This window comes from Sphingobium sp. CECT 9361 (assembly GCF_918741285.1).
Taxonomy (GTDB): domain Bacteria; phylum Pseudomonadota; class Alphaproteobacteria; order Sphingomonadales; family Sphingomonadaceae; genus Sphingobium.
The window spans coordinates 1-57,671 of sequence record NZ_CAKKNC010000012.1 but is presented as its reverse complement, the minus strand read 5'-3'; the positions used below and the strand labels follow the sequence as shown (position 1 = coordinate 57,671).

At 62.8% G+C, this 57,671-nt stretch carries 51 protein-coding genes (1 of these 51 running past the window's edge); 28 read left to right on the top strand and 23 right to left on the bottom strand.

The window, feature by feature from the left end; genetic code table 11:
* From LQ220_RS16155 to LQ220_RS16120, 8 genes are all read right to left on the bottom strand, one after another.
* A protein-coding gene (locus tag LQ220_RS16155; RefSeq protein WP_137788263.1) for an efflux RND transporter permease subunit crosses the window boundary here: on the bottom strand, positions 1-1,012 show its 5' portion. The gene continues 2,132 nt to the left of window position 1, outside the view; only the first 1,012 of its 3,144 coding nucleotides appear in the window; it begins with the start codon at positions 1,010-1,012; the stop codon falls past the left edge of the window.
* Positions 1,009-2,490 (bottom strand): efflux RND transporter periplasmic adaptor subunit, encoded by a 1,482-nt coding sequence (locus tag LQ220_RS16150; protein ID WP_230189188.1) that lies wholly within the window; start codon positions 2,488-2,490, stop codon positions 1,009-1,011. The genes LQ220_RS16155 and LQ220_RS16150 overlap by 4 nt, the downstream gene beginning before the upstream one ends.
* Complete coding sequence (locus LQ220_RS16145; RefSeq protein WP_230189187.1) at positions 2,487-3,716, bottom strand: TolC family protein; 1,230 nt, start codon at positions 3,714-3,716, stop codon at positions 2,487-2,489. Before LQ220_RS16145 ends, LQ220_RS16150 begins: the two co-directional genes overlap by 4 nt.
* Before the next feature lie 128 nt (positions 3,717-3,844).
* Complete coding sequence (locus LQ220_RS16140) at positions 3,845-4,126, bottom strand: hypothetical protein (protein ID WP_024018517.1); 282 nt, start codon at positions 4,124-4,126, stop codon at positions 3,845-3,847.
* Between the two features lie 103 nt (positions 4,127-4,229).
* Complete coding sequence (locus LQ220_RS16135) at positions 4,230-4,589, bottom strand: hypothetical protein (protein WP_024018516.1); 360 nt, start codon at positions 4,587-4,589, stop codon at positions 4,230-4,232.
* 43 nt (positions 4,590-4,632) lie between these two features.
* Positions 4,633-5,079, bottom strand: coding sequence for a DUF411 domain-containing protein (locus LQ220_RS16130; RefSeq protein WP_031308719.1), 447 nt, complete (start codon positions 5,077-5,079; stop codon positions 4,633-4,635).
* Between the two features lie 328 nt (positions 5,080-5,407).
* A complete protein-coding gene (locus tag LQ220_RS16125; RefSeq protein WP_024018514.1) occupies positions 5,408-8,092 on the bottom strand; it encodes a vitamin K epoxide reductase family protein in 2,685 nt (894 codons plus the stop codon).
* A 127-nt stretch (positions 8,093-8,219) separates the two neighbouring features.
* Positions 8,220-8,810, bottom strand: coding sequence for a DUF305 domain-containing protein (locus tag LQ220_RS16120; RefSeq protein WP_024018513.1), 591 nt, complete (start codon positions 8,808-8,810; stop codon positions 8,220-8,222).
* A 612-nt stretch (positions 8,811-9,422) separates the two neighbouring features.
* Between LQ220_RS16120 and LQ220_RS16115 the strand changes: the two genes are divergently transcribed.
* The 21 genes from LQ220_RS16115 (at position 9,423) to LQ220_RS16015 (ending at position 30,305) form a co-directional block, all read left to right on the top strand.
* On the top strand, positions 9,423-9,782 hold the full coding sequence (locus LQ220_RS16115) for a hypothetical protein (RefSeq protein WP_024018512.1): 360 nt from the start codon (positions 9,423-9,425) through the stop codon (positions 9,780-9,782).
* A 135-nt stretch (positions 9,783-9,917) separates the two neighbouring features.
* The gene (locus tag LQ220_RS16110; protein WP_230189186.1) at positions 9,918-10,298 is read left to right on the top strand and encodes a hypothetical protein; all 381 of its coding nucleotides are present in this window, start codon (positions 9,918-9,920) and stop codon (positions 10,296-10,298) included.
* 174 nt (positions 10,299-10,472) lie between these two features.
* Positions 10,473-10,952, top strand: a complete 480-nt coding sequence (locus tag LQ220_RS16105; protein ID WP_230189185.1) for a MerR family transcriptional regulator — start codon at positions 10,473-10,475, stop codon at positions 10,950-10,952.
* Between the two features lie 2 nt (positions 10,953-10,954).
* Complete coding sequence (locus LQ220_RS16100) at positions 10,955-11,170, top strand: hypothetical protein (protein ID WP_024018509.1); 216 nt, start codon at positions 10,955-10,957, stop codon at positions 11,168-11,170.
* A gap of 86 nt (positions 11,171-11,256) precedes the next feature.
* On the top strand, positions 11,257-11,595 hold the full coding sequence (locus tag LQ220_RS16095) for a hypothetical protein (RefSeq protein WP_024018508.1): 339 nt from the start codon (positions 11,257-11,259) through the stop codon (positions 11,593-11,595).
* A gap of 102 nt (positions 11,596-11,697) precedes the next feature.
* Complete coding sequence (locus LQ220_RS16090) at positions 11,698-12,162, top strand: heavy metal-responsive transcriptional regulator (RefSeq protein WP_230189184.1); 465 nt, start codon at positions 11,698-11,700, stop codon at positions 12,160-12,162.
* Positions 12,159-12,617 (top strand): hypothetical protein, encoded by a 459-nt coding sequence (locus tag LQ220_RS16085; RefSeq protein WP_230189183.1) that lies wholly within the window; start codon positions 12,159-12,161, stop codon positions 12,615-12,617. Before LQ220_RS16090 ends, LQ220_RS16085 begins: the two co-directional genes overlap by 4 nt.
* Positions 12,617-12,988 (top strand): DUF1622 domain-containing protein, encoded by a 372-nt coding sequence (locus LQ220_RS16080; RefSeq protein ID WP_230189182.1) that lies wholly within the window; start codon positions 12,617-12,619, stop codon positions 12,986-12,988. Before LQ220_RS16085 ends, LQ220_RS16080 begins: the two co-directional genes overlap by 1 nt.
* A gap of 195 nt (positions 12,989-13,183) precedes the next feature.
* The gene (locus LQ220_RS16075) at positions 13,184-13,510 is read left to right on the top strand and encodes a hypothetical protein (protein ID WP_230189181.1); all 327 of its coding nucleotides are present in this window, start codon (positions 13,184-13,186) and stop codon (positions 13,508-13,510) included.
* Positions 13,511-13,522: 12 nt separating this feature from the next.
* The gene (locus tag LQ220_RS16070; protein ID WP_230189180.1) at positions 13,523-15,502 is read left to right on the top strand and encodes an FAD-binding oxidoreductase; all 1,980 of its coding nucleotides are present in this window, start codon (positions 13,523-13,525) and stop codon (positions 15,500-15,502) included.
* 1 nt (position 15,503) lies between these two features.
* Complete coding sequence (locus tag LQ220_RS16065) at positions 15,504-16,187, top strand: iron reductase (protein ID WP_029622672.1); 684 nt, start codon at positions 15,504-15,506, stop codon at positions 16,185-16,187.
* Complete coding sequence (locus tag LQ220_RS16060) at positions 16,184-16,879, top strand: cytochrome c3 family protein (protein ID WP_230189179.1); 696 nt, start codon at positions 16,184-16,186, stop codon at positions 16,877-16,879. The genes LQ220_RS16065 and LQ220_RS16060 overlap by 4 nt, the downstream gene beginning before the upstream one ends.
* Positions 16,876-18,369 (top strand): divalent metal cation transporter, encoded by a 1,494-nt coding sequence (locus tag LQ220_RS16055; RefSeq protein WP_230189178.1) that lies wholly within the window; start codon positions 16,876-16,878, stop codon positions 18,367-18,369. The genes LQ220_RS16060 and LQ220_RS16055 overlap by 4 nt, the downstream gene beginning before the upstream one ends.
* A 465-nt stretch (positions 18,370-18,834) precedes the next feature.
* Positions 18,835-21,240, top strand: a complete 2,406-nt coding sequence (locus LQ220_RS16050) for a glycosyltransferase family 4 protein (RefSeq protein ID WP_230189177.1) — start codon at positions 18,835-18,837, stop codon at positions 21,238-21,240.
* On the top strand, positions 21,237-23,321 hold the full coding sequence (tkt, locus tag LQ220_RS16045) for a transketolase (RefSeq protein WP_230189176.1): 2,085 nt from the start codon (positions 21,237-21,239) through the stop codon (positions 23,319-23,321). The genes LQ220_RS16050 and tkt overlap by 4 nt, the downstream gene beginning before the upstream one ends.
* Positions 23,318-26,125 carry a bifunctional transaldolase/phosoglucose isomerase gene (locus LQ220_RS16040; RefSeq protein ID WP_230189175.1) on the top strand — a complete coding sequence of 936 codons (2,808 nt, stop codon included), beginning with the start codon at positions 23,318-23,320 and terminating at the stop codon, positions 26,123-26,125. The genes tkt and LQ220_RS16040 overlap by 4 nt, the downstream gene beginning before the upstream one ends.
* A gap of 11 nt (positions 26,126-26,136) precedes the next feature.
* Entirely contained in the window at positions 26,137-27,120 is a 984-nt protein-coding gene (gene gnd / locus LQ220_RS16035; RefSeq protein ID WP_230189174.1) for a phosphogluconate dehydrogenase (NAD(+)-dependent, decarboxylating), read from the top strand.
* Positions 27,117-28,547, top strand: a complete 1,431-nt coding sequence (gene zwf, locus LQ220_RS16030; RefSeq protein WP_230189173.1) for a glucose-6-phosphate dehydrogenase — start codon at positions 27,117-27,119, stop codon at positions 28,545-28,547. The genes gnd and zwf overlap by 4 nt, the downstream gene beginning before the upstream one ends.
* A complete protein-coding gene (locus LQ220_RS16025; RefSeq protein WP_230189172.1) occupies positions 28,544-29,359 on the top strand; it encodes a Cof-type HAD-IIB family hydrolase in 816 nt (271 codons plus the stop codon). The genes zwf and LQ220_RS16025 overlap by 4 nt, the downstream gene beginning before the upstream one ends.
* Entirely contained in the window at positions 29,356-29,562 is a 207-nt protein-coding gene (locus LQ220_RS16020; protein WP_230189171.1) for a hypothetical protein, read from the top strand. The genes LQ220_RS16025 and LQ220_RS16020 overlap by 4 nt, the downstream gene beginning before the upstream one ends.
* Positions 29,559-30,305 (top strand): HAD-IIB family hydrolase, encoded by a 747-nt coding sequence (locus LQ220_RS16015; RefSeq protein WP_230189170.1) that lies wholly within the window; start codon positions 29,559-29,561, stop codon positions 30,303-30,305. The genes LQ220_RS16020 and LQ220_RS16015 overlap by 4 nt, the downstream gene beginning before the upstream one ends.
* Positions 30,306-30,443: 138 nt before the next feature.
* Here the strand turns inward: LQ220_RS16015 and LQ220_RS16010 are convergent, their stop codons facing one another.
* The 5 genes from LQ220_RS16010 to LQ220_RS15990 form a co-directional block, all read right to left on the bottom strand.
* Positions 30,444-31,733, bottom strand: a complete 1,290-nt coding sequence (locus LQ220_RS16010; RefSeq protein WP_230189169.1) for a glycoside hydrolase family 130 protein — start codon at positions 31,731-31,733, stop codon at positions 30,444-30,446.
* A 234-nt stretch (positions 31,734-31,967) separates the two neighbouring features.
* Complete coding sequence (locus LQ220_RS16005) at positions 31,968-33,551, bottom strand: oleate hydratase (protein ID WP_281822826.1); 1,584 nt, start codon at positions 33,549-33,551, stop codon at positions 31,968-31,970.
* 176 nt (positions 33,552-33,727) lie between these two features.
* Entirely contained in the window at positions 33,728-34,765 is a 1,038-nt protein-coding gene (gene adhP, locus LQ220_RS16000) for an alcohol dehydrogenase AdhP (RefSeq protein ID WP_230189167.1), read from the bottom strand.
* Positions 34,766-34,822: 57 nt separating this feature from the next.
* Positions 34,823-36,343, bottom strand: a complete 1,521-nt coding sequence (locus LQ220_RS15995) for an aldehyde dehydrogenase family protein (protein WP_024018492.1) — start codon at positions 36,341-36,343, stop codon at positions 34,823-34,825.
* 226 nt (positions 36,344-36,569) lie between these two features.
* Positions 36,570-37,793: an aspartyl protease family protein gene (locus tag LQ220_RS15990; RefSeq protein WP_024018491.1), complete on the bottom strand. Its 1,224-nt coding sequence runs from the start codon at positions 37,791-37,793 to the stop codon at positions 36,570-36,572.
* Between the two features lie 213 nt (positions 37,794-38,006).
* On the opposite strand from LQ220_RS15990, the gene LQ220_RS15985 reads away from it, so the two are divergent.
* The 7 genes from LQ220_RS15985 to LQ220_RS15955 all read left to right on the top strand — a co-directional run bounded on the left by LQ220_RS15985 (position 38,007) and on the right by LQ220_RS15955 (position 43,448).
* The gene (locus LQ220_RS15985; protein ID WP_230189166.1) at positions 38,007-38,369 is read left to right on the top strand and encodes a hypothetical protein; all 363 of its coding nucleotides are present in this window, start codon (positions 38,007-38,009) and stop codon (positions 38,367-38,369) included.
* A 225-nt stretch (positions 38,370-38,594) separates the two neighbouring features.
* A complete protein-coding gene (locus tag LQ220_RS15980; protein WP_031308709.1) occupies positions 38,595-40,313 on the top strand; it encodes a copper resistance system multicopper oxidase in 1,719 nt (572 codons plus the stop codon).
* Between the two features lie 185 nt (positions 40,314-40,498).
* Positions 40,499-41,248: a copper resistance protein B gene (locus tag LQ220_RS15975; RefSeq protein ID WP_033963154.1), complete on the top strand. Its 750-nt coding sequence runs from the start codon at positions 40,499-40,501 to the stop codon at positions 41,246-41,248.
* Positions 41,249-41,296: 48 nt separating this feature from the next.
* The gene (locus LQ220_RS15970; RefSeq protein WP_024018487.1) at positions 41,297-41,746 is read left to right on the top strand and encodes a four-helix bundle copper-binding protein; all 450 of its coding nucleotides are present in this window, start codon (positions 41,297-41,299) and stop codon (positions 41,744-41,746) included.
* Between the two features lie 312 nt (positions 41,747-42,058).
* Positions 42,059-42,553 (top strand): hypothetical protein, encoded by a 495-nt coding sequence (locus LQ220_RS15965; protein ID WP_130752805.1) that lies wholly within the window; start codon positions 42,059-42,061, stop codon positions 42,551-42,553.
* A 35-nt stretch (positions 42,554-42,588) separates the two neighbouring features.
* Positions 42,589-43,026 (top strand): YeeE/YedE thiosulfate transporter family protein, encoded by a 438-nt coding sequence (locus LQ220_RS15960; protein ID WP_024018485.1) that lies wholly within the window; start codon positions 42,589-42,591, stop codon positions 43,024-43,026.
* Positions 43,023-43,448, top strand: a complete 426-nt coding sequence (locus LQ220_RS15955) for a DUF6691 family protein (RefSeq protein ID WP_031308708.1) — start codon at positions 43,023-43,025, stop codon at positions 43,446-43,448. The genes LQ220_RS15960 and LQ220_RS15955 overlap by 4 nt, the downstream gene beginning before the upstream one ends.
* Positions 43,449-43,500: 52 nt before the next feature.
* Here LQ220_RS15955 and LQ220_RS15950 read toward each other — a convergent pair whose 3' ends face one another.
* The 10 genes from LQ220_RS15950 to LQ220_RS15900 form a co-directional block, all read right to left on the bottom strand.
* Complete coding sequence (locus tag LQ220_RS15950) at positions 43,501-44,664, bottom strand: MFS transporter (RefSeq protein WP_161633892.1); 1,164 nt, start codon at positions 44,662-44,664, stop codon at positions 43,501-43,503.
* A gap of 226 nt (positions 44,665-44,890) precedes the next feature.
* Positions 44,891-45,358, bottom strand: coding sequence for a response regulator (locus tag LQ220_RS15945; RefSeq protein ID WP_309298561.1), 468 nt, complete (start codon positions 45,356-45,358; stop codon positions 44,891-44,893).
* A 46-nt stretch (positions 45,359-45,404) separates the two neighbouring features.
* The gene (locus tag LQ220_RS15940; protein ID WP_031308706.1) at positions 45,405-46,031 is read right to left on the bottom strand and encodes a response regulator transcription factor; all 627 of its coding nucleotides are present in this window, start codon (positions 46,029-46,031) and stop codon (positions 45,405-45,407) included.
* Entirely contained in the window at positions 46,021-47,553 is a 1,533-nt protein-coding gene (locus LQ220_RS15935) for a PAS domain S-box protein (protein ID WP_066609063.1), read from the bottom strand. Before LQ220_RS15935 ends, LQ220_RS15940 begins: the two co-directional genes overlap by 11 nt.
* 467 nt (positions 47,554-48,020) lie before the next feature.
* Positions 48,021-49,499, bottom strand: a complete 1,479-nt coding sequence (locus LQ220_RS15930) for a multicopper oxidase domain-containing protein (protein WP_031308704.1) — start codon at positions 49,497-49,499, stop codon at positions 48,021-48,023.
* A 447-nt stretch (positions 49,500-49,946) separates the two neighbouring features.
* Entirely contained in the window at positions 49,947-51,143 is a 1,197-nt protein-coding gene (locus LQ220_RS15920; protein WP_031308703.1) for an acetate/propionate family kinase, read from the bottom strand.
* The gene (locus LQ220_RS15915) at positions 51,140-52,561 is read right to left on the bottom strand and encodes a bifunctional enoyl-CoA hydratase/phosphate acetyltransferase (protein ID WP_066608841.1); all 1,422 of its coding nucleotides are present in this window, start codon (positions 52,559-52,561) and stop codon (positions 51,140-51,142) included. The genes LQ220_RS15920 and LQ220_RS15915 overlap by 4 nt, the downstream gene beginning before the upstream one ends.
* 3 nt (positions 52,562-52,564) lie before the next feature.
* Entirely contained in the window at positions 52,565-54,322 is a 1,758-nt protein-coding gene (locus LQ220_RS15910) for an alpha/beta fold hydrolase (RefSeq protein WP_024018194.1), read from the bottom strand.
* A 158-nt stretch (positions 54,323-54,480) separates the two neighbouring features.
* Positions 54,481-56,868, bottom strand: a complete 2,388-nt coding sequence (locus LQ220_RS15905; RefSeq protein ID WP_024018193.1) for a phosphoketolase family protein — start codon at positions 56,866-56,868, stop codon at positions 54,481-54,483.
* 207 nt (positions 56,869-57,075) lie between these two features.
* Positions 57,076-57,519, bottom strand: coding sequence for a F0F1 ATP synthase subunit gamma (locus tag LQ220_RS15900; RefSeq protein WP_230189165.1), 444 nt, complete (start codon positions 57,517-57,519; stop codon positions 57,076-57,078).
* Positions 57,520-57,671 lie beyond the last annotated feature (152 nt).

Below are 57,671 nucleotides of genomic sequence, written 5' to 3'. Positions count from 1 at the left end.
GGTTCTCCACCGCGCGATCGATCAGCTGCGAACGATCATAGACCGTCACCACCTCGACACCGGGTGGCAGGCTTTTCTTCAGTTCGGTGAGCTTGTCTTTCACCGCCGCGATCGTCTCACGGGCATTCTTGCCCGAGCGCAGGATGACGACGCCGCCGGCGACTTCGCCCTCGCCGTTCAATTCGGCGATGCCGCGCCGCATCTCTGGGCCGATCTGGATTGTGGCGACATCGCCCAATCGTACAGGCACGCCGCCGGCCGCGGTCTTCAGCGGGATCGCGCGGAAATCGTCGAGCGTCTTCAGATAACCCGAGGCGCGGACCATATATTCGGCCTCGGCCATCTCCAGCACCGAGCCGCCCGATTCCTGATTGGCTTGGCTGATCGCCTGAACGGCTTGCTGATGGGTGACGCCATAGGCAGCGAGTTTCACCGGATCGAGCAGCACCTGATACTGCTTCACCATCCCGCCGATGCTTGCGACCTCGGCGACGCCGGTCCCGGTCTTCAACTCATAGCGCAGGAACCAGTCCTGCAATCCACGAAGCTGCGACAGATCGTGGCGACCGGTTCGGTCGACCAGCGCATATTCATAGACCCAACCGACGCCGGTCGCATCGGGACCAAGCGCGCTGCGGGCGCTGGCCGGTAGCCGTCCCTGCACCTGGTTGAGATATTCGAGCACGCGGCTGCGCGCCCAATAGAGATCGGTGCCGTCCTCGAAGATCACATAGACGAAGCTGTCGCCGAAGAAGGAATATCCGCGCACGGTCCTCGCGCCCGGCACCGAGAGCATCGTGGTAGTGAGCGGATAGGTAACCTGATTCTCGACAATCTGCGGCGCCTGTCCGGGATAGGAGGTGCGGATGATGACCTGCGTGTCGGAGAGGTCCGGCAGCGCATCGATCGCGGTCGATCGCACCGCCCAGACACCCACGCCGATGAGGGCCAGTACGCCGATCAGGACGAAGAAGCGGTTCCTGACCGACCAGTGGATAAGATGGGCGATCACTGGCCCGCCACCTTGGTCATGCGCCGAACGGTCGGTCCCGTAGGCGGCCGATCAAAGCCGAAACGCACGCCGTCGCCGGTCTTCAGGCCCCGCGCGATCTTGGGGTCGGGAAGCTGGAAGGTCATCGTCATCGCCGGCCAGCCGATGGCGGGCACCGGCTCATGGCTGAGTGTCACCGAAGTGGCGGTGATCTGTTCGATCTTGCCGACAGTCTCATATAGAGCAGCGGTTGAGGCGGATTTTGCCGCAGCAGCACCGCCGATCGGCCTCGCCTTGACACCCGAGAGACTCGCCTCAGAATCGATCAGGAACTGGCCCGAGGCGACGATCTTCTCGCCCTCGCTCAGACCCGCCAGGATTTCGGTGTCATCGCCGGCTTCACGACCGGTCTGCACCTCAGCGGGCCGGTAGCGCCCCTTGTCGAGCGCAAGCATTATCAAGGTCCGCTTGCCGGTACGGATCAGCGCTTCGGAGGGCACCAGCAGCGCAGGCTGCGTACTGCCGCCGAGCGAGACTGTGGCGAACATGCCGGGACGCAGACGCCCGCCGCGATTGGGCAGCTCGATCCGGACGGTGAGCGTCCTGCTGTCCGCCTGGGTCTGCGGCAGGATCGCCGAGACACGGCCCGACAACGTCTCACCGGGAAATGCGGCAAGTGTCGCCTGTACGCTTTGTCCGGGTTTAAGTGGCCCGGCGATCGCTTCGGGCACGGCGGCATTGAGCCAGACCGTTCCCAGGCCGTTGACCTCGGCAAGCGTCTGCCCTGCCGTCATCGTCATGCCGGTCCGGACGTCCAATGTCTTGATCACCCCGCCGGTCGGGGTGGAGATTGTGACGACATTGTGCGGCCGTCCCGTACGCTCGACAGATGCGATCGTGCCCGAGGGCATGCCAAGCAGCACGAGCCGCTGGCGCGCTGCCTGGGTGAGCGCCGCATTCCCGGTGCGACGGACCGCAAGAAATTCCGCCTGTGCACCGCCCCATTCCGGCACGAGAATGTCGGCGAGCGGCGCCCCCGCGCCGACCACGTCACCCGGCGCGCGACCATAGACTCGCTGCACGAAGCCCCCGGCACGTGCCTGGACGATCGCGACATCGCGCTGGTTGAAGTCGATTGTACCGGTCGCGGTGAGGCTGCTAGCCAGCTCGCCGCGTTGCACCGTGGCGATCCGCAGACCGAGCGCCTGCGAGGCGGAAGCGTCGACCGAAATGCCCGGCACCTGCGCGCTTGCTCCGCCCTCGTCCGCATACCGAGGGATCGTCTGCATACCCATGGATGAGAGACCCGGACCCTCATGGTGCTCGGCCGGTATCATCGGATCGTACCAATAAAGAATCTTGCGCGCTGCCGGCTTTACGGCCCCACCATCTTTTGTGCCCTGGAAGCCCGCTAGAGCGAACCCGAGACCGCCGGCAGCAAGCGCAAGAGCAGCAGCTGCGCCAAAGAGCCACCCGCGGGCTATCATAACCTGGCTCATCGATTTGCGCTCCGGTAGGTGAGTGTCAGCCGCGCACCGTCCGCGGTGACCAGGGCTTCACGATCAAGAGTCGTGATGGTGGCATCGGCCAGCGCGGCATAGGCGTCGGCGATATCGACGAGACTGGCACGACCAGCCGCATAACTGGCGGTTTCCAATTTCACGCGCTGCTCAGCGAGCGGTTGCAGTGTGCTCTGCGCACGCATCCATTGCTCATGGTGCATGACATGGTCGGCGATATCCGCATCAAGGTCGGCGGCGAGCGCGCGCCGCGAGGCCTCGCGTTCAGCCATCACTCGTCCGGCATTTGCCTGGGCTGCCGCGATCCCGGCATTCTGGCGACTGCGCGTGAAGAACGGCAGGCTGACCGTCACACCGGCCGAGACATAGTCGCCGAACCGGGGATCGCGGCGCTGGTAGGCCAGGTTGACACCAAAATCGGAACGCCGGCCGGCATCGGCTACGCGCACATCGGCATCCGCCTGCCCGGCCTGGGCATCGATCATCTGGATGGTGGGGTGGCGGTCGAGTCCTGCGCGCAGACCCGCTGCGTCGACCGCAAAATCGGGGATCGGTCCGGCGATCTCCGGCGCGGGGTCTCCGGTCCACCGGGTTAGCGTCGCGCGTGCCCGCGCCACGTTCGAGACCAGTTCACTGCGGCGATCCTGCATCGCGGCGACGGCTTGGCGCCCTGCAAGGGTCTGCGCCGGGCGCGCGCCTCCCGATGCGACCGCACCTGGCGTCGTTCCCACCACACGCTCGAGACCGGACAGAATATCGTCGAGCACGGCGAGCCTGCGCTCGGCATAGGCCAAGTTGATCCAGGCTAGCGCGGTGCCAACCTCGACCGTGCGCGCCTGGACTGCGGTATCAGCCTCGGCCGCCTTTATGTCGCTGTCGGCGCGCGCCTGTTGCGCATGGCGCTTGGCGAGATTGGGAATGTCCTGGGACACGCCGACCCGCGCCATGCTGAAATTGTCGCGCTGCGGCTCGAACGCGAGCGGTCCCGATACCGGGAAACTGTCGATCCCAACTGCAAGCGTCGGATCAGGCAGGGCGCCGGCCGCGCCGCGCACGGAACGGGCGGCGTTGGCACCGAGCGCCTTCGCCTTGAGCGACGGCGCTTCCTGCCGGGCGCGCTGGAGGGCCGCGTCGAAGGTGAGCGGCTCGGCGAAGGCAATGCCGGGGATTGCCGCTAACAGCGGCATACACAAAAATAATCGCATGGAGATCTCCTGATCGGAGGTTCAGGCAAGCGTGGCACACCAGGCATGTCAGTGGCGGCAGGAAGGGGTATCCCGCCGCCACTGCTGGCCTAGCCGTCTATGCGACCTGAAGCGGCCAGAACCTGCTGCTAGCCAGCCGAGGCGCCGGACGGAGACATCATGCCATGCATCTCCTTCATACAATCCGCGGAGCTCATCTTCATCATGTCGCAGTCGCAGTTGGCCATCTTCGCGGTATCAGGCACCCAGACGCGCCGCTGAGCCGGTCCCGTGGCGCGCGGGCCATATTGGGGAACCGACTTCCACTCATAATGACCGGATTGTTGGCTGTGGTCGGGCTGGCCGGCGAATGCGGCGGCAGGCGCGGCAAGGGCTACGCCCAGCAGGGCGTAGAAAACACGGTTTTTCATGACTGTAATCCTTTGGCAAATCATCGTGGTAGCCGCAGATCGGACAGGATGTTTGAGTGCGCGATAGGCGCACCGATCCTGTCAGCCTGACGGCTGTGGTCGATCAGCCAAGGATAGTCGGTGGTTCAGGCTCGGGGGTCAGATCACTGCCATGCAGGGTCGACGTCGTGGTCCAGAATGCCATAGCTCCGTGAGCCACCGGCGATGCCGGGACGCGCGGCGCGTCGCGCAGAACCATCGGAACGACACAGCCCATTGATGCGACGCAGTCGAGCGTCAGCCCCTTGCAGGGCTTGCCCGAGGGCTGTTGTTTCTGAGCCATCGCATTCATGCAATCTGCGCTCATTCCCGAAATCGCCATCGGCGCGGAAACCGGGGCCGGGTTAGAGGCATAGGCCGCCGCTTGGCCCATGAGGCCAACCAAGGCTCCCAGCAGGAGGAAGAGATGCAGTACCCGTTTCACAGCCGTTACTTCTTACACCCGTCCTTATCGTAGAACAACGACATCATCGTCCGCCATGACGCGCAAAGACATGCTGTCCACCTGGACCGAAGGCGACGACATTATAGGGGTCCACGTGTTGCCCCGGGACTTCCATCCCCGGCGAGCCCATCGGCATCCCGGCAACCGCAAGTCCACGCACGCCGCGCGGCTTCTGGGCAAGGACGCGCTTCATGTCGGTAATCGGGACATGACCCTCGAATGCCATGCCGTCTACAATCGCTGTATGGCAGGATGACAGGCCCGAAGGAACGCCTTGGGTCCGCTGGAAGCTGGAGCGCTGGCGATCGTCGATGATGGTTACTTGGCGCCCGAACTGCTTACGCACCTGCGCCGCCCACTGCGCGCAGCAGCCACAGCCCGGATCGCGGTGAACCACGATAGGCGTCGCCGCCGCGCTGGCGACCGAAACCGACGCAAGGACCAACGACAATGCGACTTTGAGTTTCATATCGTCCTTCACCGCACCCATTCATCAAGGCTACCACTCTTCATAATACGCGCGACCGCCGCCTACCCCTCAAAAAGTGGCAGACGGTCGCAAGATTACCGTAGCGATCACGAACCGACATTCGTCGATGGGCAATCCAGGGTCGTTGCAGACCTCTCGCACTCGCGTCGATTTATGCAGTCGAAAAGCATTATTGCACCCGAGCAGGCCGCATTTCACATCTCAGCGACCCGGTCGCACGGCCGTAAGTTGACCGTTCGGAGTCCCGCATTCCCAACAGACGTGACGTATCTTTTCCTGTTCAATTCCACGTCGAGCAGAGCGACCCTCAGATCACATATTTGTCCCAGCTCGCATAATGTTCAGCGCTGCGCTTGCCGCGCGGAAGGCTGAGACCGACGAGGGCGAGCCCTATGATCACCGAAACGATCGTTCCCAGGTGGCCGGCCCCCGTCAGCAGGAAAGGGGCAGCAACCAGCCAGGCGCCGAGCGCGCCATTGATGAAGCGCACGGCGCGGGCAACTTCGGCGGTGGCGATGATCGCGACGGTGATGACCAGGGCACCAATGACATGGTCGCTGTTCGCCATGGCGCCCTCATTGCCCAGTGTCACCCGCGTGAGCATGAGGAATGCGCCGAGCGCGATACTGACCGCCAGCGTCCACGGCAGGGTCAGCCCCCGCTTTGCATCGGCCCAAAATGCGGCAGGCGACGACATCAGGTCGGAGGCGTCCTCACTGCCGGCCTCGCTCGCGTCGCCCTGGAAGAAGGTGCGAATCAGCGGCTTGCCGCGGCATTTCGCCCACACAAGGAACTGACCCATGGCGATGACCTCGTCGAGCGCGAAAGGGATCATGATCAGCATGGCGAGGGCGGCGATCAGCGCCAGCGTGCTCCAGGTGCCAATGACGATGGGCTGGCTGATGATGAAATAGATGCTGACCACGCCGAGTGGAATGACCAGGATGCCGAAGAAGGTCACCATCCACGGCATCGTGCGCCAGCGGTCGCGGGTGCCCATCACCGCCATCAGGATCTCGAGCACGTAGCTGATGGTGCCGAGACCGCCGTCGGGAATCGGCCACGCCTTTGACATGTTAGACGTGATGATCTCCTCGGTACCATTGCGCGGATCGCTCAACGAGCCGACAAAGAAGGGTTCCCAGACGCTATCGATGTGGCCCAGTTGGTATGCCGTCAGGATGCGCGAGGTAAGAAGACCTATCAGACCCATCACGACGATCGGCAGCCGCTGGGCATCGGTAGACGGGGAATAGGTCCAGCCGGGTGGGATGTTCTTGGGGTCCATCATCCCTGCCATGCTCATACCCGGCATCATCGGCACGAGCACCGACAGCGCGATCACAGCCGAGCCGATGAGCAAATCGTTGTTGTACTGCGCCGCGCTCGGGCTCCAAAAGATCAACGGCGCGAACAGCAGCCAGATCCCAACGAATGCGACCGCCCACTGAGCCCACGTCTTGGTGCGTGGTACAAGCGACAGCGCACCGAACAGCGCGATGGCAAGCCCGCTGACAAGATCGCTTACGGCCAGCGCGCTTGCACGCCACTCGATCGACGGCAGACCGCGATCGACCGTTACGAACCGCGCCGCCTCACCGACGCGCTGCGCGGTCATGGAGTCGTAGATGAGCGGGCTCGAGGCGAGCCACAGACCGAGGCCGATGTTGGCGTAGAGCGCCCAGCGCGCACGGCGCTCGTCGCGGTCCATCATGGCCATGTGATCGCCATGTGCACCGTGGCTGGACATCGCCATGTCCCCAGCCCCGTGCCCCACAGCGGCATGATCCATGTTGCCATGGTCCTTAGCTCCGTGCTCCATGCCGGGCATCGCGCCGGCTGCCGCTTCAGGCGGGTTATGGTCCAGCTCGGCCGGCTTCGGATCGGACTTGTCGTTCCAGGCGACGAGGTTTTCGTTGAGCTTGTTGTTCCGGTACCAGGCGCGCGGGTGGCGCTTCAACGCCGCAACGATCGTCGGAAGCGTTTCGCGAAGACTGTGCTTCGGCTCCCATCCAAGTAGCGACCGTGCGCGCGAGATATCGAGAATGTAGTGGTCGTTGCTGCTGTCGATCATCCAGGGCTGGATGAAATCGTCGTCGCCGAGTGCCTCGTTCTGAAGAACGATACCAGCCTTCGCGAGCGGCTGCGGGATGCGGATCGTCTTCCAGCCCTCGCCGTGGAGCGCCTCGCCGACGATGTCCTGGATTTCGGCGTAGCCGGGGGCATCGGGTTCGCCGATGAGCAGGGGCAGTTCAGACGGAAGATCGTGCCGCCGATCGACCAGGCGCACCACGGCTTCCGCCAGGTCATCGCGGTGCACCGATGATTGCGCCGCGCACAGCATGCCAGGATAGAAATGCGAGATCAGGCGGTGCTCGTAGATCTGCGATATCTGCTGTGCGAGGAACGCTGAGCGTCCCTCGTCGGCATAGACTCCTGCGGGTCGCAGGTAGACGACGGGTATCCGTCCGTGACGCTCGTGCAGCAGCGCCTCTGTGTCGACTTTGGACTGCGGGTACGCCCAGGAGGCACCGATCGGCGATTCCTCGTTGATGCGCTCCTGCGGAGTGGCGGTCGGTTTATGGACCAGCATCGTGCTGGCGAAGACGAATTGCTCGACATCGAACGACTGGAGTCCGTCGATCAGCCGCCGTGTCCCTTGGACGGTTACCTTGTCGTAGAGCGGATTGGGATCGCCAGAAATGTCATAATACGCGGCGAGATGAATGACGGAAGCAATGCGGTTGCCGTATCGCGCGCGAACCTCCTCGAGCGCAGCGTGAACCGCTTCATCCGAGCCGACATCAATGTCGATAGCGGCGGCGGGCGGTGGTGGCTCGGGCGGACCGGCGCGATCGAGACCGACGACCGTGTAGCGCTCGCCGAGCCGGGCGATCAGGGCCGCGGCGATAAAACCGCTCGCTCCGGTGACGAGGACGATCTCAGAAGCGCCTTTGGCGCCACTCGGACCGCTGCGCTCGATGTCGGTCATACTTCCACCATCCTGCTTCTTTCGCGAAGAGCGTCGATCGCTGGATATTTGAGCAAGATGCGCATGACGAAGCCTTTCCGACAGTACCCGATCATGTGCCCATCCTGTTTACTTCGAAGAACACACCTCAGGAAATCGGCTTTCGTGTATCTATTCCGGTGCTTTCGTCGGTTTGCGGTGGCGGGGGCGACGCACCGCGATCGCGATAGGAGGGCAGGTCCGGAGCGCCATCCGGCGCCGGGTTAGCTTGCAGGCGCGCGATCATCTGTTTCATTTGGGCGATCTCGCGTACCTGCGCGTCGATGATGCCATCGGCCAGCTTTCGAACCTCGGGGTCCTTGATGTGCGCGCGCTCGCTGGTCATGATCGCAATCGAGTGGTGCGGGATCATCGCCTTCATGTAGGAGACGTCGTCGACCGTTTCCTGGCTCCGCACCAGCCAAAGCGCTAAACCAAAAATGGCAGCGCTACCGAGCAGGATGCCGATATTGAGGCGGGTGTTCTTGTACATGCCCCACATGAAACTGAGCATGATCACCGCCATGACCGCGCCCATGACGAGCGCCATCCAGGTGCGCGTCTGGCTGAACTGGACATGGCTCAGCGCATAGGTGTTGAGATACATCAGCCCGAACATCACGACCGTAGACGTCGCAATCATCGCCACGAACCGGCCATAGCCCATGCCTATGCCCATGCCATTCTTCTTGTCTTCCATTGACCGACTCCGTCCTACCTCTAGGCTCCTCACCCTCCTCGGCTGCCAAGGGGGCATGCCTGCAACTCACTTCATACCCAAAGGGATCCAAGATCACCTGGAGTATGACCGGGAGGATGGACATTCAACTTTGATCATAGCCGGGTTTCCGCTGCGCCGTACCTCTGCATTGTTCAGCCAGGCTCTTGGGCGGCGACGCTTAACCGGCCAAGTTCTGAGGGCGCCCTGATGTCGACCGGCTTTGTCGCTATCAATTCCTTGAGCGGCCCGAGCAGCTATGATGATCCTGTTGCATACTGCGGGCGTGAGTGATTTGATCCTTGTACCGCCCGACGGCACCCTGGACCGCGAGAATCGCCCTAATTTACAGGCCATCGAGTACGCGTACCCCTTATCGCCAGAGCACAACCCGCTAGTAGCGGGAGCGTATCAAAAGATGCGATTAGTGCGACGACGTTTTGGCACGGGGTTTGCCCGGAGCTTTGATGGGGCTTCGTAACATTACGCATATTGAGTCGGGAGCCGGGTCCATAGTCTTGGTGGCGAAGAAAGGTTCTTCACCGCCAGTTTTCCTCGGCGGGTCTTGTAAACTCAGCCAAGGAGGCTTCCACCATGTTGCTCAAGAAGAAGATCACCATCGCGCTTGCAGGCCTCGCCGTGCTCGGCGCCGCGCCTACCTACGCCCAGGGCATCGGCCACAGCTTTTTCATGCGTGGATCGATCGTCGGCAAGGACACGACCGGAACGGTCGTTTGTGTGGGTAAGGCCGACGGCGCGACCGTAGGCCAGGTCCTCGAGGTCTACCGTGTGGAAAGCACACCTGGACCTTCGAAGACCCCCGGCGCGGGCTTCCGGCGCGTGGCCGTCGGGCACGTCAAGATCGATCACATTTTCGATGACCATTTCGCGCATGTGAGCATCGCCGACGGCACGCCGAAGGTCCACGACATCGTCGAACTCCGCAGGAAATAAGTCGGCAGCGGGGACGGCGACCGCCGTCCCCACCATCAACGCCACCTCGCTGCAGAACGAGACCGGCACGATCGCTCGCAACCAAGCGACGAACACCGGCCTGGGTGCACGAGACATGAATTGAAAGGAATCGAGATGCGCTTCAAGAAGTCAATATCGATGGCCATGGCGAGTATCGCCCTCGCCGGCGCGGTCCCCGCTCTGGCGACCGGCATCGGCCACAGCTTTTTTATGCGTGGATCGATCATCGGCAAGGACACGACCGGAACGATCGTGTGTGTCGGCAAAGCAGATGGCGCGACAGTCGGACAGGTGCTTGACGTCTATCGCGTGAAGACGCTGCCCGGCTCCGGCTACAAAGGAAGCGGCCCCGCTTATCGCCGAGACCTCATCGGCCACGTCAGGGTCGATCATATATTTGACGACCATTTTGCGCATGTGAGCGTCGCCGACGGCGCTCCCGCAGTTCACGACATCGTCGAGCTCCGCAAGAAAGTCGAGCTCCGCAAGAAATAAGGGCGTGCCGGGGAGGGGCTTGCCGCTCCCCATGATGCCTGATGGCGGCCGCAAGCGACGAAAAGTCGCGCGGCCTTTGAGCGGACAGGAGAGCGGCGATGATCGACCGACGTCCAAATATTTCTCTTGACCCTGGACCTAGGTCCAAGCGGCACTGTGCCTCCGAGACTTGCCATGTCACGGCTTAGAATCGGTGAGCTGGCCGAGGCTGCCGGCGTTCGAAAGGACACCATACGTTATTATGAGCGCACCGGCCTGCTCCCCGCTCCGCAACGGACCAGTGCAGGATACCGCGTCTATCATCCTGCAGACGTCGAACGCATCAAGTTCGTTCGCGCTGCACAGGGGCTCGGTTACACCCTCACCGAAACGCACGCGCTCCTGCTGGTGCGGGCCGGAGACGCCCTCGCCGGGTCGGATATCCTCGCCGTCACGCGGGTCAAACTGCGCGAAGCACTGGTCAGGGTGGAACAGCTCAAGCTTATCGAAACAGGCCTTGAGCAGCTGGGTGAAGCGCCCTCGCACGAAGCCGAAAGCGACCCTTGCCCGATCCTCTTTCTGGTTCGGGACGGGCGGCTGTCTCAATTGGCCGCAGGGCAACCAGAACAAATTTCCGTGGGAGAGGACCACACCACCTCAACAGGGAAGGACTGAACATGAAATACTCTATCTCGCTCGGGTTGCTCCCGCTGGCGCTGCTCGGCGCTTGCGCGACCCTTCCGCCGACTAGCGCGCAGATCGCGAGCTGCAAGGCCATGGAAGACAATATGGGTCTCGCGACGCCCCATGATCACAACGAGATGAAGGGACAGGGGCGCAACCCGATGAATCTCTCGCACGATCGCTGCCTGCAGATTCTCAAGCAGCAATGACACCCTGATCTGTCGGTCGAGCACGCTTATCAAGCTCGTCCGACGGGATTTGCGTTCGACCGCTCACTCTCATTCGGAGACACATCATGAAGACTCACCTCACGAATACGTCCGGGAAGATCGTCTCGGGGCTCACAGCCCTTGCGCTTCTCGGAACGCTTGCTGCGTGCGGCAAGAAGACGGACGGCACGCAAAACCAGGCTGCCTCCAATGCCTCTGCAAGCGCGCCCGGCGCTCTTGAAAACGACACCGCCGCCGCCACGGACTCTGTCGGGACCGACAACACGGCGGCCGATATGGATGAGCGCCACCGTCAGGATATGGACCACAGCGACATGCGCCGGGGTGGGCCGATGATGCCCAATGGCGCCCCGCCTACGAGCACGCCCGACAACAGTCAGTCCGCCCCGATGAAGGATATGTAAGCCGAGCAGGCTGAAAACCCCGGCACTGCCCGACCTGAGCAAGATCAAATCGAAGGAATAATGCCGCGACCTGTCGAATGGTCGCGGCAACGGAGACGCGCCATGACATATTTCACGATCGGAAAGCTGTCGCGTGCGCTCGGCATCCGTCCCGATACCATCCGCTATTACGAGCGCAACGGTCTGCTTCCTCCGCCCGCCCGGTCTTCTGCCGGTTACCGCACCTATGGCGACGCCGATCTCGAGCGCGTGCGGTTCATTCGCAAGGGGCAGCAGCTGGGTTTCACGCTTCGCGAAATCGGAAGCCTGCTCGATTTGCGCGCGTCCGACACCGCGACAACCGCCGATGTCCTGGCCATCACCGAGAGCAAGATAAATGAAGCGACCACCCGTATCGATGATCTGACCCGCATCAAGACCGCCCTGTCCGCCCTGTCCGCCCAATGCTCGATCGACATTCCCATCGCGGATTGCCCGATCCTCGCGCATCTCGCGAGCATTCCCAGGGAAGACGCACCAGGGCACGGAAACCCTCCTGCAGCCGGCGCGGTGAAGGCGCCCTCATGAGACCCGTTTTGCAGCGCTTGGGTCCGCCGTTGCTTTGGCCCGGCCGGTCCCCGTCGCTCCGCCGCCGAGCAGGTTTGGCCTTGGCTATCGTCGCTGCAGCTGGCGGCCTGGCCCAGCCTTCTGTCGCGGAGAGCCAGCCCGCCCAGGGTCGTGGCACGAAAACGGATCTTGTCGGTATCTGGTCGTTCGATGCCCGGTCCGGATGCGAGACCGGCACAGCCTGGGAGTTCAGGGCAGACGGGTCTTACAACGAACTCCGTTTGCCCGACCGGACACCGCGCGCCACCGGGAAGTGGTACGAACTCGGTGACGTCATCTTTTATTCCCTGGCACGGCCGGAGACGGTCGCCCCGGGACGGCCTGACAAACGCATGGTGATCATCGAACGCGAACCCGATCGCCTCGTCGCATTGGGAGGTCGCAGGGTTCGCCACGTGATGCACCGGTGTCCGTGATGACCGAGAGCCTCATTGTGGAGGGCATCCACTGGATCACGCGAGCAATTGAAGTCACCGGGACGGCGATCATCGTCGTGGGCGCCGGTTCCTCGCTGATCAAATTCCTGCAGCAATCCGTGAAAGGTCCGATCGACCAGGATGTGGTGGGCAGCTTCAGGTCGAGCCTTGGCGAAGCCATTCTTCTCGGACTCGAATTCCTGGTTGCGGCCGACATCATCAACACCATCGCGATCCAGCCCACGCTCAGCAGCCTCGCGGTGCTTGCTGGCATCGTGCTGATACGAACCTTCCTGAGTTTCTCGCTCGAGGTCGAGATCAAGGGCCGTTGGCCGTGGCAGAGAGCGACAGGAACCCCACGCGATGATTGAGTGTCGTCGCCGGCTCCTGGCGGCCAGGCGACGACGCCGGGCGAATAGGAAATTACGTATATTGGCCAAAATCCATCTGTGGTCCCTCAGAACCGTGGCCAGCCGGATGATCGGCCAGGTCATTGCAATGGAGTATTGATTATGATCATGACAGGTTCTTTCCGCTTGCGAGCGCTTGCGCTGGCAGGTTCCATCTTGCTGTCGCCCGCCATCGCTTCCGCCCAAGGGCAAGCCGCCGGCCAGACTTCGGCCCAGCCCGCGCCTCCCGCCGACAGGTCGATGCCGGCAGGCGGCATGATGGAGAAGCACGACGCGATGCCGGGCATGGCCGGCATGCCGATGCAGCACGACAAGATGCCCGCGGCCATGCCTCCGATGGCGAAGAAGGCCGGATGCTGCGGCATGAAGAAGAAGCCGATGGCCAAGCACAAGGCCGCCCCGCATCGCCATGCGAAACCCGCCGCCGCGAAGCCGGCGCCGATGCCCGCGGACCAGCCGATGCCCATGAAGGATGACATGTAAGGAAGTCCTCAGGTGACGCGCCCTGACAACAACATCACCGGCCTCAAGCTATCGCGGGCTTTGAGGACGAGCGGTATCGCGCTCGCGCTGGCGATGATCTCCGGATCACCGCCAGCGTCGGCGCAGATGGCCGAGTCCGAGCACGCGTCGCATCATCCAGGGGGCGGAGCCGCCGCGCCAGCGGCGATGCCAGCGGGCAACGTGATGGGGGCCGCAGCTCCGGCCGCGGCGAAAGCTGCCGATCCCATGGCGGCGATGATGAAAGGGATGATGGCGCCGTCGCCGGGCGCCAAAATGGCCGCGGGACCGGCGGGATGCTGCGGGAACGGCGGCGCCAAACCCTTCTACCCCTCGCTGATGGACTGGCCCGTCCTGACCGATGAGGCCCGGCGGACGGTACGCGCCGCGGCTCTCGCCCGTCTGGGGTCGGGCGCCGAGGTCCTGACCGCGGAGCAAGCCCGGCTTCACCACGCTCTCATGTCGAACGACACGAAAGGAGCCCAGGATGCGATCAGGGGCGCTCGCGAAGGCCTCGCACTCGCGGACAGCGGAGCAGGCGCGCTCAGGGGCCTCGAAGAGGGCCGCCCTCCCCGGCAGATTGCCCTGAGATGGTTCAAGACCCAATCGGGTTTGGCAGACAGCGACCAGATGGCATCCGGAAATAAGCTGACGGGCCTTTCCTGGTGGCACCTGATCGCCATGGCGCTGCTGGCGGCGGCTCTGGTTGCGGCGCTGCTACTCCGATGGGCGCGGCTGCGCCGCATCGCAAGCTTGGTGGAGCGGCTCGCACCAGGCGGGGCTGCACCACCGGCCAGTCCGGCCACCGCTCCGGCCCCGGCCGCTATCGTGCCGGCGCCCGCTGCTCCTGCAGGCGCAGCTACGCCCGGAAGCGCCACGCCGGCAGCACCGCGACTGTGGAAAGGCGTCCTGCGGATCACCGCGATCTTCGACGAGACCCCGAGCGTCAAGACGTTCCGGCTCATGGAACCGAACCGCGGGCCGATGCCGTTCACGTTCCTGCCCGGCCAATACGCCTCGATCACCTCGGAGATCGAAGGCCAGAAGGTCCGCCGATCCTACACGATCTCGTCATCGCCCACACAGCGCGACTATATCGAGCTCACGATCAAGCGCGAACAATATGGGCTGGAATCGCGCCATCTCCATGATCATGCCGCCATGGGCGACCTTCTCGAGATTGCGGCGCCCGCGGGCAGGTTCTTCTTCACCGGCAAGGAAGCCGAGGGGATCGTCCTGATCGCCGGCGGAGTCGGCATCACACCGATGATGAGCGTGCTGCGCAGCCTGACGGACCGTTCCTATGAACACGACATCTACCTCCTCTACGGTGTCAACACGCCGACCGATCTGATCTTTCGCGAGGAATGCGACTATCTGGCGCGGCGCCACCACAAGCTTCACATCGTCTCCATCGTCGCAAAGCCCGAAGGGACCGACTGGGCCGGGCCTTCCGGTTATTTGACGGCCGATTTCATCGCCGCTTCCGTTCCCGAAATCGCCAGCAGGCGCGTTCACCTGTGCGGCCCACCGCCGATGATGGACGCGGTGAAGGCGGCGCTCGCGCAACTCAAGGTGCCGGCGGAGCAGGTCAAGACAGAGGAATTCGCGCCCCCCAAAGGCGGTCCCGTCCTTGAAGATGAACCGGCAGCGACCGCGACCGACAGCCAGGCATCGGCCGCCCCGCAGACGCCGCCCGCCATTCCTTCCGCGCAGGCGAAGATCGCATTTTCGAAGTCCGGCAAGAGCGGCGCGCTCGCGCCCGATCAGTCCGTGCTCGAAGCGGCCGAGGCGATCGGAGTGGCCATCGACTATGAATGCCGGGTCGGCATCTGCGGAAGGTGCAAGGTCCCGCTGCGGCAGGGCCAGGTGACGATGGAAGTGGAAGACGCGCTTGCCGCCGACGAGAAGGCCGACGGCATCATCCTCGCCTGCCAGGCAAAATCGGTGGGTGATCTCGTGGTGGACGCATGAAATGACCGAAACCGAGAAAGTAACGGTCGGCGCTCTGCTGAGCGCTCTTGCGCTGCTGGTCCCGGCCTTCCTGCTGCATTCCGCACCGCGTTTCCCCGGGAGCCTGGCAGGCGGACTGTTCGGCATCGCCGCCGCCCTGCTTTTCGTGCTTCTGCTCGTCTACAGCATCGTAAAGCGGCAGGCGTGGGTCAAGGAGCGCACGCAGCGCCTCGTCTCCCTCGGAGGACTGCTCAGCTTCCATGTGTATGCCGGCGCGATCGGCGCTCTGCTCGGAATCATCCATTCGGGGCACAAGTTTCAAAGCCCGATCGGCATCGCCCTCGTGATCGCGATGCTGACTGTCGTCGTCACGGGCTTCATTGGCCGATATTATCTGGCGCAGGTCGGGCAGGAATTGCGGTTTCAGCAAAAGGAACTCAAGGTTCTGCGCGACCGCTATGATGTGCTTGCCGCCGTATCGGCCGATCTGCGCCATCAAAGCGTCGTTGATCCGTCCGGGTTGCCGTTGGACTCGCTCCTCGGCGCAATATCCGACCTCGAATTCACGATTACTGCACGCGACGTCATCAAGGCCACGCTCGACAAGTGGGTCGTCGTGCATATTGTCGCTGCGATCATCATGTACGGATTGCTGACGATCCACATCTGGAGCAGCGTCTACTTCGGCTTGCGGTGGTGGCCATGAAGCGGACTGGTATCGTCTGCCTGATCCTCGCGACACTGGTCCTGGCCACCGCGATCATCATCCCCCTTACCATTTACCGCTCGGGCAGCACCGCGCTACCGCAATGGGCGGCGTCGGTTCGACCCGGGCCGCTGTCGAACGCGCATGCTTTTCTCGAGGGCAAATGCGAGAGCTGTCACACGCCCAATCGCGGGATCAAGGCCGAGACCTGCATAGCCTGCCACGCAGCTTCGCCGGAAATCCTGAAGAAGCCTTCGACCGCTTTCCATGTCAACATCAAGGAATGCAGTGGCTGCCATATCGAGCATCAGGGTAACACGCTCCGTCCGGTCCGGATGGATCACCAGGTTCTCGAGCGCATCGCCGAACGGGCGACAGGGCGTGACACTCCCCTCGATTGCCAGTCCTGTCACGCCCCCCGCGACAAGCACCTGGGGTTCTTCGGCAGTGATTGTGCAAGCTGCCACACCACAACGAGCTGGAAAATCAGCGGGTATCTGCACCCCAGCCCCAAATCCACCGAATGCTCGCAGTGCCACAAGCCGCCGCCGAGCCATAACATGATGCACTTCGAAATGATGGACAAGATGATCAGCGGTGAAAAACGGGCGCGGGTTGATCAATGCTTCAGTTGCCACCAGACCGACTCGTTCAACAATATCAAGGGTGTCGGCATGGTCAAAGTGCATTGAAAATCCTCGCCAAACCCGACCTGCCATCGAAGAGCCCTCCAATTATCAAACCCGGCGACATCTTCGCCCAGGCGAGGAGTGTCACCGTGAACGCGCCCAATGATCCTGCGGAACGCTGTGTCCCCTTGCCCGGGCAGGCCGGGCAAGGGACCACGCTTCTTGAAGCCGATCTGCACTTGCCGCCGACCCCTGGCCAGGCCGCGAGCGAGGGGCACGTGGCGATCCCGCACGCTCACCGGCTTCAGAGTATCGGGCGGATTTTTGGCCCGGGATTCATTGCCGGGGCGGCCGACGACGATCCAAGCGGGATTGCAACCTATGCGCAAGCGGGAGCGGCTTACGGTTACACGCTCGGTTGGACGATGTTGCTTACCTGGCCGCTCGCCGCAGCTGTGCAGGAGACGTGCGGGCGGATCGGCAGAACGACGGGCGAAGGTTTGACGGCGGCGATCAGCAAGCGCTGCCCGCTCGCGCTGCTCCGAACGGTCGTTCTGCTCCTCGTGGTCGCCAATGTCATCAACCTTGGTGCTGATCTGGGAGCGATGGGTTCGGCAATGTCGCTCATCGGCGGCGGCGCGCCGCACCTCTGGGTCATCATATTCGCCTTGCTCTCAACGCTGTTAGAGACCTTTCTCGACTACAAGCGCTACGCGCGTTTCCTGAGATGGATGACGCTGGCATTGCTGGCCTATGCGGCTACGGCATTTGCCGTGCACCTGTCATGGAGCGATGTGCTGCGTGGAGTCCTACTACCGAGCATGCCGGACTCAAGCGCCTGGATGCTGGTAGCCGCGATCTTCGGCACCACGATCAGCCCCTATTTGTTTTTCTGGCAGGCCTCCCAGGAAGCAGAAGATGCCAGAGCTAAAGCGAAAAGCCTTTCGACATCGGAAGTCAGCGCCGGCGAAGAGCGCCGGATTAGCCTCGATAGCTGGTTCGGTATGTTTTTTTCAAACCTCATTGCCATTTTTATCATCATAACCACCGCCGCGACCTTGCATATCGCTGGTATTACGCAGATCGATACGGCCGCGCAGGCGGCCGAAGCACTCAGGCCGCTGGCGGGCGACTTTGCCTTTGCACTTTTTGCCAGCGGTATCATCGGGACCGGCCTTCTTGCCGTCCCGGTTCTAGCCGGCTCGGCGGCGTATGCGGTCTCCGAAGCCTTTGGGTGGCGTGCGGGCCTTGGGCTGGCACCTCGGAATGCCAAGGCTTTTTACAGCGTGATAGCTTCGGCCGGCATTCTGGGCATTCTCGTTCATTTCTCGCCGATCAGTCCCATGCAGGCGCTGCTGTGGAGTGCTGTCATCAACGGCTTTGTTGCAGCCCCACTTATTGCCCTGGTGATATGGCTCGGCTCGGATTCCGAAGCGATGAACGGTCACCCCATTCCCCGGCGGCTGCAACTGCTCGGTGGCGCGGCCTGTCTGGTCATGGTTGGCGTCGCCATCATGACGACGGTTTCGTGGATCGCGCCGGCCGCGCGGTAAATGATGATTGGCGCCTAGCGATCCAGCTTTCGCACTGACAGGTCAAGCTCGGCTTGAGATTGAAGCTTTCCGCCTCAGCCAATGCAGCATCGCGAATCCGAACGACGCGCGGCCTCGCTCAGGACGACATCGGTCAGCAAGTCTTGTGAACATTACGTAACGCTACGTGTGTGTGCCTGACATAAATCAAGGAAATGCAAGCCAATCGCCCAAGCCACCGCGCAAGCACTGACGCCTTAAAGCCGGCTTGGGTGCGCAATCCTGCGTCCAAGCTGCTCGGGCCGTGGGGACAGAATATCGGCCTTGACTCTGGACGGTGGTCGAAGCCCGACAACATGGTCGGGTCACGAATCCCACTCCTCAGAAACCGGCGTCCTGCCGCGGCGCGATCATGAGGGAGCAGCGGACGCGGCCTCCAGCCAGTGTAAGCCACTCCCAGAGACACTTTCATATTTGAGGTTGAGCATGAACCACTCTGTGATCATTCCCCCGCTCAAGCGTATTGCCGTGATAGGAACGTGCGTTCCAAGGCAGTGTGGCATCGCCACCTTCACCAACGATCTGCAGCAGGCATTGAAGAACTGCGATTCCGATCTTTCTTCAACGACGATTGCGCTGACGGACGATGCCAACACTTACGCCTATCCGCCCGATGTCGCCCTGGAGATCCAGCAGGCCACGCCCGCGTCCTATGCAGTCGCCGCCGATTTCCTCAACGTGTCGAACGTCGATCTCGTTTCTCTTCAGCACGAGTTCGGGATCTTCGGAGGCGAGGCCGGTGAATACATCCTTGGCCTTCTCAGCGGCCTCAGCGCTCCGATCGTCACGACGCTACACACCGTACTGGCCAACCCCAACCCTGCACAACGTCGCGTCATGGATGGCATCATCGAACATTCATCGCGCCTCGTCGTCATGGCGGACAAAGGACGGCGCATTCTGCAGGACGTCTATGATGTCCCGGCCGAGCACATCGCCGTGATACCACACGGCGTTCCGGACCGGGCCTTTATCGATCCGGCGATGGCGAAGCACAAACTGGGGCTTGCAGACCGGACCCTGTTGATGACCTTTGGCCTGCTTGGTCCAGGCAAGGGTATCGAAACGGCAATTCGTGCAGTGCCGGCACTCGTTCGCGACCATCCCAATCTGCTCTATATGATCGTCGGCGCAACCCACCCCAACCTCGTTAGGGATGAAGGCGAACGCTATCGCGATAGCCTCGTTGCACTCGCAGCCGAACTCGGCGTCATCGAGAATATTTGCTTTGTCGACCGATATCTCTCACTGGATGAGCTGCTCGACCATTTGGCTGCATGCGATATCTACCTATCGCCTTACCCCAATGAAGCGCAGATTGTTTCAGGAACGCTGGCCTACGCTGTTGCCCTTGGTAAAGCGGTCGTCTCGACGCCCTTCTGGTATGCGCAGGAACTGCTCGCCGACCATTGTGGCGTTCTGGTGCCGTTTTCGGAACCGGATGCACTCGGAGCTGCCGTCGCTCGATTGATCGTCGATGGCGCGTCGCGTAGCGAGATTCGAACCCGCGCGTACGAGCGCGGTCGCGCGATGATCTGGTCGAGCGTGGCGAAGCAGTACCTGAAAGTCTTCTCCGATGTCCGATTTGAAAGACGCTCCGGCGCGTCGCGGGCTATACGTCCTTCAAATGACGAAGCCTGGAACAGGGCGCTTCCACCGATAACGACGGACCATCTCGCCGCTCTTACCGACATGGTCGGCATAACCCAGCACACAAAATTCGCGGTTCCGGACCGGAGGCACGGCTACTGTCTCGATGACAACGCGCGCGCGCTGTTGCTTCTCTCTGAACTCTCGACGCTGCGTTCTCTCACGCCACAGGAGGAGCAGCTTGCGCTGACATATGCCGCGTTCGTTGAGCACGCCTGGTCGCCAACGGATAACCGCGTTCATAATTTCATGGGGTTCGACCGCACATGGCTCGACGATGCGGGAGCCGACGACGCGCATGGTCGCACGGTCTGGGCACTGGGCGCGGTCGCAATGCGAAAAGACGATCGATTCCTGGACGGATGGGCCGCCGCGCGCTTGCTGGAGATGGCACCTGCGTTGGTAGCGCTGACCACGCCGCGCGCCTGGGCCTACGGGCTGCTCGGCATCTCAAAACTTCTCCGGCGCTTCCCAGGCCATCGCAACCTGGAGCAGCTGCGAGGAGAACTGTCCAATCGCTTGTTCCAACGTTGGTGTGACGCAGCTGCGCCCGACTGGGTCTGGTTCGAAGACAGGCTCGGCTATGATAATGCCCGATTGTGTGAAGCTCTCATCGAAAGCGGCCATGACACCGGCAACCAGTCTCACCTTGATGCCGGCCTCGATACGCTACGGTGGCTGATGACGCTGCAGACGGCCGAAGTGGGGCACTTTCGGCCTATCGGAACCGAAACATTTGGAAGCGATCGGCGTCATCCGCAGCCATTCGACCAACAGCCCCTGGAAGCCTGTGCAGCGGTTGGTGCATGCCTTACCGCGGCGCGAGTCACGAGCGACGCATGGTGGCAGCGCGAAGCGCGCCGTGCATTCAACTGGTTTCTCGGGGCAAACGACCTTGGCATTCCCGTCGTGGACGTCAAACGAGGCGCCTGCTTCGATGGTCTCCATCCGGACCGGCGCAATGCCAACCAAGGCGCTGAATCGACGCTCGCATATCTTTCCGCGCTGACCGCGATCCTGAGCGCGGCCGAGAAGGATGCCTCGTTGAGTAAAGCCCCGCGCGTGGTCGAACTTTGCACGGCCCGTAATAAACCTCTCAGGCGGGTACCCAACGCATTCCGAACAGGTCTTCCCGAAGACCGTCCAGAATCTCAGCTCTCCTGTGGATGCCCAAATTCATGAAAGCGGACTCGGCACAGCTGGCTCAACCGGACGAAGCACTCGAAAGGCTCGCGATCGACACCATCCGCACGTTGGCGATGGATGCCGTACAGAAGGCCAATTCGGGCCATCCGGGCACGCCGATGGCGATGGCGCCGGTGGCCTACACGCTGTGGCGGGACTTCGTCCGCTACGATCCGGACACGCCCGACTGGCCGAACCGCGATCGCTTCGTTCTTTCGGTCGGCCATGCCTCGATGCTGCTCTATGCGGTGCTGCACTTGGCCTTGGTCAAGGAGATCGACCCGGACGGCAAGCCGACGGGCAGGCCCGCGGTCGGTCTCGACGACATCAAGCAGTTCCGCCAACTCGGCTCGAAGACCCCGGGCCACCCCGAGTACCGTATGACTACCGGTGTCGAGACGACGACCGGCCCGCTCGGCCAAGGGTGCGGCAATTCGGTCGGCATGGCGATTGCCGAGCGTGCGCTTGCCTCGCACTTCAACCGCGACGGTTTCAAGCTGTTCGATCACAACATCTATGTGCTGTGCGGCGATGGCGATATGATGGAGGGCGTCTCGAGTGAGGCCGCATCACTCGCCGGACATCTCGCCCTGTCAAATCTCTGCTGGATCTACGACAGCAATCATATCTCGATCGAAGGTTCGACCGAGCTCGCCTTCACCGAGGATGTCGGCAAACGATTCGAGGGCTATGGCTGGAACGTCATCCAGGTCGATGACGCTAACGACACCAGGGCCGTCGCGCGCGCAATCGCGGCCTTTCGCGATGCCCATGACCGGCCGACTCTCATCGTCATCCGCTCGGTGATCGGCTGGGGCAGCCCCAGAGCAGGTAGCGAGAAGGCGCACGGCGAGCCACTGGGCGAAGACAATGTCCGCGCTACCAAGAAAGCCTATGGCTGGCCCGAAGGCGCCCAGTTTCTCGTGCCGGACGGTGTGGCAGAAGCGTTCAACGCAGCGGTTGCGGGACGCGGCAGGCCGGCACGCGAGGCGTGGGAGGAAACCTTGGCCCGCTACCGCGAGAGCTTTCCAGCTGAGGCCAGGGAGATGGACCTGCTGCGCCGGGGCAAGCTGCCGAGTGACTGGCAGGCAACAATCCCCACCTTTCCTCCCGATGCCGTGGGGCTGGCCTCGCGCGACAGCGGCGGCAAGGTGCTGAACGCAATCGCACCGCACGTGCCGCTGCTGATCGGCGGCGCGGCGGATCTCTCGCCCTCTACCAAGACTAGCCTGACTTTTCAGGGGGCGGGATCGTTTGGGAAGAACGACCATTCGGGTCGCAACATGCACTTCGGCGTGCGGGAGCATGCGATGGGATCGATCGCCAACGGCATGGCGCTATCCTACCTGCGCTCCTACACCGGCACCTTCCTGGTTTTCGCGGATTATATGCGCGCGCCGATAAGGCTGGCAGCGATCATGGAACTGCCGGTCGTGTTCGTGTTCACGCACGATTCTATCGGCGTTGGCGAGGACGGGCCGACCCACCAACCGATCGAGCATCTGGCCACGCTTCGAGCCATCCCCGGGCTCGACACTATCCGGCCGGGCGACGCCAACGAGGTGGCAGCCGCGTGGAAGGTCGCTCTCAGCCATAGCAACGAGCCGACCGCGCTGATCCTCTCGCGCCAGGCGATCCCCACGCTCGATCGAAGAAAATATGCGTCCGCCGATGCGCTAGAGAAAGGCGGCTACATCCTTGGCGACGCCGAGCGCGGCGCTCCCGAGATCATCCTTATCGGTACCGGCAGCGAACTGCCGATGGTGGTGGCCGCGCACGAGAAGCTGGCTAGCGAAGGTGTCCGATCGCGCGTGGTATCGCTGCCGAGCTGGTTCTTGTTCGAAAAGCAGGCCGACGCCTATCGCGAGAGCGTGTTCCCCGATGCGGTGCGCGCGCGGCTCGCCGTCGAGCAGGGCGGATCGATGGGCTGGGACCGCTATGTCGGACATGACGGCGGGACAATAACTATGAAGACCTTCGGAGCCTCGGCGCCGCTCGCCAAGCTCCAGGAAAAATTCGGTTTCACCGTCGACAATATCTGCGCCGTGGCGCGCGATCTGATCGAGAAGAACAAATGACCAGCCGTCTCAAAAACCTTGGCGCTGCGGGACAGGCCGTGTGGCTAGACTTCGTAGACCGCAAAATTCTGAACGAAGGCGGGCTGCGCAAGCTGGTTGAGGAGGACGGTCTGACCGGCGTCACCTCCAACCCCTCGATCTTCGAGAAGGCGATGGGCCATGGCGACGCCTATGACGAGGGTTTTAACAACTTCCTCGGCAAGGCCGACGCGAGCGTCACCGATACCTACGAAAGCCAGGCGATCGCCGACATCAAGGCGGCAGCCGCCGATCTACGACCGGTGTACGACCGGCTCGGCGGCGGGGACGGCTATGTCAGCCTTGAGGTTTCGCCCCATCTCGCCAACAGCACCGACGACACGATCGAGGAAGCACGGCGACTGTGCGATATGGTGGCCGAGCCCAATCTGATGGTGAAGGTGCCCGGCACACGGGCTGGCATTCCTGCGATCCGTCAACTGATCGAGGATGGGCTCAACATCAATGTGACATTGCTTTTCTCGCTCGCCGCTTATCAGGCGGTCGCGGAGGCCTATATGGCCGGCCTCGAGGCGCGGGTGAAGAAGGGAGAAGCGATCAACCGGATCGCGAGCGTCGCGAGCTTCTTCGTCAGCCGCATCGATGCGCAGATCGACAAGACGATTGATGCGCGCGTCAGGGAAGGCGACCCGGAAAGCGAGGCTCTAAATGCCATTCGCGGCCAAGTCGCAATCGCCAATGCCAAGCTTGCCTATGCCTGGTACCAGGAGTTGCTGGCGAGCGACCGATGGCAAGCGCTGGCCGCCAGGGGAGCGATGCCGCAGCGACTATTGTGGGCCTCGACCGGGGTTAAGGACCCCGCCTACCCCGATACGCTCTACATCGACTCGCTGATCGGACCCGACACCGTCAATACGATGCCGCCTGGGACGATGGACGCGTTCCGTGACCATGGCACGGCCCTGGCCACACTGACCGATAATCTGGATAAAGCACTCCATGTGCTGGCCGAAACCGAGCGTCTCGGCCTTAAACTGGGTGATATTGCGGACAGGTTGGTCGAGGCGGGTGTGACGCTGTTCGCCGATGCGGCGGATGCACTGCTTGGCGCGGTCGCGGGCAAGCGTACCGCGTTCCTCGGCCGCCGACAAAACTTGATGGCAGTCGATCTCCCGGCAGGACTTCAGGAGGCTGTCGCCACGCGCCTCGAAACCGCTCGCGCCGAGGCTTGGCCGCGCCGGCTGTGGAAGGGCGATGCCTCGCTCTGGACCGGCAAGGACGAGGGCAAATGGCTCGGGTGGCTCGCCGCCGCCCGCAGTGAGCAGGTTGATCCAGACACGCTCAAGATGCTCGGTGAAGAAGCCAAAGGCTTCAAGGACGCGGTGCTGCTCGGCATGGGCGGATCGAGCCTCGGCCCCGAGGTGATCGCGCGCATCCTCGGCAGCGCAAAGGGTAGCCCAAAGCTGCACGTGCTCGACACCAGCGACCCCGGCCAGATCGCGACGGTCGCGGCAGCGATTGACCCGGCGAACACGCTGTTCATAATATCCTCCAAATCGGGATCGACAATGGAGCCTGAGCTCCTGCGCGCCTATTTCTATGCAGCGGCCGGCCAGGACGGCAGCCATTTCGTTGCGGTCACCGACCCTGGATCAAAGCTGGACCAGACCGCGAAGGCGGATGGCTTCGCGCATATCTTCGCAGGCGATCCAGCGGTCGGCGGGCGCTATTCGGTGCTGTCGGCTTTCGGCATGGTTCCCGCCGCCGCGATGGGCATCGATATCCAGGATTTCTACGAGAAAACCCAGCCAATGGTCTTCGCCTGCGGTGCCGATTCACCTCCTGCAGCAAACCCTGGCGTGCGCCTTGGGGTGATAATCGGCGAGGCGGCTATCAACGGGCGCGACAAGCTAACCATCTTGGCATCCAAGGGACTAGAACCGTTCGGGGCCTGGCTCGAGCAGTTGCTTGCTGAGTCGACGGGCAAGAAAGGCAAGGGGATTATTCCGGTCGACCTTGAGCCCGCGGGACCGCCGGAGGTTTACGGGAGCGATCGCCTGTTCGTGCATCTTCACCTCGAAGGAGACGCGGAGGACGGGCTGGACAGCAAGCTCGCGCAGCTAAAGCAGGCCGGCCATCCCCTCATCCGGATCACGGTCGCCTCACGCGATTTGATCGGCCAGGAGTTCTTCCGCTGGGAAATCGCGACGGCAATTGCAAGCGCCATTATTGGGATCAATCCGTTCGACCAGCCCGACGTGGAGGATGCCAAAATCGCCACGCGCAAGCTCGTCGATGCTTATGAAGCTTCCAGTGCGCTTGAACCAGAGATTGCGATCGCGGAAGACGCAGACTTGGCGATCTACACTGCCGGCGAAAGCGGATTCGGCTCGGGCGATCCGGCGAACCTGCTGCGGCTCCACTTTGCCCGGCTGGAGCCCGGGCATTATGCCGGATTCCTCGGATTTATCGAGCGCGACGAGGCGAACGCGGCGGCAATGGCTGCGATGCGGGTGGCGGTGCGCGCTACCAAGGCGGTGGCGACGGTCGCGGGTTTTGGGCCGCGTTTCCTGCACTCGACGGGCCAGGCCTATAAAGGCGGCCCGGCGAGCGGGTTGTTTCTGACGATCACGCGCGATCCCCATCCCGATCTGTCGATCCCAGGCAGGAAAGCGAGCTTCGGCACCATTCAGATTGCGCAGGCGCGCGGCGACATGGCCGTGCTTGTTGCGCGCGGGCGGCCCGTTCTGCGTGTCCACATCAAGAAGGACGGCGGCGGCATCGAAGCCTTGCGCGCAGCTGTCATCGCGGCAACCCAAAACTGAGGAATGAGCACATGCGTATAGCGATGATCGGCCTCGGCAGAATGGGAGCCAATATTGCGCGCCGTCTGATGCGCGGCGGTCACGAGATCGTCGCCTTCGATCGGAACCCGCCGCTGGTGGACATGCTGGCCGGCGAAGGCGCGACCGCCGCCGCTTCGCTTGAGGAGGTCGCAGCCAAGCTGGAGAGCCCGCGCATTTTCTGGGTGATGCTGCCGGCTGGGCCGCCGACGGAGAGCACGATCGAGATGCTGATGGGCTTGGCCTCCCCAGGCGACATAATTATCGACGGCGGCAACAGCTTCTACAAGGACGACATCCGCCGGGCGAAGCTGTGCGCCATGAAGGGGCTCCACTATGTCGATGTGGGCACCTCGGGCGGTGTGTGGGGCCTTGACCGAGGCTATTGCATGATGATCGGAGGCGATGCCGCGACGCTCGACAGTCTCGATCCTCTCTTCGAGGCCATGGCACCAGGCTTTGGGACGATCGCACGCACACCGGATCGCGGCGGTCCCAACGAGGACACCCGCGCCGAGAAGGGGTATATCCATGCCGGTCCAGCCGGCTCGGGCCATTTCGTCAAGATGGTTCACAACGGCATCGAATATGGCTTGATGCAGGCCTATGCTGAGGGGTTCGACATCCTGAAGGGCAAGTCATCCGCCAAGCTGCCGGAAGACGAGCGCTTCGACCTCAACCTCACTGACATCGCCGAGGTCTGGCGCCGCGGCAGCGTGATCTCGTCCTGGTTGCTCGATCTGACGGCGACGGCGCTCGCCAAAGACCAAATGCTGGAGCAGTTCTCGGGGCAGGTCGCGGATTCCGGCGAGGGTCACTGGACGATCGAGGCGGCAATGGAGGAGGCAGTCCCTGCCTACGTGCTCTCAGCGGCACTGTTCGCGCGCTACCGCAGCCGAGTCGACACGACGTTCGGCGACAAGCTGCTCTCGGCTATGCGGTTCGGCTTCGGCGGCCACGTCGAGATGCCGCAATGAGCGATGCTCTGACTGCACCCTCTGCTACCTTCGTTATCTTCGGCGCATTTGGGGACCTCGCCCGCCGATTGCTGATACCCGCGCTCGTTAACCTCGCTCGGGCCGGCTTGCTGAATGAGGACATGGCGCTCGTCGGTGTCAGCCATCATGACAGCGACGACGAGCAGCTGCGCCAGGCGCTTGACGAATTCGTGAAGGACGATGCCAACTGGCCATGGCTCCGCAGTCGTATCCGCTATTTGAAGGGCGATTTCGCCGATTCGACTATGTATCAGGCTCTCGGCAGCCAACTTACCGGGAACGCGATCTTCTACCTCGCCACCGCGCCGGCCTTCTTCGGTACCGTCGTCAATCAGCTCGGCGATGAAGGGCTGCTCAACGAGACCGATGGTTTCCGCCGCGTCGTGATCGAAAAACCGTTCGGGACCGACCTTGCCTCCGCACAGGCGCTGAACCGGCAAATCCTTTCCCGCGCCAGCGAGTCCCAGATCTACCGGATCGATCACTTCCTTGGGAAGGAGACCGTACAGAACATCATGGTCACGCGCTTCGGCAACACCATGATGGAAGCCGTCTGGAACAACCGCTATGTCGATCATGTCCAAATAACGGCGGCCGAGGCGGTGACCGTCGGCACGCGCGGCAGATTCTACGATGCCACCGGCGCATTGCGCGACATGGTTCCCAATCACCTCTGCCAGCTGCTGGCGCTGATAGCGATGGAACCGCCGATCAGCTTCGATGCCGATGCGATCCGGACGGAGAAAGAGAAGGTCATTGCCGCCATCCGCCCGATCGACCCCACCGAGGCAATTCGCGGGCGCTATTGCTCCGGCGCCATCGCTGGCAAGGCCGTCTCCGCCTATCTCGATGAGCCCGACGTTGACCCTGCCAGCCGCACGGAGACCTTCGCCGCGCTCAAGTTGCACGTGGAGACGTGGCGGTGGTCGGGCGTGCCCTTTTATCTGCGCACCGGGAAGGCGCTGGCGACACGTGATACCGAGATCGTCGTCCAATTCCGCGACGTGCCGCTGGCGCTTTTCCAGGAGACGGTGGTGGACCGGCTGCCCCCCAACCGTCTTGTGGTGCAAATTCAGCCCGACGAGGGCATCAGCCTTGAGTTTGTGGTCAAGCGGCCTGGGCTCGTCGTGAACACCGCGCCGGTCGCCATGGATTTCCGCTACCGGGACCATTTCGACGTGGGCCACCAGACCGGCTACGAAACTTTGCTGTATGACGTGCAATCGGGCGACCAGACGCTGTTTCAACGTGCCGCGCAGATCGAAGGCGGCTGGCGCGCCGTGCAGCCGCTCCTCGATCTGTGGGCGCAAGGCACCCCCGAGGAATACGCCGCAGGCAGCGCCGGCCCCGAAAGTGCAGATGCGCTGATGCACCGCTCCCACCGACGCTGGCATCACCTCGGATGAGCGACCCTATTCGCCTAATCGTTTCCGATATAGATGGCACGCTCCTCCGCCAGGACAAAACCCTCTCCGACGGTGTGATCTCTGCGGTTGGACGGGCCAGGACGGCTGGTATTGCGGTGAGCCTGATCAGTGCCCGCCCGCCCAGCGGCATGCTCTGGATCGCGAAACGGCTGGAGCTCACAGGCGTCATCGGCGCCTTCAACGGCGGCACGATCGTCCGGCCCGACGGGACTGTCGTTTCGGCAGATCAGCTTGATCCCGAATGCGCCGCGCGAGCACTCGCCCTGCTTGAGCACCCGGCCGTCACGCCGTGGCTGTTCTCGGGCGGCCTCTGGTATGCCCAAGCAACCGACGATGTGTATGTTCCGCGCGAGCGACGCGCGGCAAGCATTGAGCCGATAATCAAGGACGACTTCGCGGCATTGCTCGCTCATCCCGACAAGATCGTCGGCGTCAGCGGTGATCATGCATTCCTCGCGCGACTTGACGGCGAGATCGCGGCAGCGCTCGGACAGTTTGCGACTGTCGGCCGTTCGCAGCCTTACTATCTCGACATTACCGCTCCCCAGGCCAACAAGGGCGATGGCGTCGCCGCGCTGGCAGCCGCGATCGGCGTACCGCTCGCCAACGTTGCCGTGCTCGGCGACGAGCGTAATGACCTGCCGATGTTCGCGCGCGCCGGCCTCTCGATTGCGATGGGGCAGGGTCCCGATGCGGTCCGCTCCGCCGCTGACCAGGTGACCCTGTCGAACGAGGAGGACGGCGCTGCCCAAGCGATAGACAATATCATCCTGATGGAGGCTTCGAGATGATCGAGCCTGGCCAAGAGCGGATCCGCCGCGACATCTTGGAAAGGTGCACCGCGTTCGGAGGGCCGTCAAAGCCGGCTATCGCGCAAGCGATCCTCGATGCAACCGTCGCACCGGTTACCGTCCGCCTGAAGAATATCGAACCCGATCGCTCGAGCGCCGCCTATCCGCCGAGCGACAGCACCCTGATTGGAGTCCACCGATGAAGCGACTCATCGCCTTCGACCTTGACGGCACCCTGGCCGAGAGCAAACAACCTATAGACCAAGAGACGGCCGAGTTGCTTGCCAAGCTGCTTGATCTCGTCGACGTCGCAGTGATCTCCGGTGGCGACTGGCCTCAGTTTGAAGCACAAGTCGTGTCGCGATTGCCCATCAGAGCTGACCTCCGTCAGCTGTTCATCATGCCAACCACAGGCACCAAGCTCTACCGCTTCACGGATGTCTGGAAGCCGGTCTATGCTGATGTATTCGACCCCGACGAGCGCAGGCGCATTCTTCAGGCGTTTGAACTGGCCCCAAGGGAAGTGGGCCTTCCGGACGAGAGGACATGGGGTGAGCGGATCGAGGACCGCGGGAGCCAGATTACTTTCTCTGGACTTGGACAGGAGGCGCCGCTCGACGCAAAGAAAGCGTGGGATCCCGACTTCGCCAAGCGCAAGGCACTGCATGCAGCGCTTCGATCACGACTGCCCGAGCTGTCCGTCAACGTGGGGGGATCAACCTCCATCGACATTACTCGCCAAGGCATCGACAAGGCTTATGGAATGCGCCGTCTTTCCGAGGAATCCGGCATTCCGCAGTCGGCTATGCTGTTCATGGGAGACGCGATCTATCCCGGTGGCAACGATGATCCCGTTCGCACAGCCGGAATCGACGTAATCCCCGTGCGAGACGTGGCGGAGACCCGGACCGTGATGATGGCAATTCTCGCTTGCCTCACACCCTGATCCGATTGCCATGGCATGGAATCCCCTGTGCACAGCCAACATCGCTAAACGACGCGCGCCGCCCCGAATTGGCGTTCGTCTTCCTTGAACGGCATCCACCGCTCGAACAGTCAGCAATTCCCAATCAGTTCGAGTGACCTACTCCATCACACTTAGGAGGTTATCAATTGAGACCGTAGCGAAGGCAGTGAAGCTGTCAGCCACCCCATAGGGTAGTAACATCGCCCGATCTTGAACGATCGCACCGCAACTATAGACAACGTTGGGTACGTACCCGTCCCTCTCGTGCGGACTCGGGGCGAGTACCGGGCGCGGCGTGCGCGCCAGCAGCTTTGATGGGTCATTCTTGTCGAGCAGGCATGCGCCAATGCAATAGTTGCGAACCGTACCAACGCCGTGGGTCATCACTAACCAGCCTTCGTCAATCTCGATCGGCGACCCGCAATTGCCCATCTGGACGAATTCCCAAGGGAATTTTGGTGTAATGAGCTTTTCGCCACCTGCCCAGTTAAGCAGTTCATCGGAGAAGTGAAGCCAGATGTTCTTGCTGTCCTGACGCCCAAGCATGGCGTATTTTCCCGCTATGCGGCGAGGGAAAAGGGCCATGCCCTTTCCACTCGAGGCCTGGCCGGTCAGGACGCGCATCTCGAACGATCTAAAATCGGCCGTGCTCAGCAATTCCGATCGCACTTGGCCACCGCCGAACGCTGTATATGTACCATGGTAGCTGATGCTGCCATCATCCTCGCAGAAGCGAACAAGGCGCGTATCCTCGATACCCTGCGTTTGGCTCGGCAGGACCGGGAAAAGCACTGTCTCCGAGATCGTGCGACTGCCGGCGCAACACAGGCGTGCTGCTATGCCCTCCCCTCTCCCGCACGTATCGATGAGGGGCGATACCGATGTCGGGCTGGGATCATCGACCAAAAGTGCGCCGCCAGGCGTCCAGGTGCCGGTGCGGAACGTCACGGAAGATACATGCCCCTCGCCGATGCCTCGCAGCGACATCACGAAACGAAGCGTGCCCTCGGGCAGACCCGACTGGTCGGGATGGAGCACGGCGCTTGGGTTGAACAAGGCGGCGGCCTCATATGCAAATTCTTCGCTGCAGTAGGCGCCTATTAATCGCCGCTGCTTGGCGTTGATACGATCGGCACCCGCGATCCCGCTGGCGACTTCGTTGAACCGGCGAAGCAACATCGCATCGACGTCGCGGTGGTTCTCGTCCAGGGATAGTGTGACGCCTTTCAGCTGACGCGCCAACTCAGCCTCATCGAGCGCCACGATCAGATCGACAGTCTCCTGGGTGCGGGACGTGCCGCCGTCGAAATCTCTGGGATAATTCGGCTCAAAAGGACGGACGACGGTGCGCGATGGATCGGGTCGAAGAACGCGATCATAGAAGTTTAGCTTTGCGCGTGAGGTCATGCTGATCGGTCTCCATTCGAATAATCCGCGCAGATCAATAAAGGCGCGAGCGCCAATATCGCGAGCCCGTCCTGGGCCCGACATTCGCCCTCGGTGGATGGCACTGTCGCGTCGGTAGGGCATGGTGCCTTCGCGCCGAATTGGGATTGTTACGTAGCCATTTCAGTGCCGCGCGCTGCGCACCAGGGAAACGTGATGCCTGCGTTTGGCCTGCTCGATCGAATGCGCGATGTTCTAGCGGAATGCCTTGATCGCCGCGCTCAGATTGACCCTGGCAGATCGATCGTAGTGACTGACTGGCGGGATCTGCGCATCGATTCCGAGAAGCTGATAGACCGCCATTTGCGCGGCCCGCACCGAATATTCGACGGTGAAGACGACATCTTCGGGTATTTCGACGAACTGACTGACAAAGGCGAGATTCCGCGTCGTTTCGGGAACCGGGAACGGCCGTTCGCCTTTCGAGCGCGGCATGAACATGCTCGTAATATAGGGCATCCGGCAGGGGATGCAGTTTGCCGTTTCAAAGACTGTCATGTCGATATTGAGATGGCCACATAGCTCGATCAGAAGGTCCTCCCCATAGCAGGCTGACATCGGCTTTGGCACGAAATCGCCGATGCGATCGGGGTGCAGAGCATACCCCCAGAACACCCGGCTCGTCGCCGGCTGGTCGGGGAAATGCGGTTGATGCGCCAATACCACCGACATCAACCAGCTCGAATCCTTGAAGGTCACAAGTCCGCCCGTGCCCGCCACGTTTCCGGTGAAGGATTCCATATGGTCGAAGAAGCGCGTGTTTCCCTGCGTGACCGTGAACGATATCCAGCAAGATTCGGCGATCGAGCTATTGAAGGCGGCTGGGTTCCCAAAGCCGGGATGCTCCGCGGCGAGCTTCTCCCATAGGGCCCACCCGCCGCTGTCATGTTTCGTCCGATGCGGCGGCGCACTGGTCATGGATCCCAGGCTCGAGGCGTCGGTCATCGAACCGTTCTGAAAAAAGACGAGGTCTTCGGGTCCGACGTCAATGGCTTCGGCCGCTTCGCCGTGGCGCAGCAGGATGCGGCTGACCGCTGACTTGCCGCCGATCGGGGCGAGGACGAGGTCTGTGACCAATGTGTCCCTGGCGAAATGGACGCCCCGTTCTTCGAGCCAGGCGGCCAGAGGACGGACCAGGGAATCATATTGGTTGTAGACCGTGCGCTTTACGCCCGCGAGCGTTTCGATCCTCGAGAATTCCTTGATGAAACGATGGAGGTAGCGCCTGAATTCGACCGCGCTGTGCCATGGCTGAAAGGCGAAGGTCGTTGCCCACATATACCAGAATTTGGTCTCGAAAAATGAAGGCGAGAGCCAATCGGTAATCCGTGTGGCGCCCAATCGCTCTTCACTGGCGACGGAAAGGCTGAGCAATTCCAGCCGGTCGTTCATCGAGAAGCCCATCGAGGTCACGTCGAGGATGGCACAATCGCGGTCGATCAGGCGTGCCTTCGAATGCGATCGTACACGTTCGTTGAACGCGATCGTCTCCTCGAAGACGGTCAAGCCGGGATGTTCGAGCGAGGGGATCGTCTTGAACAGACCCCAGGTGCATTCGTAATTATCCGTTGTCAGCATCCGGCCGCCGCGCATCGAATAGCCATCCGATGCGCTGCCGGCGCCGTCGAGGCTGCCGCCAAGGATCGGAAGCATTTCATAGACGGTAATGTCGCTGCCCTTCAGGCCACCGTCGCGGATCAGGAAGGCCGCTGCGGCCAGGGAGCCGATGCCGCCGCCGACAAGATACGCTTTTCTACCGCTTGCCATGTTGTTCTCCACTGGCGCCAAGTGGCGCCATGATCGAAATGAGCCGGAGTCCCGGTCCGAGCGATGCCACTATGCCGGGGGCCGACGGCGCGGCGGGTCTCACCAAAAGATCGGACCTGCCGGGACGATGTGGGCGCACGCACGGGTGGTTGGCACAGGCGGGGCACACCGTCAGAGCATTCGCTTGGTCAGTGGGCGCCGCCCTCGAAATCGATCACGATCCGCCCCTCGATTTCACCGTGATGCATGCGCGCGAAGATGTCGTTGATGTTCTCCAACGTGTCCGTCGTGACGGTCGCGCGAACCTTGCCCTCCGAGGCAAAATCTAGCGCTTCCTGCAGATCGAGCCGCGTGCCGACGATGGAGCCACGAACAGTGATCCCGTTCAGGACCGTGTCGAAAATCGACAGCGGAAAGTCGCCTGGCGGAAGCCCGTTCAACGCCACCGTGCCGCCCCGCCTGACCATGCCGAGTGCCTGCTTGAATGCGATCGGCGACACGGCGGTGACAAGTGCGCCATGGGCGCCCCCGATCTCCTTCTTGATGAATGCCGCGGGGTCGACGTTGCGCGCGTTGACGGAGAGATCTGCGCCCAGTCGCTCCGCGAGCGCGAGCTTGGCGTCGTCGATATCGACGGCCACGACATTGAGCCCCATCGCCTTGGCATATTGCACGGCCATATGCCCGAGACCGCCGATGCCCGAGATCGCCACCCAATTGCCGGGCCGTGTGTCCGTGACCTTCAGCCCCTTGTAGACCGTCACGCCGGCGCACAGGATCGGGGCGATGTCGATGAACCCGATATTGGCCGGCAGGTGACCGACATAGTTGGGATCGGCGAGAACATATTCGGCAAAACTGCCATTCACCGAATAGCCGGTATTCTGCTGGGCCTCGCAGAGCGTTTCCCATCCGCCGAGGCAATGAACACAGTGCCCGCAGGCGGTGTAGAGCCAGGGGACGCCGACACGGTCGCCCTCCTTCACATAGGTCACGCCGCTACCCACCGCGACCACATGACCGACACCCTCATGGCCGGGAATGAACGGTGGATTGGGCTTGACCGGCCAGTCCCCCTCGGCCGCGTGAAGGTCTGTATGACAAACGCCGGTCGCCGCGATCTTCACCAGGATCTGGCCCGGGCCAGGCATCGTGACCGGCACTTCCTCGATCACCAGCGGTTGGCCAAATTCGCGTACGACCGCAGCTTTCATGGTCTTGTTCATCGTGGTGTTCCTTGCAGAGGCGGCCGCGCGGATTGGCCGCGGCCTGGGTGAGCCGGGTCAAAAGAGGCCGAGGGCCGTCTCGTCGTAGCTGACCAGCAGATTCTTGGTCTGCTGATAGTGGTCGAGCATCATCTTGTGGTTTTCACGCCCGAACCCGGAGGCCTTATATCCTCCGAACGCCGCGTGCGCGGGATAGGCATGATAGCAGTTGGTCCACACCCGACCGGCCTCGATCGCGCGGCCCAGCCGATAGGCATGATTGCCGTTACGGGTCCACACACCGGCGCCCAATCCGTAGATGGTGTCGTTGGCGATCGAGATCGCGTCCTCGATCGTCTTGAACGGGGTCACCGACAGGACCGGCCCGAAAATCTCCTCCTGGAAGATCCGCATCTTGTTGTTGCCGACAAACACGGTGGGCTCGACGAAGAAGCCGTCGTCGAGCTCGCCTCCCGGACGGGCGCGCTGCCCCCCCGTCAGGCACTCGGCGCCTTCCTGCTTGCCGATGTCGATATAGCCCAGGATCTTGTGGAGCTGGTCCTCCGACGCCTGCGCGCCCATCTGCGTGAGCGGATCGAGCGGGTCGCCGACCCGGATCGCCGCGACGCGCGCGACCGCCCTTTCGACAAACCGGTCGAAGATCGATTCGTGGACCAGCGCGCGCGAGGGGCAGGTGCAGACCTCACCCTTGTTGAACGCGAACAGGGCGAAGCCTTCCAGCGCCTTGTCGAGGAAATTGTCGTCCTCGTTCATGACGTCCGCCAGGAAGATGTTCGGGGACTTTCCGCCCAGCTCCATCGTCTGCGGGATCAGGTGCTCGGCGGCATAGCCCATGATCTGCCGGCCGGTCGTCGTTTCGCCGGTGAAGGACACTTTCGCAATCCGCGGATTGGCCGCGATCGCGCGTCCGACCGACCCACCCGGTCCGGTCACGATATTGACCACCCCCGGCGGCAGGATATCGGCGGTCAGCTCGGCGAACAGCAGCAGCGAAAGCGGCGTCTGCGAGGCGGGCTTGATGACCGTGCAGTTGCCGGCCGCGAGCGCCGGGGCAATCTTCCAGGCCGCCATCAGCAGCGGGAAATTCCACGGAATGATCTGTCCGACGACGCCCAGCGGCTCGCGGAAATGATAGGCGATCGTCTTCTCGTCGATTGTCGAGATCGACCCTTCCTCCGCGCGGACGCAGCCGGCGAAATAGCGGAAGTGATCGATGGCCAGCGGCACATCGGCGGCGCGGGTCTCCCGGATCGGCTTCCCGTTGTCCATGGTCTCGGCCAGCGCGAGCAGCTCGAGATTGTCCTCGAGCCGGTCAGCCACGCGATTGAGGATCCTTGCGCGCTCGGCGGGGCACATGCGCGCCCAGCCCTCCTTCGCCCGGTGGGCAGCATCCAGCGCTGCCTCCACATCCTCTGGCGAAGACTTCGCGATCTCGGCGAGCTGCCGGCCGTTGATCGGACTATGGTCCGTAAAATATTCGCCGCGTATCGGCTCCACCCATCGTCCACCGATGAAGTTGCCATAACGCGACGGTGCGTGACCCTTCGCCCGGACGGTGTCGATCGCTTGCTGGAACATGAAACATCTCCGCTATACATGGCCCGGCGCCCAGGTGTGCGGCACCGCGGACTCAATATTCTCCCTCGCAGGAGGGCTGCGTTGCGGATGTGCGAGATGACGACTTTGCGAAGTATTGGGATTGTTACGTAGCGGCTGATAGAGCAATCCGGGGCCGGTTGGATGCGGTGTCGATCGGCAACAAGAAGCCGTGCGTCGCGACCGAACGCCGACACGGGCGTCAACGTCAGTAATAATCTGCGAGCGTCAGCAGCCGCACGATACCGGATCCGTCGACGAGCCTGAAGTGGGTGCCGGCAGGAAGGAAGCGCCAGCGCCAAAGCTGCCCACGCGTGTAGCTTGCATTGATTGGCCGCCCGTCGATACGGACGATCCGATCGCCGACCGACCAGCCGCTCTTCTCGGCCGGACTATGGACCGCGACATGGGCGACGGTCAGGGCGGAAGGCGAAACCGCCAGGCCGAAGCCTGAACGGTCTTTCAGCATCGGGAGCCTGTGTTTTGGCGGCGCCGGACGCAGCCACAGGCTTTCCGCAGTGATATCCATGATCACATCGAATTGCGCGATGAGCGGCAATCCGATGCTCCCCACCGCGCTGTCGGATTGCCAATGATCCAGCCCCGCCACCGGCACCCCGGCAATGTGCACTTCGCCGATAACAATGTCGTCCAGAACAAAGGCGGTCACAATCTGGACCCCATCAAGGCTTCCCAGCGCCGCGGTCGACCGGGCCTTGCCGGCGAGGAGGTCCTGCGCAGCGACAAAGGGGGTAGAGAGCATGAGCGCATTTGCGCTCCCGAGATCGAAAATGAGTTGCACGGGGCTCCCGCCCCCGATCGACGCTGTGACCAGCAGTTCGCTGCGAGTCCCGTGCGTCAGAGGAAGGCGACGCCAGCCGCTCCCGCCGGCAAAACTCCCCGTCGGGGCGAAGCCGATCCGGTCCTGCGTGAAGTCGAGGGCGACACAGCGCCCCGCCAAGATGTCCTCCCCCAGGACCAGATCGATCGGGCGCCCGAATGCGGACGATATCGCCGCAAGGTCGCTCACGATGGCGAACGGCAAGCGCCTGCGATCGTCGGCGACGGTGAGGGCAACGTCGCTGATCTCGGTGACCTCGACGCGGCCACCGGTGCCGCGAATGATCCGTTTCCCGGATGGGGCGATATCCAGACTCTCCACCAGGCGCGTATTGATGATCGAAGCGGCGCTTCCGCTGTCTAGAATGGCGCGGACGGGACTGCCGGCCACCTCTGCCGAGACCATCAGCGTATCGCCCATCGCGATCTCCGCTGACGTCCAGGCAAAGGAACCCCACCCATCGCCTGCGCGGGCGAGAGACGTCAGAGGGAAGCCAGCCGACGAGGCGCCCAGGAGCGACGCGGCGGACAGGCCGCGGGCGAGAAGCGTCCGGCGATGCATCCTGTGATAAGCGTCCGCGTCGTTTTCCAATCTGCCCTGCCTGCTTCTGGAAAACCGCCCCGTTCGATCGACGCCGCACAGGCGGTCTCATTGCCCGGCATGATCGTTCGCATGCTGCGCCGGCGGCAGGCATCCGTAACAAAACGTATATTTCCCGAACGGCTCGAACGGCACTTCTGCTGGCATCTTCAAACGGATCGAAATCTTGCGGTCCCCACGTCCAATTCTTCGAGGAGCCAAGTCATGCAGAATATTTTCCGTAGCAAAGCTGGCCTGATCGTCCCCGCCATCGCTGCGCTTGTCGCGCTCTCGGCGACGCAGGCTTGGGCGGATGAGGCCCCGCCGGTGCCGGCAAAAGTCGTCAAGCACCAGAACCACGAGGCGCATCAGGCCCATCAGGCAGGGATGAAGCATGGCGCGAGACAGATGCATGACGAGATGATGCACGACCATCAGATGGGCGTGAACGCGTCGGGCGGCATGCAGATGGGATGTGGCGGGGCGGCCGGGGGCAAGGACAAGATGCCGATGGCGCCCAAAGCGAAGCCGGACCAGGCGCCGCCCGCCGCCAGCATGCCCGCCACGCCGATGAGCGACGACATGTAGGAAGCGCGGAAGTGAAGGGCCGACAGCGTTGGCGAGACAGATGCGAGGGTCCGGCAGATACGGATGTCTCCACCGGACGCTGATCCTGCGCGCCTTTCACTTCCTCGGCCGGGTTTCATGCGCCCCTGACCCCGCCTGCCCGGTCGGCCGTCTCTGCGACCATGCCCCCGCGGGGCAATCGGCTCCGCGGCGTCTCTTCAGGTCTGGTTCCGAAAGTTCAAATTGATGCGGACTCTACTTCCCCCGCTTGCCGATACGACCACCGGTCGCCGAGGCTTCGTGCAAGGTCTTTTGCTCGCGACAGCCCTTGCCACGCTGGGTTGGCCCGCGCACGCGCTCGCGGCACCGGCGGTGAAGACGCCGGACGTGCTGAGCGGCACCGAGATCGATCTCGACATCAGCCGGGTCACGGTCAACTATTCCGGAAAAGCGAGCGTCGCCACGGCCGTCAACGGGAGCGTGCCGGGCCCGCTGATCAGGCTGCGCGAAGGCGACGCTGTAACGATCAGGGTCAAGAACAGTCTGGATGAAATGACCAGCATCCATTGGCATGGCCTGATCCTGCCGACGGACATGGATGGCGTGCCAGGGATCAGCTTTGGCGGAATAGCGCCGGGCGAAACCTTTACCTACCGCTTTGTCGTGAAGCAGAGCGGCACCTTCTGGTACCATGCTCATACATTGGCGGAGCAGACGGGCCTTTATGGCCCGATGATCATCGAATCGAAGAGCGAGACGCCCCTCGCCGCCGACCGCGACTATACGGTCATGCTCAGCGACTGGACGGACGAGGCTCCGCTTCAGGTCTATCTGAACCTGAAGAAGATGAGCAGCTATTATAATTTCGCGCAGCCGACCGCCGGCGATTTTGCGCGCGATGCCGGCAAGCTCGGGCTGGGCGGTGCTTTGTCGAAGCGCGCGATGTGGAACAAGGCGCGCATGAATCCGACCGATCTGAGCGACGTGTCCGCCGCCACCTACACCTATCTCCTGAACGGCGCGCCCTCCGCCAGGCACTGGACGGGCATCGCGAGCAAGGGCGAAAGGGTTCGCCTGCGCTTTATCGGCGCCGGAACCGCCACCTATTTCGACGTTCGGATTCCCGGCCTGATGCTCACGGTCGTCGCCGCCGACGGACAACCCGTCGAGCCGGTCGACGTGGATGAATTCCGGATCGGACCCGGTGAAACCTACGACGTCATCGCGACCATCGCGGACGACAAGGCCTATGCGATCTTCGCCCAGTCCATGGATCGCACCGGCTTTGTCCACGGCGTGCTCGCGCCGCGTGACGGCATGAGCGCGGACATTCCCCCGGTCGATCCGCGCTCCTGGCTCGATCCGATCGACATGATGGGTGGGATGGCCGGGATGGCGGGGATGGGACCGGCCGGTCACGACCATGGCATGGTCGAGACGACACCCAAAGCCCGCCATGCGCGTACCGAATATGGTGCCAATACCGACATGCGCGTCGACTTTCCGCGTACCAATCTCGATGATCCCGGCGTCGGGCTGCGGCGCAATGGGCGCCGGACCCTGACCTATGCGGATCTGAAGACAGCAGGGCCGGCGGCAGACCCCCGCGAACCGCAGCGCGAGATCGAACTCCATCTGACCGGCAACATGGAACGCTTCGTGTGGGCATTCGACGGCGTGAAGCTCAACGATTCGAAGCCCCTGCATTTCACCCCGAACGAACGGCTCAGGATCATCCTCGTCAACGATACGATGATGACCCACCCGATGCACCTGCACGGGATGTGGAGCGATCTTGAATCGCCCGACGGACAGTTCCAGGTCCGCAAGCACACCATTTCGGTGCAACCGGCCCAGCGCGTGGCCTTTCGCGTGACGGCCGACGCGATGGGCCGGTGGGCCTTTCACTGCCACCTTCTCTACCACATGGCGGCGGGCATGTTCCGCGAGGTGGTCGTGGCATGACAAGCTCGCGCTCAACTTGGTTGCTGGCTCTCACCGGGCTCGCGATGACCACCATCACCGAACCCGCGCTCAGCCAGCAGGTGAAACCCGCGGGCAACGCCGAGGCCGCCAGCTCCAATGATCAGGCCATGCCGCCGGATATGCAGATGGGCGACCAGCAAAAAGATGGCAGCAGCGCGCCCCCGATGAACATGCCCGGCATGGACATGAGTGGCGGAAAGCCCGGCGCCGATGCGCGCGACCCGGACGCTTATTCCGACGGCTACAGGAATTCGACGCTGCCCGGCTATGAGATGGCCGACAAAATTTCGGTGGCCAAGGTGCTCGTGGATGAGCTCGAGTTCCTCACGAACAAGCAAGGCCAAGGCATCAGCTGGTCGGGTCAGATTACCAATGGCCCGGACAACGACAAACTCTTGCTGCGGAGCCAGGGCCTGAAACAATCCGGTGAGCGGCTTGATCCGGAATCCTCGGTCGAGGCGTTCTGGTGGCACGGACAGCGCCCGTTTTGGGGAACGATCCTTGGCGTGCGTCAGGACATCGGCCCGGGAGCCCATCGCTGGATCGCCGGGGGGATCGAGGGCCTGGCCCCCTATTGGTTCGATGTCCAGCTGACCGGCTACGTTGGAGACGATGGCCGTCTCGCGGCACGTCTGAAGGCATCCTATGACGTGCTGCTCACCAACCGCCTCATCCTCGTACCGCAGCTGGAATCGAACGCCTACAGCAAGGCGGCTCCCGAGCGCGGGCTCGGCGGAGGCCTGAGCAACCTCGAGCTCGGCTTGCGGATGCGCTACGAGATTCACCGAAAAGTCGCTCCCTATGTCGGCTTTGTATGGGAGCGCTCCTTTGGTGAGACGGCGGATTTTCGTCGCCTTGCTGGCGAAAATCCCACCGAACACCGGTTTGTGGCTGGCTTACGGATCTGGTGGTGAGACGCGCGCTGAACCGCAGCGGCTAAACTTTTTGGAAAGGACCAAATCATGCTTGATCGTCGCGCCGTCATCGGTTCGGGACTCACCTTCGCGGCGCTTACCGGGGCTGTCGCCGCGGCAGGCCCGGCCATCGCGGCGCCAAGGAAGCGTGGTGACGGCATGATGACGCTCGACGAGTGCGTCGACAGCTGTATCGCATCGCACCGCATGTGCCTGGAAACCGCGCGATACTGCACCGAGCAAGGCGCACCGGCTCATATCGAGGCGACGCACATCGCTTTGCTTCTGGACTGCGCGGAGCTCTGCCAGACAACCGCCAATTCCATGCTGCGCCGATCGCCGCAGCATGCCCTGTTGTGCGACGCCTGTGCCCGGATGTGCGAAGCCTGCGCGCGCGATTGCGCGAAGATCTCCGGCGACGCCCGCATGCAGGCCTGCGCCCAGACCTGCAGGGATTGCGCGGCGAGCTGCAAGGAAATGGCCAGTATGGGAATGTGATCTGGCCGGTCACCGCTTGCCTCCGGATCCGCACCCGACGTTCATTCCGCAAGCCACGCGACCGGCCAATCAGCCGCGGGCACGATCGTGCCAGATTTCCGCTGCGGACCGCATGTTTGCCGGCCCCAGGCCACCCGTCTGAGCCAGCAACAACTTCCCGGCGCTTTGCGTTCTGGCGCAACAGCATCTGGCATATCCGTCCCGCACTCATAGGGCGCCGCATCCGAGCCGGCATAAGCACGAGAAGCATTCGTATATTTCCGTAGAGACCCGGCGCGACCCAATTGCGACTTTCAATGCATGGAGGCGGTCATGAACGAGTGCGATATTCCTTACTTGCTACGGCGCGTGCGCGCCCACCGGTCACAGGCAGCGGCGGCGAATTGCCCCGAGGCGCGCTTGATCCACCGACGCTTCGTCGAGAATTATCAGCATTTGCTGGTGGGAATACGGCGGGACCAACTTCGTGAGCGAGGCGACCGGGGAAGCCAGCCTTGTGCTGAACGCGCCTGCCTTTGCGAAGGGCAAGACCCGGAAATGGCCCAGAGCCGTCGCGCAACATCCGCAGCCGCCGCAGCGGGTGAACGTGGAGAAAATGAGGCGGTCCCAGCCATTCGGTACAAGCCGGCCAGCGTACTGGTCCATCACGACCTGACCGCCCTTGGCCGACAGAGCGTTCCTGAAGCCCCTCAGCTTTTCAACGCGAACGTAACTGTCGCGACGGCCAGTGCTGCGACGGCGGCACACCAACGCATCAACCCTGCCGACCGCCAGGCTCAAGCGATGGCGATGGACGCCACAGCCTGAATGGCGCCATTGAGGTTGCCGCTGGATATGCTCTGATGGACTGGACCAACGCCACGCCGCTCGCTGCCTTGACGGGCGGAATATTGATCGGATTGGCGTGCGCGATCATGTTGCTCGGCCTCGGCCGGATAGCGGGCGTGAGCGGCCTCGCCGCGCGTGCCTTCGCCCTCTCACAGACTGGCCCGCCCTGGAGCATCGCTGCGGCTTTCATTGTCGGCCTGCCGTTCGGAGCGGGGATCGTGAACCTGATCTCAGGTCCGGTAATTGCCCGTTTTCCATCCTCGCCGGCGGTGGTCCTGATCGGCGGGCTGCTGGTCGGCTTCGGTACCCGGATGGGCAGCGGCTGTACCAGCGGCCACGGCGTGTGTGGCCTCTCCCGCCTGTCAGCGCGATCGATCGTAGCAACTTTGAGCTTCGTGAGCTTTGGCTTCGCGACCGTCGCGGTGATGCGCGTGCTAGGCGTTTCGTGGTGAGGGTCCGCATCCCTATCGCACTCATTGCCGGGCTCCTGTTTGGCGCAGGACTCGCCTGTTCCGGCATGTCAGATCCGACCCGCGTGCGTGCCTTCCTCGATCTGTTCGGAGGCCGCTGGGACCCTACGCTTGCTTTCGTGATGGGAGGCGCCATCGCCCCGATGGCCTTGGCCTGGGTGATCCGGCGGCGGATGGAGACGCCACTTGCCGACAGCCGCTTCTCGCTGCCGGATGCCCGCGAGATCACCGCGCGCCTGATCGGCGGTAGTGCAATCTTCGGGATCGGCTGGGGAATTGCCGGCCTCTGCCCCGGTCCGGCGATTGCGGACCTTGCCATCCGCCCGACGCTTGCCGCGCCCTTCGTGATCGCGATGCTGGCAGGGTTCGCGGTGCACCGCTTCATCGATCGCCCGAAGATCTGAATCGGAGCCGGCCCTTTGATGTACTTTGACGACGGAGCAAACGAGAGGCGCCTCAATCTTTCAACCGTAACGTCATCGCCGTGACCGCCAACGCGGCGGCAGCGGCAAGCCACAGCATCAAATGCTCCGACGCGCTTGCCCATCCAGTGACGATCGACGCCGCAGCCTGACTGGCGCTCACCGCCGCGTACTGGAGCGCAAGGCCCGAACCCTGCGTGCCCGGAGACGCTTTCGACGTCAGATAATTGGTGAGCAGCTTCAGCGTCGCGGTGCTCCAGCCGGCGAGCAGAAATACAGGCACGAGCACCCACAAGGTCCGGGCGAAGACGGCAATGATCAATGCGGCGGCCAGCCCGGCGAGCATTGGCCGCAACAGCCAGGCCGCGCCGACCGTGACTCTGCGCCCTGTGAACGGGACGAGCTGCGCCACCAGCATCGCTGCACCGCACAGAGCGAACAGCATCGAGACGTTCTCGCGGAACAGATCCCGCGCGCCCGATCCAAGCGACAACGTCAGATGCAGAACGGTGAGGCACCCGGACGCAATGGCCGAGATCAGGAGCAGCGGGACAAGCGCCTCACGCGCTTTCGGGCGTGGAACGCTGCCGACCGGACCAGTGGCACTTTCCCGTGAAACCAGAAGAAGACCGGGCATGGCGATCGCGCTCAATGCAGCTGGCGCCAGGAATGGCGACGTTGCTCCGAGCGCCACCGAAATTTCTCCAAGGAGCGGGCCGGTCAGGTCGCCCGCGAAGACCAGGGCGTTCAGCCAGGTGAACTGACGCGCTCGCCGAACCAGATCTGGTGAACGATCGGCGACCATCGCAAATGCCGTCGGCACGACGGCCGCCGCAAACACGCCATTGAGCAACCGCAAAACATAGAGTCGCTCGAATCCGACCGCGGAATACAACGCCATTGTCAGGCTGAAACCCAACAGCCCCACGACCAGGATCGGCCACCGTTTCCACCGGTCGGAAATCCAGCCCCATAACGGCGCCGAGAGACACCCTGCGATCTGGGAAACCGTGACCAGGGCGACGACAAGGCGCCCTCTCGCGAGGGCACTCGCGTCCGGAGACATTTGACCCACCATTTCTGGCAGGAATGGCAGGACGACGCTATTACCCAGGGCAACCGCCGTGGCCGCGAAGAGAAGAACGACGAAGCCAAGTTCGCCCCGATCGCGCGCCGCTTCGATGACCGTGGCGGGCAAGCTCGCCTCCATATGCTACGACCCGGCCATGAATACCCGGATCGCGCTGGCCCCGCCCTTGCAGTCACCAGGGCCGGGCGCGCCCGCGAAGAAGATCGCACGCGGAATCGCGCGCATATCCACCATCAGAAGGCGGCGGAGAAAATGCCTTGTGGGACGAGCGCCGGTCCCGGGAAGGTGCGAGGATGTCGCAGAGGTTCCGATCACGGCGCGATATTCCATTTCCCTAGCAGTGATCGCTGCCAACTTTCCGCCCGGCGGAGATTACTTCGCCGATGGTCTGTACCAGCACACCATCGCGCAGAGGTTTCTCGAGCACAGCGGCAAAGCCCGCTTCCTGCGCGCTTTCGGCGAGCTTATCGGCGTAATGCGCCGTGATCAGGATCGCCGGCCCACACCAGCCCGCCGACCGAAGCTTCCTCAGGATCGAAATGCCGTCGATGTCCGGCATAAGATAATCGACCACGAGGCAATCGCCCGATTGCGTTTGCGGATCGAGCAGCAAGGCAGTGCCACTCGCATAGGACAGGACGCCAAAGCCGCGGGACCGCAACAAGAGATGAAGGGACCTGCGTACCGAGACATCGTCGTCAGACAACAGGATCAGGGCCGCTTTCTCGCTCGTTTGGTGATCGATAACGCCCATGACCGACGATGCTGCCTCTTCGCTGATCCACCCTCGGATCCTGGGCATGCATCGCAAATGAACAGGAGGCCGTCGCTACGTAGTGATCCCAAGCTCACGATTCCGGCGCATCGCCCAATCCGGCCGAAAACGCGATCCTCAGCGCGTCCGACAGGCTATGCACTTCGAGCTTGGTCATGAGGTTCGCCCGATGAACTTCCACCGTTCGAGTCGATATGTCGAGATCATAGGCGATGGTCTTGTTGGGAAAGCCGTTGGCGAGGCCGATGAGAACCTCTCGTTCGCGAGGCGTGAGCACGGCGACCCGCACCCTCGCCTCCGCCTCTCGAAGCGACCGCGCGTCGGACTTATCGAGCCTCGAGAAAGCCACGCCGATCGAGGCCAGGAGCGCGGTCTTCTCGAACGGCTTCTCCAGGAAATCGACCGCCCCTGCCTTCATGACGCGAACCGCGATCCCGACATCGCCATGCCCGGTCAAAACGATCACCGGCATGGTGACACCACGCTCTGCAAGCACCTCCTGGACCTCGAGCCCGTCCATGCCGGGCATGCGAACGTCAAGCAGAATGCATCCCGGCTCAGCGGTCTTGACGGCTTTCAGAAACGCAATGCCGGAGGCATAGGTCTGGACGGCGAATCCCGATGTCTTCAGCATGAAGCCGGCCGACTTGCGGATGGATTCTTCGTCATCGACCAAATGGACAATACGTTTAGGCGTCATGCTCATCCTCCGGGCGGGCCTGCATCAAGGTGAAATGAAAAGCAGCGCCTCCGTTCGGCGCGCCGTCGGTCCAGATCCGGCCGCCATGGGCTTCGATGATCGTTCGACAGATCGAAAGGCCAAGGCCCATGCCGTCGGTCTTGCTGCTCACAAAGGCTTCGAAAAGTTGGGGCGCGACCTGCTCGGATATGCCTGGGCCCGTGTCCGCCACGGACACCTGAACCATTGCCTTCGGCCGCCGCCGCGTCGTGATCGTGAGGTCGCGAATGGCGACCTGCGCCATCGCCTCGACCGCATTGCGGATCAGATTCACGAGGACCTGCTGAACCTGTATGCGATCGGCGAGCACCGGCGAGGCCGCCGGATCAAAATCGAAAAAACTGCGAACGCCTCGTTCACGGGCGCCGACAAGGCCGAGAGCAGCGGCTTCCTCAATCAGCCGCGGCAAATCCTCGATCCGCTTCTCGGTCTCCCCTCGCGCCACGAAATCACGAAGTCTTCGGACGATATGCCCCGCGCGGTGGGACTCCTTAGCTGCCTCGTCGAGCGCGTCGCGCACGATCGCGACGGTCTCGGCATCGGGATCGACAAGCAGGTCGCGCGTCGTTTCCAGATAATTGGCGATCGCGGTAAGCGGCTGGTTCAACTCATGGGCCAGCGTCGACGCCATCGTGCCCATCGCGCTGAGGCGCGAGACGTGAATCAATTCGGCTTGCAGCTCCTTGAGCTGCAGTTCGTTGCGGTCGCTTTCTGTCAGGTCGTGAATGAAGCCCGTGAAGACGCGGTGGCCACGGTGACCGGCCTCTCCGATCGAGAGTTCCATCGGAAAGGTGGTACCGTCCCGCCGTTGGCCAACGACGATCCTGCCAATACCGATGATCCGCCGTTCGCTCGTCGACAGATATCGGCCGATATAGGAATCATGCCGTTCACGGTCCGGGGACGGCATGAGGCTGCTCACATTGGCGCCGAGCACCTCTGCTTCCGAATATCCGAACAAGCGCTCGGCCGCGGCGCTGAAGGACGTTATCAGCCCGCGCTCATCGATGATGACCATGGCATCGGGAACTGTATCCAGGATCGACTGGAGATGCTGCTCGCGGGCAACGATCGCTTCCTTGGTCGCGGCTTCATCGGTCGTGTCGCGCAGGATCTTGCCATAGCCGCTCAGCTGGCCGGCCTCATCGTGGAGCGCCGTCGTCGTCAGAAGGGCGAGGAACTCCGACCCGTTTTTCCGAACGCGCCAAGACTCTTGCTCGACCCGGCCAAGCTGCTCCACCTGCGCGAGGTGCCTATCCGCAACGCCCGCCGCGATATCTTCCGCGCAATACAGGAACGAATGGTGTTTCCCGATCGCATCGGAGCTGGCCCATCCCGTAATTTCTTCACAGCCGGCGGTCCAAACTGTCACGAGGCCCTTAGGGTCAAGCGCATAGACGGCGTAATTTGGCGCGCTCTTCACTACCTGAATGATCGTGCCCGAATCGGGATCGAGGCCATTCGCCTTTTGGCTCTCAATCATGCCCCCATCCATCTCCCCGTCATCCACAGTCAAACAAGGTTAGAATGGATTTGCGGACAGGCGCCGACAGCCGTCGGAGGCAGGGTTTCTGCCATCGTTCCCACCATGCACCCGGCGAGCGAAAATCGGCGTTGGCTTTCGAAACGAGACATCAAGCGTGGCTCCCCATAACTCTATACGCAGGAGCAGCGGTTACCCCTCACGCTCCGTTTCCCCGGTCACGGCGTCCGAGCTATCGGGCTGCGCCAAGATCATCATTGTGGACCTTGGACCATAGTCCTGGGTCAAGCGATATTGACGAGCCTAAAACGGCAGCGCCTGGAGAGTTCATGCTGTCACGAAGATGTCGCTGGACGAGAGTGGCACGGCCAGGCGTTGCCGTCCGAGCGACAGGGGCCACCGGCGTTGGCCGCGTCCGTGAGATGCACCCGCTCCTGGCAGGCTTTGGGCGACGCACCCGGATTGAATCAACCGACCGTGAATTGCCCCATCATGCCTTCATCCTCATGTTCCAGGATATGGCAGTGATACATAAAAGGTGCTTTGGTGGCCGGCTGGTCGAACCGGACCAACAATTCTACCGCCTCCTTCACGACGATCGTATCGCGAGGCCCCTGATCGAGAAGGTCCGGGTCGTCGCCATCGCGGCGTAGCACGTCGAAATGCACGCCGTGGATATGGAAGGGATGCGCCATCTTCTTCCCGGAGACTTTCCATATCTCGACGTCCCCGAGACCGACTTCCTCGTCGATGCGATCAATGTCGAACGGCCTGTCGTTGATCGCGTATGCGCCGTCATCGCTGTCCATCATACCGCCCATCGACATATTGAGCACGAAGCGCCGGCGCCTTACGGCCGCTTCAGGATCTGGTACGGTGCGTGCCGCCAGGAGCAGTGGTACAGCGGCTGCGGCCCGCCCGCCCAAGCCCGGGCGCGGTGAGAAGGTCAGCACCGTCTCCGTCGTTGAAGCGTCGTCTTCATCGTCGTGATGGTCGCCCATCATTCCCATACCTCCCATCATCCCCATCATCGACGCGCTCGCATCTTGAGCGGTGACCAGAGCGACCGGCTTGCCATCGGCGAAGCTTACCAATATCTCGGCACGCTGGCCGGGTGCCAGGGTGAGGGCCTGCAGTTCGACGGACCTCGCCAGGAGACCGCCCTCGGTGCCGATCCAATGAAACGTCCGGTCATCGCTGAACGAAAGCTCATAGATGCGGGCGTTCGAACCGTTCACGAGCCGCAACCGCACCAGGCGGTCCGGAACATCGGCCCGAGGCGTGGGTGCGCCATTGACCAGAATCGTGTTGCCACGGCGGCCCTGCGAAGCAACCATCATGCCGGTCGGCATGACCAGCCGGCCATCCTCGAATTGCCGGTCCTGAATCAGGACGGGCAGATCATCAACGCCATAGTCCGACGGCAGTCCAAGGCCCTGCTCTTCCTCATCCGTCACAACCAGCATGCCCGCGAGCCCCGAATAGACTTGCTCACCCGTCAACCCATGCGCATGCGAGTGATAGAAGAGGGTCGCCGCCGGCTGGCGGATCGGCAGCGTAGGACGCCAGGTCGCACCGGGAGCGATCAGCTGGTGCGGGCTACCGTCCAGTTCGCCCGGCACGAGCAGCCCGTGCCAGTGAACCGTTGTGTCAGCCGACAGGCTGTTGCCGACGGTCATCGTCACATCGTCGCCGCGGTGAACCCGCAGCGTCGGGCCGAGATAGCTACCATTGTACCCGAGCGTGGCGCTTCGCCGGCCAGGGAAGAACGTGGTCTCGCCTTCCTGTGCTCTCAGGTTGATCAGCTGGCCGTGTTGGCGCGCGTCGACCAGGCGCGGGATCGGAAGCGTCCCGGCACGCTCGGGCGAACCGAATTTTCGCGTACACGCCGCCGCCAGGAGCAGACCCCCGCTCGCCAGCAACGTCCGCCGGTTCAGTAACATCATGACCGCCTCCTGGTTGGCGCGGAGCGCCTGCTTTGCTAAATGCGAATTCAGCGAGCCACCAGCTGATCGAGGATCGGGCATCCCGACCGGTCGTCACCACCGCATCGATCCGCGAGATCGAGCAGCGGCACGCGCGTCGTCTGGAGCTTGCGAGCCTGACAGCTGTTCGGCGCGCGTGATGGGCAAGCGACATGACCTCGGCCTGGAGCGCTCGAAATCGCTCCAAAGGGAGAGGGAGACGAGATCCGCGATCTCCACGATAGGAAAACCGAGATCGCGAGCGATCGCGCGATAAAATGGCAACTGGTGGGCGGGAAACGAACAGTCGCGATAACCCGTTATCGCTGCGAAGCCTGGTTCGCATCAGGGCGATCTTCTCATAGTGCCGGATCACCCGCGGTGATACACTGCTCCGCCGGTGCGTGACCGAAGGATCAACACGCGGCCTCACCGCCGCCCCCTTCCATGGCGATTGATAAGAGCGACCGTATGATCGGCGATCACGCGCTCCTCATCAGTGGGAACGATCCGCACGATCACTCTGCTATCTGGCGCGCTGATGACAGGCGCATTCGATGCATTTGCGTCGAGATCAAGAATGACGCCAGTCCAAGCTAAGCGCTCGCAAATCGCAGCCCTAATCTCTGAATCATTCTCGCCAATGCCGGCGGTGAAGACGAGACCGTCGAGACCGCCGAGCGCGGGAATGAGAGCGGCGGCCTGACGGCCAGCTTGCTGGACGAAAAGGGCGACCGCCTCCTTCGCTTCCGGCGCGTCGCTTGCATGCAACGTACGCATATCGCCTGAAATCCCGGACACACCGAGTAAGCCCGACTGCTCATAGAGCAACGTCTCCACCGCCTGTGCGGCCATACCGACCTGAGTCTGAAGATGAAGCACCACGCCGGGGTCGATCGCGCCCGAGCGCGTGCCCATCATCAATCCGTCAAGCGCCGTGAAGCCCATCGTCGTATCGACGCTCGCCCCGGCACGCATTGCGCACATGCTCGCACCGTTGCCTAGGTGCGCGGCGATGACGCGGCCTGCGGCCAGAGCAGGGTCGATCTCGCGAAGGCGGCCCGCAATGTATTCATAGGACAAACCGTGAAAGCCATACCGGCGCACGCCCTGGCCGTGAAAAGCGCGCGGAATCGGCAGGCGCGTCGCCAACGGCGGCATGCCATGGTGAAACGCGGTATCGAAGCAGGCGATCTGCGGCAGCAAAGGCGCCAGCAGGCGCAAGGCCCGGACCGCGGCGAGGTTATGCGGCTGATGGAGCGGCGCCAATGGGATCAAGGCATCGAGCGCATCCAGCAAAGTATCATCGATGATCTGCGGCGCGGCGAAGCGCACGCCGCCATGGACGATACGATGGCCGATCGCGGCGACCTTGCGGTCTCCCAATTGGGTTGCCGCCCAGGCAAAGAGGTCCTCGAGCAGATTCTCGTGCGAGAGTGCGTCCCCGCCCGGCCACGTCTTTTCCACGATGGTCTCGCTGCCCGCGTCGCGCGCGACGAGCCGGGGGCTAGTGCCGATACCCTCGATCTTGCCGCCCGCATCGAAGTCGAGCTGTCCGCCCGACAAGCGATAGAGCGCGAACTTGATGCTCGACGAGCCGGCATTGAGACTGACGATCGCCTTCATGCCGGCTTCGCTATCGGGCCGGGCGTGGCTCTGGGGGCGGCCCGCGCCAGCAACAGCGCGATTGCGCATGACGCTACGCTGGTGCGGAGCGAATCCGCCCGGCTGGTGAGAATGATGGGTACCCGCGCGCCCAGCACCACGCCGGCCGCGTCCGCGCCGCCGAGAAAGGTCAGCTGCTTGGCAAGCATATTGCCGGCTTCCAGATTGGGAACGACGAGGACTTCGGCGCGCCCTGCAACGGGGGAGACGATGCCCTTGTCCTTTGCCGCCTTCTCGCTGATCGCGTTGTCGAAGGCGAGCGGACCGTCAAGGACGCCGCCGACGATCTGTCCGCGATCGGCCATCTTGCACAAGGCGGCCGCATCGAGCGTCGAGCGGATCGCCGGATTGACCGTCTCCACGGCAGACAAGATCGCGACCTTCGGACAGGCGATGCCGATGACATGCGCGAGGTCGATCGCATTGCGGATGATATCGGCCTTGTCTTCCAGGCTCGGATCGATGTTGATCGCCGCGTCGGTGATGATGAGCGGCGCCGGATGCCCGGGGACGTCCAGCAGATAGGCATGACTGATGCGGCGCTCGGTTCGCAGGCCCGTCGCAGCCGGAACGACAGCACCCATAAGTTCGTCGGTGTGCAGCGATCCCTTCATCAGCAGCAGTGCTTCGCCCGAGCGGACCAGTTCGACCGCACGCGCCGCGGCGGCATGGCTGTGGGGCACGTCGATCAGGCGGAGGGCACCGATATCCTTGCCGGCGTCCTTGGCAGCCACACGGATGCGAGCCTCGGGGCCGATCAGGATCGGCACGATCAGGCCGGCTTCGGCAGCGGCTGCCGCAGCCAGGATCGCGGCGGTGGTGCAGGGATGTGCGATCGCCGTGGGAACGGGCTCGACGCTTCTCGTCATCTCGATCAGCCGGCGGAAGCCGTCATGATCCGAGAGCTGGATATCGGGCAGCGCCATGCGCGGGCGCCTTACTTTCTCGGTTGGCGCTTTGACCTCAGCCTCGCCGTTGATCACCTCCTCGCCGGCCTGGTTGATGCAGCAACAGTCGAAGACGACGATATGATGCTTGGCGCGCTTCTCGCGTACCGTGACCGACGCGACAATCGTATCCCCCAACCCTACGGGTCGCTTGAACCGAAGGCTCTGGCTCAGATAGATCGCGCCCGGCCCAGGGAGCTGCGTGCCGAGCACGGCCGAGATCAGACCACCACCCCATAGGCCGTGCGCGATCACCCGCCCGAACATGTCGCCGGCGGCATATTCGGCATCGAGATGGGCCGGATTGACGTCGCCCGAAACCAGGGCGAACAGCTGAATGTCCTGCTCGCCCAAGGTCCGCGTGACGCTCGCCGTCTCACCCACGACGATCTCGTCGAAGGTCCGGTTCTCGATCATTTTGAGGCTGCCCATTGCTCAGCGCTCCAGCACATAATGGCCGGGTGCATCGCAGAGCGCTACGAGGCCCCTGTCCGGATTACCCATCGGCGGCGGGGCCTGCGGCGCGCCGGAATGATCGCCGAGCCAGGCCACCCAGTCCGTCCACCATCCCTCGCGCGCCTCGGCCTGGTCCAGCCAATCGTCCGGATCGAGCGCGGGGCGGTCGAGGACGCGGGTCGCGACATGATAGCTGCGGTGGCGATGCCCGGGCTCGGACACGATGCCGGCATTGTGGCCGCCGCTGGTCAGGACGAAGCGGATCTCGGCGCTGCTCAGCCAGTGCAGCTTGTGGACCGACCGCCACGGCGCGACAAGATCGCGCTCGGTCCCCACCACGAAGATCGGCTGACGCAGCGACGAGAGCGTGATCGTGCGCCCTTCGACCTTGAACCGGCCTTCGGCCAGATCGTCGTCGAGAAAGAGCGTGCGCAGATATTCGCTGTGCATGGCGTAGGGCATGCGGGTGCCGTCCGCATTCCATGCCATCAGGTCGGTCATGGGTTCGCGCTCGCCCATCAGGTAGGTGCCGAGGATGTGCGACCAGATCAGGTCGTTGGACCGCAATATCTGGAAGGCGCCGCCCATCTGGCTACTGTCGAGATAGCCACGGCTCCACATCATATTGTCGAGCAGGTTGAGCTGCGCCTCGTCGATGAACAGGCCGAGCTCGCCCGGCTCGCTGAACTCGGTCTGCACCGCGAACAGGCTGAGCGATGCGAAGCGTTCGTCGCCGTCGCGAGCCATGGCCGCCGCCGTGATCGCCAGCAGCGTCCCGCCCAGGCAATAGCCGACGCCGTGGACCTTGTCCGAGCCCGTGATCGCTATGACCGCGTCGAGCGCCGCCATCGGCCCGAGGCGAAGATAGGCGTCGATATCGAGGTCGCGGTCCGCGCTCTGGGGATTGTGCCAGGACAGGACGAACACGGTATAGCCCTCGGCCACCAGCCAGCGGATTAGCGAGTTCTCCGGCGACAGGTCGAGAATGTAATATTTCATGATCCAGGCGGGAACGATGAGGATCGGCTCGGGGCGGACAATCCCGGTCGTCGGCGCATATTGGATGAGCTCGACCAGCGCGTTGCGGAACACCACCTTGCCGGGCGTGATCGCCACCGTCTCCCCGGCGCGGAACGCCTCAGTCCCTACGGGCGGCTCGCCTCGGGCGCGCCGCTCCGCATCCTCCATCCAATGCTTCGCACCCTCGACCAGGCACTCACCACCGGACTCGATGATCTTGCGCTGGAGCACGGGATTGGTCGCGAGGAAGTTGGTGGGCGCGATGACGTCGAGCATCTGCCGTGCCGCGAACGCCACCATCTCTTCATGATGCCTGGACACGCCGCTGATGCCGGTGGTCGCCGCATGCCACCATTGCTGGGTGAGAAGGAAGGATTGCGAGATCAGGTCGAAAGGGAACTGCCGCCAGGCCGGATCGATAAAGCGCCGGTCCTGCGGTAGCGGCTCGATCGCCGGCGCGGCATCGACCTGCCCCACACGTCGCACGGCATAATCGGCAATCCGCTGGACCTTTCGCCCTGCCTTGCCGGCAAGCTGCAGCCGCTTGCCCGGCGATATGGTGAGATGAGCACACCAGTCCAGCCACGCCTGCATCATTGTCACCGGCGACAGGCCAGAGGTCATCTGCGCGATTGCCGCGGCCGAGGCATGGTCGAGCGTCCGAGCGATGCCGTCGAGTGGGTCGCACTTGGCACAGTCTGCGGACGTATCGATCATGCAGCGTTTCTCCGGGGGACGTCGCGGCATGCCCGGCATGGCTCGAAACAACATTACGTGATGTCCCCAGATGCTTGTCCGTTAACGAGCGCACGCGCATAATGCCTGCCATGTCTCTCGAGGCGGGGCTCTCCCAAACCGCCCGTCTCGGTGACCCCTCAGGCTCCAGAGGGCCACCGCCAGTCGCGAACGGCAGGCATATCGATCCCGTGTGCCGCGATGTACCGCTTGTGCTCGACCAGCTGATCATCGATCGTCTGCTTGGCGTAGGCGGCCGCGCTATCGGGCAGCTCCACATGGTCGATAACCTTCCCCATGAGATGGAAGCGGTCGAGATGGTTGCGGACCACCATGTCGAACGGCGTCGTCGTCGAGCCCTCCTCTTCGAACCCGTGGACGTGGATATTCTGGTGGTTGGTACGCTTGTAGGTGAGCCGATGAATTAGTGCCGGATAGCCATGATAGGCGAAGATGACCGGCTTATCCGTCGTGAAGAGCGCGTCGAACGCGCTGTCGCTGAGCCCATGAGGGTGCTGGCTGTTGGGCTGCAACGTCATCAGATCGACGACGTTGACGACGCGGACCTTGAGCTCGGGGAGTTGCACACGCAACAGGCTGACCGCGGCCAGTGTCTCCAGCGTTGGAACGTCGCCAGCACACGCCATGACGACATCCGGCTCTCCGCTGCGATCGTTGCTGGCCCAATCCCAGATACCGATGCCGCGCGTGCAGTGCTTGATCGCCGCATTCATGTCGAGCCACTGGGGCGAAGGTTGCTTGCCGGCGACGATGACATTGATTCGGTCCCAGCTGCGCAGGCAATGGTCGGTGACAAAAAGCAGGGTATTGGCGTCGGGCGGGAAATAGACCCGCACGATGTCAGCCTTCTTGTTGACGACATGATCGACAAATCCGGGATCCTGATGGCTGAAGCCATTATGATCCTGGCGCCAGACGTGAGAGGTCAGCAGATAATTGAGCGAAGCGATCGGGCGACGCCAGGGCACCTCCTTCGCCGTCTTCAGCCATTTGGCGTGCTGGTTGACCATCGAATCGACGATGTGGATGAACGCCTCATAGCAGGAAAACAGGCCGTGGCGGCCCGTCAGCAGATAGCCTTCCAGCCATCCCTGGCAGCAATGTTCGCTCAGCACCTCCATCACGCGTCCGCTGGGATCGAGATGGACATCGTCCGCGATCGTCTCCGCGTCCCAGCTCCGGTCGGTGGCTTCGAAGATCGTCTGCAACCGGTTGGATGCCGTCTCGTCCGGGCCGAAAACGCGGAAGTTGCGGGCCTGGGCGTTCTCCCGCACCACGTCGCGCAGGAACGTACCCATCACCTGGGTCGCCTCGCCGTCGCTCTCGCCGGGATGAACAACCGGGACCGCGTAGGATGCGAAGTCGGGTAACCGCAGAGGGCGCATCAGAGCCCCGCCATTGGCATGCGGATTGGCACTCATCCGCCGGTCGCCGCGCGGAGCCAGAGCCGCAATTTCGGGCCGAAGCCGCCCGCCATCATCGAACAGTTCTTCCGGATGGTAGCTGCGCATCCATTCCTCGAGCAGCCCAAGATGCTCGGGCTTGTCCATCGTGAACGGGACCTGGTGCGCCCGCCAGAAGCCTTCGCTCTTCTGCCCGTCGACGATCTTGGGTCCGGTCCAGCCCTTTAGGCTGCGCAGGACGATCATCGGCCAGAGCGGACGCGTCGTGACCCCACCGTCGCGCGCGGCCTTCTGGATCGCGTGTATCCGATCGACCGCGTCGTCTAGCGCGGCCGCTATCGCCCGGTGCATCGCGTCCGGCTCCTCGCCGTCGACGAAGATCGGCAGGTAGCCATAACCGCGAAACAGCGCGTCGAGCTCGGTGTGCGAAATGCGCGCAAGGACAGTCGGACTTGCGATCTTGTAACCGTTGAGATGCAGGATTGGCAGAACGGCCCCGTCGGTCGCGGGATTAAGGAACTTGTTGCTGTGCCACGAGGTCGCCAGCGGTCCGGTCTCCGCTTCGCCGTCGCCGACGACGCAAGCAACGATCAGATCGGGATTGTCGAAGGCGGCGCCAAACGCATGCAGAAGAGAATAACCCAGTTCACCACCTTCATGGATTGAACCGGGCGTATCGGGTGACGCATGACTGGGAATGCCGCCAGGGAAGGAGAATTGCCGGAAAAGCTGGCGCAGGCCATCTTCGTCGGGACCGATGGCAGGATAGACTTCGCTATAGGTGCCCTCGAGCCATGTGTTGGCGACGACACCTGGTGCGCCATGACCAGGCCCGGCGATGAAGAGCGCATTGAGGCCGCGCGCCTTGATGACACGATTGAGGTGCACATAGAGGAAGTTAAGCCCGGGGGTCGTACCCCAGTGTCCAAGCAGCCGCGGCTTGACGTGATCCATCTTGAGCGGTTCGCGGAGCAGCGGATTATCGAGCAGATAAATCTGTCCAACCGAGAGGTAATTGGCGGCGCGCCACCAAGCGTGGATCAGGCCGATCTCATCGCTGGAGAGTGGCTGGCCTGTCGCCTCGGGCTGCGGGTCCATGGTCATTCTTCCTGAAACTGAAAAGGCATGGTTTCCCGGCCGCCGAGCCGGAGCTGGTGTTTGCCGGAGCGCTGATGCGCCACCGCGCAGCGCTCAAACTGCTTGCGCACCCATGAATGGCGCAGACTGCTCACAACATGCGTATTGATACGGATGGCAGTGCCGCACACTTATACCAGGCAATCACGTCGCTTCCGGCATCAGCTCGGCCCCCTACTCCGATACCGCCCTGGTTCGGCCGCGTGCGCGTGCCCCGGCCGCCAGCTCAACCACCTCGGCGGTGATTTCCTCCTGACGCGTCAGCCGTTCCTCGCGTTCAAGTGCCTGGAGTCTGGCGTCGATATTGGTTTTCGCGGCCGCCATCGTCGCCATGCGAGCCTCGTTTTCAGCGGCGAAGGCCTCGGTGGCCGCTTCGCACAGCTGGGCGAAGACATATTCCTGGGCCAAGCGCTCGACGAGGTCGCTTGCCGGCAGATTGATCAGGGGTATCGACCCAACTGGCTCCGGCGGAAACATATCGGGATCGAGCGGCAAAAGGCTGCGGCGGACGACCGACGCACCATGCCCTGCCGTCCAGACCGGATAGATCATTGCGACCGGGACCGCGCCGGCCACGGCCACATAATCGTAGAGGGCGCCAAGCAGTTCGGTTGCCATATTGGCAAGCGCAGCGGCGCGACTGGGCCCAGTCGGCCCGAAGCTGCGATTTTGGCCATGTTGAAGAACAAAGATTGAACATGGCGATCTACCAGGCTCGCTCTTGTCCTCCAATCTCGTAAACATCGGTCTCGATCGAGCACCTGTAGCTC

Bases quoted from the DNA above. Each gene is read 5' to 3' on its own strand.
- LQ220_RS16095 (WP_024018508.1), top strand. From the start codon at position 11,257: ATGAAGACTCACCTCACGAATACGTCCGGGAAGATCGTCTCGGGGCTC.
- tkt (WP_230189176.1), top strand. From the start codon at position 21,237: ATGAAAGCGGACTCGGCACAGCTGGCTCAACCGGACGAAGCACTCGAA.
- LQ220_RS16085 (WP_230189183.1), top strand. From the start codon at position 12,159: ATGAGACCCGTTTTGCAGCGCTTGGGTCCGCCGTTGCTTTGGCCCGGC.
- LQ220_RS15960 (WP_024018485.1), top strand. From the start codon at position 42,589: ATGGACTGGACCAACGCCACGCCGCTCGCTGCCTTGACGGGCGGAATA.
- LQ220_RS15965 (WP_130752805.1), top strand. From the start codon at position 42,059: ATGAACGAGTGCGATATTCCTTACTTGCTACGGCGCGTGCGCGCCCAC.
- LQ220_RS16110 (WP_230189186.1), top strand. From the start codon at position 9,918: ATGCGCTTCAAGAAGTCAATATCGATGGCCATGGCGAGTATCGCCCTC.
- LQ220_RS15945 (WP_309298561.1), bottom strand. From the start codon at position 45,358: ATGCCCAGGATCCGAGGGTGGATCAGCGAAGAGGCAGCATCGTCGGTC.
- LQ220_RS15915 (WP_066608841.1), bottom strand. From the start codon at position 52,561: ATGGGCAGCCTCAAAATGATCGAGAACCGGACCTTCGACGAGATCGTC.
- LQ220_RS16115 (WP_024018512.1), top strand. From the start codon at position 9,423: ATGTTGCTCAAGAAGAAGATCACCATCGCGCTTGCAGGCCTCGCCGTG.
- LQ220_RS16040 (WP_230189175.1), top strand. From the start codon at position 23,318: ATGACCAGCCGTCTCAAAAACCTTGGCGCTGCGGGACAGGCCGTGTGG.
- LQ220_RS15900 (WP_230189165.1), bottom strand. From the start codon at position 57,519: ATGGCAACCGAACTGCTTGGCGCCCTCTACGATTATGTGGCCGTGGCC.
- LQ220_RS15920 (WP_031308703.1), bottom strand. From the start codon at position 51,143: ATGAAGGCGATCGTCAGTCTCAATGCCGGCTCGTCGAGCATCAAGTTC.
- LQ220_RS16010 (WP_230189169.1), bottom strand. From the start codon at position 31,733: ATGACCTCACGCGCAAAGCTAAACTTCTATGATCGCGTTCTTCGACCC.
- LQ220_RS16060 (WP_230189179.1), top strand. From the start codon at position 16,184: ATGAAGCGGACTGGTATCGTCTGCCTGATCCTCGCGACACTGGTCCTG.
- LQ220_RS16100 (WP_024018509.1), top strand. From the start codon at position 10,955: ATGAAATACTCTATCTCGCTCGGGTTGCTCCCGCTGGCGCTGCTCGGC.
- LQ220_RS16020 (WP_230189171.1), top strand. From the start codon at position 29,356: ATGATCGAGCCTGGCCAAGAGCGGATCCGCCGCGACATCTTGGAAAGG.
- LQ220_RS16140 (WP_024018517.1), bottom strand. From the start codon at position 4,126: ATGAAAAACCGTGTTTTCTACGCCCTGCTGGGCGTAGCCCTTGCCGCG.
- LQ220_RS16080 (WP_230189182.1), top strand. From the start codon at position 12,617: ATGACCGAGAGCCTCATTGTGGAGGGCATCCACTGGATCACGCGAGCA.
- LQ220_RS16025 (WP_230189172.1), top strand. From the start codon at position 28,544: ATGAGCGACCCTATTCGCCTAATCGTTTCCGATATAGATGGCACGCTC.
- LQ220_RS15985 (WP_230189166.1), top strand. From the start codon at position 38,007: ATGCAGAATATTTTCCGTAGCAAAGCTGGCCTGATCGTCCCCGCCATC.
- LQ220_RS16125 (WP_024018514.1), bottom strand. From the start codon at position 8,092: ATGACCGACATCGAGCGCAGCGGTCCGAGTGGCGCCAAAGGCGCTTCT.
- LQ220_RS16065 (WP_029622672.1), top strand. From the start codon at position 15,504: ATGACCGAAACCGAGAAAGTAACGGTCGGCGCTCTGCTGAGCGCTCTT.
- LQ220_RS16130 (WP_031308719.1), bottom strand. From the start codon at position 5,079: ATGAAACTCAAAGTCGCATTGTCGTTGGTCCTTGCGTCGGTTTCGGTC.
- LQ220_RS15930 (WP_031308704.1), bottom strand. From the start codon at position 49,499: ATGATGTTACTGAACCGGCGGACGTTGCTGGCGAGCGGGGGTCTGCTC.
- gnd (WP_230189174.1), top strand. From the start codon at position 26,137: ATGCGTATAGCGATGATCGGCCTCGGCAGAATGGGAGCCAATATTGCG.
- LQ220_RS16105 (WP_230189185.1), top strand. From the start codon at position 10,473: ATGTCACGGCTTAGAATCGGTGAGCTGGCCGAGGCTGCCGGCGTTCGA.
- LQ220_RS16090 (WP_230189184.1), top strand. From the start codon at position 11,698: ATGACATATTTCACGATCGGAAAGCTGTCGCGTGCGCTCGGCATCCGT.
- adhP (WP_230189167.1), bottom strand. From the start codon at position 34,765: ATGAACAAGACCATGAAAGCTGCGGTCGTACGCGAATTTGGCCAACCG.
- LQ220_RS15935 (WP_066609063.1), bottom strand. From the start codon at position 47,553: ATGATTGAGAGCCAAAAGGCGAATGGCCTCGATCCCGATTCGGGCACG.
- zwf (WP_230189173.1), top strand. From the start codon at position 27,117: ATGAGCGATGCTCTGACTGCACCCTCTGCTACCTTCGTTATCTTCGGC.
- LQ220_RS15975 (WP_033963154.1), top strand. From the start codon at position 40,499: ATGAACATGCCCGGCATGGACATGAGTGGCGGAAAGCCCGGCGCCGAT.
- LQ220_RS15905 (WP_024018193.1), bottom strand. From the start codon at position 56,868: ATGACCATGGACCCGCAGCCCGAGGCGACAGGCCAGCCACTCTCCAGC.
- LQ220_RS16015 (WP_230189170.1), top strand. From the start codon at position 29,559: ATGAAGCGACTCATCGCCTTCGACCTTGACGGCACCCTGGCCGAGAGC.
- LQ220_RS15995 (WP_024018492.1), bottom strand. From the start codon at position 36,343: ATGTTCCAGCAAGCGATCGACACCGTCCGGGCGAAGGGTCACGCACCG.
- LQ220_RS16150 (WP_230189188.1), bottom strand. From the start codon at position 2,490: ATGAGCCAGGTTATGATAGCCCGCGGGTGGCTCTTTGGCGCAGCTGCT.
- LQ220_RS16050 (WP_230189177.1), top strand. From the start codon at position 18,835: ATGAACCACTCTGTGATCATTCCCCCGCTCAAGCGTATTGCCGTGATA.
- LQ220_RS15980 (WP_031308709.1), top strand. From the start codon at position 38,595: ATGCGGACTCTACTTCCCCCGCTTGCCGATACGACCACCGGTCGCCGA.
- LQ220_RS16145 (WP_230189187.1), bottom strand. From the start codon at position 3,716: ATGCGATTATTTTTGTGTATGCCGCTGTTAGCGGCAATCCCCGGCATT.
- LQ220_RS15940 (WP_031308706.1), bottom strand. From the start codon at position 46,031: ATGACGCCTAAACGTATTGTCCATTTGGTCGATGACGAAGAATCCATC.
- LQ220_RS15970 (WP_024018487.1), top strand. From the start codon at position 41,297: ATGCTTGATCGTCGCGCCGTCATCGGTTCGGGACTCACCTTCGCGGCG.
- LQ220_RS16120 (WP_024018513.1), bottom strand. From the start codon at position 8,810: ATGGAAGACAAGAAGAATGGCATGGGCATAGGCATGGGCTATGGCCGG.
- LQ220_RS15910 (WP_024018194.1), bottom strand. From the start codon at position 54,322: ATGATCGATACGTCCGCAGACTGTGCCAAGTGCGACCCACTCGACGGC.